Genomic DNA, 56,635 nt, shown 5'->3' with positions numbered 1-56,635 from the left:
CTGCCCTCCCGGCTCGAGGACTTCCTGTCGGCGGGCCCACGGCCCGTCCTCATCGGCTTCGGGAGCATGGCGTCCGGAGACGGGGAACGGCTGAGCGAGATCGCCGTGCGCGCCCTGCGCCGTGCCGGACTGCGGGGGATCCTCCAGGCCGGCAGCGCCGGGCTCGCCGCCGACGGGGACGACGTGCTCACCATCGGGGACGTACCGCACGCCCTGCTGTTTCCACGGCTGGCCGCGGTTGTCCACCACGGCGGGGCCGGCACCTCCGCCGCCGCGCTGCGCGCCGGGGTGCCGGCGGTCACCGTGCCGGTGACCGCGGACCAGCCGTTCTGGGCGGGGCGGCTCGCCGCCCTCGGCGCAGCCACCGCACCGATCCCCTTCCGGTCCCTCACCGCCGAACGGCTGGCCGGCGCACTCGGGCAAGCGGTGAGGAAGCAGGCGTACAGCAGAGCGGCGGCAAGGGTGGCATGCCATCTGGCGACCGAGAACGGGGCCCGCCGTACCCTCGAGGCCGTCCGGCGGCTGACCGGGGGATGACACCGATCCGGGCCGACGGGAGCGTCCGCCCCCGTCGACGACGGCGTCCGTGCTCCTCGGCGCCTCCTCGACGGTCGCGTCACCCGACAACAGCTTCCGCACGGCCGAGAGGTGGGCCTGCCGGTCCTCCGGGTTCGGCCGGCGCCGGTCCATGAACGGCACGGTGGCGCTCGCCCTCCGCATGACGATGAGGACGTCCAGCGGGTCAGGTTCGGGTGTCGAGGGCTGCCCAGACCGTGCGGCCCGGCTGTCCCGGTGTGCGGGTCACCGCCCAGTCGTCGCTGAGGGCGTCGACCAGGAGGAGGCCGCGGCCGCTCTGGTCGTCGGGGCCGGGGCGGCGGAGCATGGGCAGGTCCGGGCCGCGGGCCTCGTCCTCGACCTCGATGCGGACGCGGCCGGCCAGCAGCCGCACGCGGCAGACGACGCGGTCGCCCGCCGCGTGGGTGAGCGCGTTGGTGACGAGCTCCGACGTCACGATGACAGCGTTGTCACGCACCTCGTCGGCGACGTCCCACGCCCTGAGCAGCTCACGCACGCCGGCGCGGGCGGCGCCGACCGAGGCGGCGGTCGCCGGCAGGTCGAACGTACGGAGCCCGGAGGCGAGACGGCCGGGGGCCGCCGGCTCGCCTCCGGGCGGTCTGGGGGAGGAGTGCTCGTGTCCGGCGGGGTACGACGGCCTGGGTAAGGGGAGGCGAGCCATCTCCGTAGGCCTTTCGTCGGACTGTGCGCCGGGGGTCGGCCGGCCGGTCCCGCCCGGCCCTTCGGCGGGCCGCCGCAGGACGGTGCGCACACTCTGGCACTCGCCAACGGCCGCTCGCAACAGGCGAGTTGAAAATTGCAGCTCGCTCCGTGCATGCTGCTTCCGTCCACCGGGACAGTGAGCCTCGAACATCCGATGTGAGGAGGCGGGGCATGACCGCGGAGACCGACTGGGGCGGTGCCCCCTCCGTCCTGCGCATGATCCTCGGCCGGCGGCTCGAGGAGTTGCGGACCCGGGCCGGCCTCACCTACGAGGAGGCCGGAACGGCCATCGGGGTCAGCCACTCCACGATCCGCCGGATGGAGGCCGCCAAGGTCGCCCGGCTCCGTCTCGCCGACACCGAGAAGCTGCTCCACGTCTACGGCGTGACGGACCGTCAGGAGATCGACACCTTCCTGAAGTCGGCCCGCGAGGCCAACAAGCGCGGCTGGTGGCACACGTACCGCGACGTGATGCCGGACTGGTTCGCCGCCTATCTGAGCCTGGAACAGGCGGCCTGGCAGATCCGCGCCTACGAGGGCCAGTTCGTGCACGGACTGCTGCAGACCGAGGCCTACGCCCGCGCCCTGCTGGCCGCCGGCAACCCGCACGCCCGCCCCGAGGCCACCGAGCGACGGATCGCCCTGCGGATGCGCCGGCAGGAACTGCTCGGCCGGGACACACCGCCGACGGTGTGGGTGGTGATGGACGAGACCGTGCTCCGCTGGCCGGTCGGCGGCCCGGACGTGATGCGCGCCCAGATCGGCCACCTCATCGAACTCCAGCGCCTGCCGCAGGTGACACTGCAGATCACGCCGTTCGCGGGCGGCCCCCACCCGGCCCTGCGCGCCGGTTCGTTCCAGCTCTTCCGCTTCCGGGCGCGTGAACTGCCCGATGTCGTCTACCTCGACGCTCTGGTGGGCGCCGTCTATCTCGACAAGGCCGACGACGTCGTCGTGTACCGCGAGGCACTCGACCGGGCCGGTGCCCAGGCGCCGCCCGCCACCGCGACCGAGGCCGTTCTCGAACGGATCCGCAAGGACCTCTGACCGCGCCCCGTCCCCACCCACCGCCCACGACCTGTGAAGGAGACCCGAGGTGCCCGAGAACGGATGGCCGGCCGACCGGATCGACACCGAGAACGCGCACTCCGCGCGGATCTACGACTACATCCTCGGCGGCAAGGACTACTACCCGGCGGACCAGGAGGCCGGCGACGCCATGGCCCGGGAGTGGCCCGCCCTGCCCGTCCACATGCGCGCCAACCGGGACTGGATGAACCGGGCGGTGCGGTGGCTCGTCGAAGAGGCCGGGATGCGCCAGTTCCTCGACGTCGGCACCGGCATACCCACCTCCCCGAACCTGCACGAGATCGCCCAGTCGGCGGCGCCCGGGTCACGCGTGGTCTACGTCGACAACGACCCCATCGTCCTCACCCTCTCCCAGGGACTGCTGGCCAGCACACCGGAGGGCAGGACGGCGTACATCGAGGCGGACTTCCGCGACCCGGCGACCATCCTGGCCGCCCCCGAACTGCGGGAGACCCTCGATCTGGACCGGCCGGTGGCGCTGACGGTCATCGCCATCGTCCACTTCGTCCTCGACGAGGACGACGCCGTCGGCATCGTCCGGCGCCTGCTGGAGCCCCTGCCCTCCGGCAGCCACCTCGCCATGACCATCGGCACCGCGGAGTTCGCGCCCGAGGAGGTGGGGCGGGTGGCCCGCGAGTACGCGGCCCGCGACATGCCGATGCGGCTGCGCACCATCGACGAGGCGCACGAGTTCTTCGAGGGCCTCGAGCTCACCGGTCCTGGGATCGTCCAGGTCCACAAGTGGCATCCGGACGGCACCGGAGAACAGGGCATCCGCGACGAGGACATCGCGATGTACGGAGCGATCGCCCGCAAACCGTAGCGGCCCGCGTCGGCACCGGGCGTCGTAGGACGGCACGGCCGTACGACGCCCGGTTCGCCGAGGCCGGCGGGGATGTGGCGCGCATACGTCATCATGCTGCTCATGACCGACCCCGGACACCCCGCGCCCGCCGACGCCGAAGGCGGCAGGCTGGCGCACAGCAGAACACCCATGACCGGCCGTGACCCGGCGGAACCGGGCAGGACCGCCACCCCCCTCGAGCTGCTGTTCGATCTGACGTTCGTGGTGGCGGTGGGCACCGCGGCCTCCCACTTCGCCGAGATGTTCGCCGAGGACCACGCGCTCGAAGCCGTCGGCGCCTTCGTCCTGGCGATGTTCGCCATCAGCGTCGCCTGGATCAGCTTCAGCTGGTTCTCCTCCGCCTTCGCCACCGACGACTGGCACTACCGGGCCCTGACCATGGTGCAGATGGTCGGCGTGGTCGTCTTCTCCCTCGGCCTGCCCGCCATGTTCCACTCCATCGAGGAGGGCGAGTACCTGGAACTGCGCGCCATGGTCCTCGGGTACGTCGTGATCCGGATCGCCATGGTGCTGCAGTGGTGGCGCGCGGCCCGTGAGTCGCCGCCCTTCCACGACGTGGGGATGCGGAACATCCGCTGGGTCGTCCTGGTCCAGCTCGGCTGGATCGCGATCTCGTTCACCCATCTGACCCTCGCGGTGGCGTTCGTCGCCTTCGCCGTGCTGGGGGCCGTGGAGCTGCTGCTGCCGCTGCTCGCACAGGGCCGCTCCGGCGGCACGCCCTGGCACCCGCACCATGTCGCGGAACGGTACAGCCTGTTCGCGATCATCACGCTCGGCGAGGGAGTCGTCGGCACCGTGGCCTCGTCCGGTGACCTGCTCGGCGGCGAGACCGGCACGGACTGGAGCGCGAACGCGATCGCCGTCGTGGTCGCCGGTGTGGGGCTGACGTTCGGCATGTGGTGGGTGTACTTCACCACACCGTTCGGCCCGATCCTGGCCCGCCGGCGCGGCCGGGGCTATCTCTTCGGCTACGGCCACATCCCGCTGTTCATGGGCATCGCGGGCGCCGGCGCGGGACTGCATGTGGCCGGCCTGTACCTGGAGCACCACGCGAGGATCGGCGAGGTGGCCGTGGTGCTGTCACTGGCCGTCCCGGTCGGGGTCTACCTGCTGATGGTCTATCTGCTGCACACCCTGCTGCTGTCGGCGGGGGACCGGTTCCATCTGCTGCTGATCTCCCTCACCCTCGCGGTGCTCCTCGCTGCGGTGCTCCTCGCGGTGGCCGGGGTGGGGACGGCGGTGTGTCTGCTGGTGGTGATGCTCGCCCCGTTCGTCACCGTGGTCGGCTACGAGACGGTCGGCCACCGTCACCAGCGCAGGATGCTGCGCGCCCTCGGTGCCGGGTGAGGCGGCGGTTCACAGCCAGCCGCGCCGGGCCGCCTGCCAGGCGAGCTGCATCCGGGTCGTCGCCCCGGCCAGTTCCATCATCCGCTGGATGCGCCGCTGCACGGTGCGCCGGCTGAGCCCCATCTGACTGGCGACCGCCTTGTCCGTCACCCCCGCCACCAGCAGGGCCAGCAGACGCCGGTCGGTGGCGGTGAGGGAGTCGGCCGGGCCGGCGCCGTCGGTGCCCGCCACCGAGCCGGTGTCGTCCACGACCAGCGGTACGGCGTCCTCCCAGTACCGCTCGAAGAGCGCGATCAGGGCCGCCAGCAGATTGCTGTCGCGCACCAGCGCGGACGTGGGCTCGTCCGGGCTGCCGTGCGGACCGCCCGGCACCAGCGGGCAGACGGCGATCGCCCGGTCCGCCACCGCGAGCCGCAGCGGCAGATGCGGCACGGCCCGTGCCAGCTCCCCGGCCCGCACGCCCTCGACAACGTTATCGACGGCGCCCTCGTCGTCGAAGAAGGCCTTCTCGTACAGCACCCGGTAGCGCACGCCCCGTTCCAGCGCCTCGTACTCGGCCCGGTTGCTGCCGGACGGCATCGCCACGTACTGCGCCTTGCAGAACCACAGCATCTCGTCGCGCGCGCCGTCCTGGATCTGCCGCAGATGCTGGCGCAGCGCCTCGGCGCCCGTGATGACCTCGATGAGCTGCCCCGCGTCGCCCCGGCGCATCGTCTCGCGGTAGCTCTCCACCAGTCCGGCCGCTTCCGCCCTGGCCAGGTCGAGGGCGTCGGCGCGGCGCTTGAGCCGGGGCAGCAGCGCCACGTCGGGAGGGGTGGCGCGGTAGTGGCGCGGCAGCCCGTCGTTCTGGCTGATCATGCCCTTCGCTGCCAGGGCGTCCAGCAGCCGCTGCGCATGGCCGTCCGGCAGACCGGCCCGGTCGGCGACCTCCCGCACCGTCGCCCGGCCCATGGTCACCAGCAGCCGGTAGACGGTCTCCTCGGGCCCGGTGACCCCGGCGGCCTCCAGCGTCACGGCGCCCTCCCGGTATACGACGACATGCAGCGCTTCAACCGTCGAATACCGTATAACACCGTGTGAACGGCGGTGGGAACGGACGTCGCCGCCCGCTCCCACCGCCGTCCCGCCCGGCTCGTCAGCCGCGGTGCAGATACGCCCGCGTCACGGTCTGCCGGACCGAGTTGCCGGCCGAGTCCTCGGCGGTGACCCGGAGCGTCACGGGGGTGTCGCCCCGGACGCCCGCCGGCCTCCTGACCTCGGCCGAGAAGGCGTTCTCGCCCTTCGCCCGGACCGGAACCCGGGTGAAGTGCCGGCCGTCGTCGTACGACACCTCCACCACCGTGCGCACCCCGCGCGGCGCGCCGAGCCCGTCCTGGTTGCGGACCGTCAGCCCCAGCCTGTACGCGCGGCCGGGACCGACGGCGTTGTGCGCGTCGACCGGTACGTCGTAGTCGACCTGCAGCAGCGGCAGCCGGGCCTCCTCCCCGGACGGGCCGGAGCGGAACGTCCAGGAGGTGTCGGTGGCCGTGGCGTAGTCCCACTCGGCGGACTCGCGGGAGGTCGTCAGGCGCAGCCGGTAGTCCGCCGCACCGGACGGCACCTCGACGTCCCGCCACGCGTCCGCCAGGCCGGTGATCTTCTCGCCGTCGCGGAAGAGCTCGGCGTCGGCCGTGTCCGTCGACGGCGCCCGTACGCCGATGCCCGTGCCGCCGTCGAGCAGCCGGGACCAGTGGCCGGCCGCGGAGTCGGTGAACTCCGGGATGCGCAGCCGCAGTACGTTCCCGTCCCGCGTCGTGGCCGGCACCCCGGCGCGCGGAATGGAGGGCCGGACCACCGCGCCCTGCCAGGTCTCGCGTACCTCCTCGCCGGCCCGGTAGGTGCGGGGCGTGTCCGCCAGTCCGCTGTTGAGCGGGGTGTCCACATCACCGACGGTCCGGTGGAGTACCACGTGATCCCACTCGGTGGTACCCGAGCTGACGTACTCGGTGCGTGTGAACGCGGTCGGCACATGACGGGTGTACTGCAGCCAGGCGAAGTCCTGGTACGGCCGGCGGGCGAACCGCTGCTCCGCCGCCCACTCCACCCCGCCGTTGTCCGCGTACACGGACCGTACGACGGCGCTGTTGCGCTCGGACACGGTGTGCACCACACGGTCCGGGATGCGCTGCTCGGACACCTGCATGACGTCGTACAGATAAGGGCTGCGGGCGGTGCCGCCGAAGGCGACGGTGGTGGATCGCCGCTCGATCCGCTTCAGCAGGTCGGCGCCGGTGCGGGCACCGACCCGGACGACGGGCACCTTCCAGCGCTCGCCGTCGGGCGTCCAGCGGGTCCAGCCGTTGTCGTTGAAGTGGACCACCAGCACCGCGCGGGCGCCGGCCGCGGCGGCCCGCTCGGCCAGGTCCGGCCCGGCCACGCCCGCCTCGTCGGTCACCACGGCGAGCCTGCCGCGGGCGCGGCGGAAGTCCGGTGCGTCCGTGGTGCCCGCGGCCACGGCGCGCAGCCGTTCGCCCCGCTGGTCCAACAGCGGTGAGCGGGGCATGTAGTAGGCGCCGAGGTCCTCGGTGCCGCCGACCACGCCCGCTTCGAGCAGGGGCGCGACGAGCTGCCAGCGCGAGGCGAACTCGAAGATCCCGTCGGTGACCTCTGCGGTGGGACTGACGTACAGGGCCTCGGCGATGTCGAAGTACATCGTGCCGTCGATCCAGCCGTGGCCGTCGATCTGCCGGTACGTCTGATAGCTGAGGATGCCGCTCTGTTCGGCGGGCCGGGGCGTACGGATCTCCACCTTGACCGTCTTGCGCGGGTCGACGACGACGGTGGTGTCCTTGGTGACCTTGATCTCGGGCAGGACGACCTGGCGCAGCACCTCCTTGCCGTCGACGCGCTCGACGCCTCCGGAGGTCAGCTGGTAGGTGCCCTCCTCGACCTCGGCGACGGCGTTGTCGCGGTCCGTGTACTCCACGAAGCCGTTCGCGCCCCACACCGTCGGCAGGGCGTGGATCCGCCGGCCGTCGTTGTCGTACGAGACGACCTTGAGCTTGTGCACGGGGCCGTTGACGATCAGGCTCAGCGTGGTGTGGACGGTGACCGAGCCGTCGGCCGAGGCGGCCGTCAGATGGCCGTAGTAGTCACCGCGCTGCGCGCGGGCGGGATTCACGGTGAGCGGCACCTCGGCCGTGCCGCCGGCCGGGACGGTGACGTTCCCGCGGTCTGGGACCACCGCGCCGTCGGCGACCTGCCGGCCGCCGGAGGTGGCCAGCTCCGCGCCGAGCGTGAGGGTCACGTCCTCGGCGGAGGTGTTGGTGTAGCGCACGGTCCGCGTGACGGTGCCGGTGTCGTCGGCGCCGTACGTGCCGAGGGCGAGCGTGGCGGTGGCGACGACCGGCGTCCGGACGGCCGCCGCGACGTCCACCCGGCCGCCGCCCTGCTCGGTCACGAGCTGTCCGCCGACGGTGCGGGCGGTGCTGGTCAGCGCGTCCTTGAGGCGGTCCGCGGTCCAGTCCGGGTGCCGCTGGGCGAGCAGCGCCGCGGCGCCCGCCACATGCGGTGTCGCCATCGACGTACCGGAGGCGGCGACATAGTGGGCGTCGACCACCTCGCCCATGGTGGTGCCCGCGGCGCGTGCGGCCACGATGCCCACACCGGGCGCCGTCACGTCGGGCTTGACGGCCGCGTCACCGGGCCGGGGGCCACGGCTCGAGAAGTCGGCGAGGGAGTCGTCCCGGTCCACCGCGCCGACCGTGAGGGCGGCGTCCGCGGCGGCGGGGGAACCGATCGTGCCCCGGCCCGGGCCCGCGTTCCCGGAGGCGACGACGAACAGCGCGCCGGATCGCGCGGAGAGTTCGTTCAGGCTGACGCTCATCGGGTCGGTGCCGTCGCTCGGCGCGTCGGAGCCCAGCGACATGTTGACGACCCCGGCGCCCCGGGCGACGGCCCACTCCATGCCGTCGATCACCTGCGAGGCGGTGCCGAAGCCGTCGTCGCCGAGGACCTTGCCGATCAGCAGGTCCGCGCCGGGGGCCACGCCCTTGCGGCTGCCGCCGGAGGCCGCGCCCGAGCCGCCCACGATGGACGCGACGTGGGTGCCGTGTCCGAAGACGTCGCCGGTGCCGGAGCTGCCCGAGAAGTCCTCCGCCTCGCTGACGCGTCCGGCCAGATCGGGGTGGCCCGTGTCGGCGCCGGTGTCCAGGACGGCGACCTTCACGTCGTCGCCCTCGAAGCCGGCCTTCCAGACCTCGGGGGCACCGATCTGCGCGGTGCTGCGGTCCAGGGAGGCGCGCACCCGGCCGTCCAGCCACACCCGGGGGACGGCGGCCGCGCGGGAGGCGTCCCCGGCGGCCGGTGCGAGCCGCTTCCAGAACGCGCCGAGGTCCTTCGCCGGGACGCGTACGGCGTCGGCGTCGATCGTCTCCAGCCGGCGGGCCGCCGTGCCGTCGGCGGCGAGCGCGGTGAGCGCACGGAGCGTGGAGTCCGGGACGGTCGGACCGTCCCCGACGATCAGCGGCAGCGCGTCCGTGTGGGCCTCGTCGTACCGCTGCCCGAGCAGCCCGGTCACGTCGAACAGGCCCCGGTCCAGGCGCCCGGCGGTGACGAGTCCGGCGGCGTCGGACGGGAGGACCGTCAGCCGCCCGTCCTCCTCGATGGTGCGGAAGAGGATGTGCCTGCGGCCCTCTCCCGGCACCACCGAGGCGGTGCGTCGGCCGTCCGCGCCGGTGTGGACCGTGACCCGGTCGCCCGTGATCAGGCGCACGGTGGCGCCGGCCGGAGCGGGTGCCGGGCTCGTGGCGGGTCCGGGTGTCCCGCCCGGGTCCGCCGCGACAGGCGGCATGGCGCCGGCGGACAGGGCGAGCCCCGCCGCCACGGCCGCCGCGATGCGCATCCGTCTCATCAGTTCCTGTGCCTTCCGTCGTTCCCGGCGCGCCGGTCCGTGTTCACGTGCCGTCCACGCGGCCGCGAAGTGCCGTTGGTGCAGCACAGATTCCGCCGCCGGAGCGGGCGCTGTCACCGGGTTCGCCGTGGCAGAGATGGGACATGTCGCAACGGCGACACCGGCTCTCCGGTGCGGGGTGTGTGGGTCTCGTGAGGGTCCCCAAGTGACTCCCGGGGCGGCCGGGTTAAAGCCACCGGACTGATAAGATCATCGAACTTTCAGTAGGCTGGCGGCGCGTCATGAACGCGTACGGGGGACAGTCTCTAAGGCCCCATCGCTGAGGAGTTGAGGCTTGGTCGGCCGTAGGCCCGTGCCGTTCGACGGCACGGACCCGTCCCATGTGTGCGCGGCCCGGTCCGGCTCCCGGCGCGATGCGACTTGAAGAGAGTCTCATGACGTCATTGATCAGGGATCCATTGCTGTGGATCCTGCTTGTGGTGCTCGTCGCTGCGGTGTTCGCAGTGCAGCGGGCACGGAGAACCAACCTGGCGCTCCGAAGAGCGAAGAACGACCTGGAGACCGGAATGGGCCACGCCCAGAGCCGGATCGACCAGCTCCAGGGACACATCTCCTCCCTGGACACCCAGCACCGCGGTGACCTCGCGAACGTGAGGGCGGACGCGGAGTCCTCGACCAAAGCCGTACTGAAGTCGGCGATGGGTACGCTCCAGTCGCTCTCCGAGGAGCAGCAACTGCTCCTCGACGGGCTGCTGAAGAAGTACGGCGACGACACCGAGGTGCTCGCCGACCTGATGTCGGTGGACCACACCGGAAGCCAGTTCGGCCGCCGTGCCAAGGGCATCTCGGTGTTGTGCGGCGGCTGGCTGGGCCGGCGCGAGGGAGTGGCGACCGTCTACGACGTGGCCCGCAGTGCGCAGGGCCGCATCAAGGACTTCAACCGGGTCAGTATCCACGCCCAGGCCAGTGTCGCCGTCACCAGCAAGGCCGTGGAACCGGTCGCGGTGGTGCTGGCGGAACTGCTGGACAACGCGACCACGTACAGCGCCCCGGGCACACCGGTCGAGGTCAACATCCAGGCAGTGCCGACGGGTGTGTGCTTCATCGTCGACGACGCCGGTCTGGGCATGGACCAGGAGACCAAGGACCGGGCGGCGGCCCTGCTGTCCGCCGAGGGCGCGGTCGACATCACCGGTCTCGGTGACCCGCCCCGGTTCGGGTTCGCGGTCTGCGGCATGCTCGCCACTCGGTACGGCTTCGCCGTCTCCGTCGGTTCCGTGTCCCCCTACGGCGGAGTGCGCGCAGTGATCCGAGTACCGGAAAGCCTCCTGGCGGCGGAGGCCGTCCCTCCCGCCGAACCCGTCCAGGAGGAGCAGGGCCCGCAGAGCGCCCCGCAGCGGCTGGCGCCGGTCCCGGTCGGCCCGTCCCACGTGGTGGGCACGACGAACGGCGGGCTGCCCAAGCGCCGCAGGCGCCAGGGCCCCATCTCGGTGGTGCCGGCCCCGGAGCCCGCCATGGACGAGCAGACGTCCGAGTCGGCCGGCGAGGTGACCGCGTCGCGCCTCGGGGCGTTCGCGCGCGGCACCCAGCTCGGACGGAACACGAACACCACGGAAGGATCTGACCACCAGTGAACACCGACCTGTCGTGGGTGCTGAACGACGTGCTCGAGGTGCGTGGAGCCCGCCACGCGGTCCTCGTCTCGGGTGACGGCCTGCTGCTGCAGCGTTCGGACGACATCTCACGCGACGACGCCGAGACCAACGCCGCCGCGATGAGCTCGATGCAGTCCCTCAGCCGGGCGGTCGCCGGCTTCGTGGGGGCCGGGCACGGCATCTGGAAGCAGACCCTGCTGGAGTACGACGGCGGCTGGATCTTCCTCATCGCCGCGGGGCAGGGCGCCTACCTCGCGGTGTCGGCGGCGCTGGACGTCGACATGGAGGCCGTGTCGTTCCGTATGCAGAAGACGGTGACGGCGCTGAGCAAGGCGATGAGCGTGGCGCCGCGCGACCACGGCGGCGGCGCATGACGACCCCCGGCGAGGAAGAACCCGTCACCAGTGACTTCGTCCGCTCCTACGTCATCACCGGCGGGCGCAGCCTGCCGTCCTCGGAGGAACTGGCGCTGCACACCTTGGTCACCCTGGCTCCCGAGCGGACACCTCCGCTGGGGGCCGGCCCCGAGGTCCGGGCGATCTGGGAACTGTGCGCGGGCGGCTACCTTTCGGTCGCCGAGGTGGCGGGCCACCTCGGCCTGCCCGTCGGAGTGGCCCGGCTGCTGCTCACGGATTTAGCAGAGCAGGGGCACCTGCTGCGCAGGGCCGAACCCCCCCGGGCCCAGAACGTTGACAGAGCGACCCTCGAGAAGGTTCTGAATGGACTCCAATCCCTCATCGGCTGAGACGGCGCAGAAGTCCATCTACGTCTCCAGCGAGGTCACCAACGCCGCCAAGATCCTCGTCGTCGGGCATTTCGCCGTGGGCAAGACGACCTTCATCGGCTCGCTGTCGGAGATCACTCCGCTGCGCACCGAGGAGAAGATGACCCAGGCGTCCGTCCACGTCGACGATCTGCGGGGGGTGGCCGACAAGAAGACCACCACGGTCGCCCTGGACTTCGGCCGGCTCACCCTCAGCGACGACCTGGTGCTGTACCTGTTCGGCACCCCGGGCCAGCAGCGCTTCATGCAGCTGTGGGAGGACATGGCGCGCGGCGCCCTCGGGGCGCTGCTCCTGGTCGACCCGGCGCGGCTCGAGGAGACCTTCCCGGTCATCGACCTCATCGAGCGGTACGGCCTGGAGTACGCCATCGCCGTCAACTCGTTCGGCTCCTCCTCCACCTACGGCGAGGCGGAGGTGCGCGAGGCGCTCGACCTGCTCCCGGACACCCCTGTCGTCTACTGCGACGCCCGCGACCAGCAGTCGTCCGCCGAGGCGCTGATCGCGCTGGTGAGACACCTGCTGGAGCGCGCGGCCTGACCGCCCCGCGCCCGCCCGGACCGGGAACCGCGGTTCCCGGATCACTAAGGAAGACTTCATGGATCCCCAGACCCCGTCCGCCGCCACCGTCGGCAGATGCCCCATGCACGACGAAGCGTTCGCCGCCGACCCCCAGCAGGTCTACGACCGGCTGCGCGCCCACGCGCCGGCCGGTCCCGTCGAACTCGCCCCCGGCACCGACGCCACCCTGGTCGTCGGGCACGAGCTGGCGCTGCGCGTGCTGCAGAACACCGAACTGTTCGCCCGTGACGCCCGCCGCTGGAAGGCGCTCAACGAGGGGCAGATCGGCATGGACAACCCGGTGCTGCCGATGATGGCGTACCGGCCCAACTGCCTGTTCACCGACGGCGCGGTGCATCTGCGGCTGCGCAAGGCCGTGGTGGACAGCCTGTCCCGGCTCAGCACCGCGCGCATCCGGCGCGACGTCGAGCCGATCGCGGACTACCTCATCGACCAGTTCAGCGAGCGCGGCCGCGCGGACCTGCTGGGCGACTACGCCAAGCTGCTGCCGCTGCTGCTGTTCAACCGGCTGTTCGGCTGCCCCGCGGACATCGGCGACACCATCACCACCGCGCTGTCGGCGATCTTCGACGGCAAGGACGCGCTGCGCGCCAACGAGGAACTCACCGGCGCCCTCATGGAACTGATCGCCCGCAAGCGGCGACAGCCGGGCGACGACGTCACCTCCTGGCTGATCCAGCACCCGGCGGGGCTGACCGACGAGGAACTCAAGGACCAGCTCGCGCTGTTGATGGGCGCCGGCATCGAACCCGAACGCAGCCTCATCGGCAGCGCCCTGGTGCTGCTGCTGTCCGGGGCGGGCGGCCGGCAGAGCGGCATGCGGATCGAGGAGGCCCTCGACGACGTGCTGTGGAATCAGACGCCGATCGCCAACTACGCCGCCCACTACCCGGTCCAGGACGTCGACCTGGGCGGCCATGTGGCGGAGGCCAACACGCCGGTCGTGATCTCCTTCGCGGGTGCCAACAGCGACCCCGCGCTAGCCGAGGCCCGCCGCACCCACAGCAGGGGTGCCCACCTCGCCTGGGGGGCCGGGCCGCACGCCTGCCCCGCCAAGGATCCGGCCCAGGTCATCGCCACCACGGCGATCGAGCGGCTCCTCAACGCGCTGCCCGATCTCGCCCTGGCCGTGCCGGAGAAGGACCTCCAGTGGCGGCCCGGGCCCTTCCACCGGGCCCTGGTCTCCCTGCCGGCGACGTTCAGCCCCACACCGGCCACCCGGATGGCGGCCGCGCTCCAGGAGCGGGCCACGGCGCCGGGCGCGCAGCAGCAGCCGCTGCAGTCGTCCCCGTCCGCCCCGGCGCGGCAGGAATCGGCGCGGCGGAAGGGATTCTGGAGCAATTTCCTGGACATCTTCCGTGTCTGATGCACCGCATGTGACAGGAGCAACACACAGAGGCGCATGACGCGGGTAGGTGGAAGGGTAGGTTCCGTCGGTAGTGATCACAGTGCCCAGTAAAAGGAGCCCTGCGTGACCGCCGTTGGCGACATACGCGGTACCACCAACCACCGCCGAGCCGTCATCTCCCTTCTCCGTCGACTGCGTTCACCCGAGGGGCAGGTCAACCCCCTGCCCGTGTGGGAGAAGTTGCGCGCCCTGGGGGACGTGGTGCCTTCCCCCTGGGGCGGCTACTTCGTCACGAGTTTCGAGGCATGCAGCCAGGTCCTGCGCAGCAGGGACTGGCTCGTGCCGGACTTCGCGTGGCAGGAGCGGCAGCCCGACCCGAGCCGCTGGCGGGAGCTCGCCACCCAGGAGTTGACCGGGACCCTGTCGCGGATCAACCCCCCGTCGCACACCTGTCAGAGACGGGCCCTGGGCAATCCCTTCGACCGTGCCACCCTGGAGGGCCTGCGGCCCCGGATCTCCACGCTGGCCTCGAGCCTGCTGGACGACCTGGAGGACCGGCTGCGCGCCGACGGGGAGGCCGACTTCGTCCGTACCGTCGCCGAACTGCTCCCGGTCCGCACGGTCTGTGAGTGGCTCTCCATCCCCGAGGAACACTTCCCGCGCATCCTGCACTTCACCCACCGGCAGGCGTACGCCCAGGAGTTGTTCCCCAGCAAGGACGAGCTCGCGGAGGCGGGCCGGGCCACCCTGGAGATGCGGGAGTACTTCACCGAGCTGATCCGTGACCGTCGGGCCCGTCCTGGCAACGATGTCCTCACCGGCTGGATCCACCACTGGGACGCCCAGTACCCGGACGACCGGGCCGCCGCGGACCGGGTGATCTACCACCTCACGATGTTCATCACCATCGCCTCCCTGGAGACCAGCGCGGTCCTGCTGACCAACGCCGTACGGTTCGCCACGGAGGACCCCGCCCGGGCGCGATGGCTGCGCGCGAACCCGGAGCACATCGAGGACCTGATCGAGGAAGCCATACGGTACGACCCCCCGGTGTGGCTCAACTCCCATGTCGCCGCCGACGACCTCGTCCTCGCCGGCACCCCCATGCCCAAGGACACCACCGTCCACATCCTCTACGGTTCCGCGGCCCACGATCCCCGGCGCAACCCCGATCCGCACGTCTTCGACGTCCTGCGCGGCGGCGGCCACATCACGTTCGGCAGCGGCGCCCACTACTGCCTCGGCGCGGCCCTCGCACGGGCCGAGGCCCGGGAGCTCATCGCCCAGGTGCTGGAACGCTTCCCCACCCTGCGGCCCACCGGACCCCCCTCCTACGACGTCTCCCGGCTCGTCTTCCGCCGCATCACCTCTCTGAAAGTAGCGACATGAGTGCCCCGTCCCTCGTCGGTCTCCCCGCCGACCGGATACTGAAGACCCTGCGCACCTACCGGCAGGGTCCTCTCCTCACCGTCGAACTGAACGTCCCCGAAGAGGGGAACGCCGTCACCGACACCATGCTGGACGACCTCCTCACCGTCCTCGACGACCACGACCCCGCGGTGCGGGTCCTGGTGCTGGCCGCCGCCGGGGACGCGTTCTGCCTCGGCGGCGACCGCAGCGAGTTCCCCCGCCACCTCGCCGACGACCCGGCCGGCGGCGGCATCCGCGCCAACGGCACCAAGGCCCTGCGCGTGTGCGAGGCCCTCACCGCCCATCCCGCCGTCACCATCGCCCGGGTCCAGGGCCGGGCCGTCGGCGCCGGTGTCGGCCTCGCGCTCGCCTGCGATCTGCGCGTGGGCGCCGACACCGCCACCTTCCGGCTGCCGGAGCTCGCCCTCGGCGTGCCCCCCGCCTGGGGCGGGCTGCTTCCCCGGCTGATCAGCGAGGTGGGGGTCGCCCGGGTACGCGAACTGATCCTCACCGCTCGGGTCTTCGACGCCCAGGAGGCCCACGGGCTCTCGGTCCTCCAGCGGGTCGTGCCGAAGGAGGAGCTCGACGACGCCGTCATGGCCTGGGCCAAGCCCGTCCTGCGCCGGTCGGCCGCCGCCCTGCGGGTCACCAAGGCCATGCTCAACTCGCTCACCGCCGCCACCCGGCTCGCCGACACCTCGGTGTTCGACCCCGAACTCCTGGCGGCGATCCTCACCCAGCAGCGGGCCGGCTGACCGCGACGACCCGCTCGGCGGGCGGACGGCGAAGGCCGACGTCCGCCCGCCGGAGGAGCCGGTACCGGGCCCGGCGCTCACACCTCCCAGAAGGTGCGTCGTCCGACACCGCATGTTCCAGACAGTGTGACGCTCACCATCACATGTTCATGGAGAAGTTTTGATACGCTGATCACAACGTTCCCGGCACCGTGTTGCACGATCCCCCGTGCACGGTGCCGGGAACGGGGCCGGTTCCGGGCCCGCCCTGACCCCCGTTCAGGCGGGCCCGGAACCGCGGGAAGAGGATCTAGGAACGCTTGGCGCGGTACAGGCCACGCCCGCTGCGCCGGATACGCGACGTTCCGACGAGCCGGTCGAGGGTGCTGCGGACCGCGTTGATGGTTCCGCTGTCGGTGTCCCGGCCGAGGGCCGCGGCCACGTCACGGGCCCGTACGTCGGTGTCCCCCACGGTGGCGAAATAGTCGAGGATCTGCTCGGTGAGACGGCCGTACTTCTTCTGCCCCTCGGCGTCCGCGTCGGCGGCGGAGGTGCGGCGGACCTGGGCCGGGGTCCTCGCCGTGACCTCCGGGGGCGCGTCCGTCCGGGGCGCAGGCGTCTGTTGCGGCTCTGCCGCCGGGGCGGTGGCCGCCGGACCGGCCGACGGGTCGCGCATCAGGACCTGGAGGGCGCTGAGCGCCCGCTGGACGGAGCCCAAGTGGGCCACGACGGCGGCGAGTTCCCTCTCCAGGGCCTGCTTCTGCGCCTCCAGGCGGTCGAGGTCCTCCTGAAGGCTTTCAGCGGTGACCTCGATGTTGTGCACCGCGCGGGTTCCGGAAACCATGTGTTCCTCTCGTCCTCAACCGTCCCACCACATCATATCGCCCAGGGCATCGGCACCGTTCCGAGCGCCGGGGGCCGCGTCAGCTCCGGCCCTGGTGGGCGGCCATCCAGTCGGCGTAACGGGTGGGGGCGAGGCGGGCGTCCTCCCCGGCGACGAGGACGTCGCCGGGGACGACACCGAACATTCCCGCGTCGTCGTCCCTGACGACCGTGTGACCGTCGCCGCGGGCCGCCAACGTGATCCGGCCCAGTCGTCGAGCGGGAGGACCTCGGGTCCGGCGATGTCGCGGATGCCCCCCAGCGGGGCGCCCGCGGCGACCTCGGCGACCGCGTCCGCCACGTCCTCGGCGGCGATGACCTGCACCGGCGTGCCGGGCAGGCGAACGGTGTCACCTTCGGTGGTCCAGGACAGGATGGCGTCCACGAACTCCATGAACTGCGTGGCACGCACGATGGAGTACGGCACCGGTCCGGCGGCCAGCAGCTCCTCCTGGAGCGTCTTCGCCCGGTAGTAGTCCAGCGGCACCCGGTCCACTCCGACGATGGAGAGGATGACGAAGTGCCCCGCCCCGGCCTTCTCGGCGGCGGCCAGCAGCTTCTCCATGGACGTACGGAAGAAGGCGGGCGAGGCCTCGTCGAAGGTGGGGGAGTTCGTCAGGTTGACGATCACGTCGGCCCCGGCGGCGGCCTCCTCCAGCCCTTCACCGGTGAGCACGTTCACCCCGGTGGACTGCGAGTGCGGCACCGCTTCGTGCCCGGCGGCGTTGAGCTTCCCGACGACCTTCGACCCGATCAGGCCGGTACCGCCGAAGACTGCGATCTTCATGACGTGCCCTTCCGCGAAGGTGCGGCATAGTGTGCACCGCTCTCAGGGCAACATGTTAGTACCACTGTTCCGGACGGCAAGACGGGAAACGCGAACGCGACGGCAGGCGGGCCGCCTGCCGTCGCGTCGTGCGCCGTGCTACTTGCTGAGCCAGAGGTCGGGGCCGAACACCTCGTAGTGGATGTCCTTCGGGCCGACTCCCTGGGCGAGCAGATCACCGCGGACGCCCTGCATGAAGGGCAGCGGGCCGCACAGGAACGCGCTGACGCCCTCGTGCAGCGTCAGCCGGGTCACGTCGGCCCGGCCCTCGTACACCTGGGGCGTCAGGGGCTCCCCGGGGGTCTCGTACCACACGTGCAGCGCGGAGTTCGGCAGGCGGCCGACGAGCTCCTCCATCTCCAGGCGGTGGGCGTGGTGGGCGGGGGAGCGGTCGGCGTGCAGGACGGTGACGTGCCGCCCGGCCGCGGTCTCGACCAGATGGTCCAGCATCGACAGCATGGGGGTGACGCCGATGCCGGCGGAGGCGAGCAGCAGCGGGCTGTCGCCCTCGGGGAGCACCAGGTCGCCGAAGGGCAGGGAGACCTTGACGAGGTCGCCCGGGCGGGCGTTCGCGTGCAGCCAGGTCGACACCTCGCCCTCGGGCGCCCGGCCGTCGGCGGAGCGCTCCCGCTTCACGGTGACGCGCCAGGTCTTGCGGCCCGGAGCGGAGGAGAGGCTGTACTGGCGTATCTGCTTCGCCCCGTCGGGCAGCTCGACCTGGACACTGACGTACTGGCCCGGCGTGAACGGCTCGGTGGGGTCGCCGTCGGGCCGGCGCAGTTCGAAGGAGGCCGCGTCGACCGACTCCTCGATCCGGTCGGCTATCTCCATGTCCCGCCAGACGGCCCCGTCCTCGACCCCCGCCCCGGCGTACAGCCGGGCCTCCATGGCGATCAGCGCGTTGGCCATGAGCCAGTACACCTCGTCCCAGGCGGCGGCCACTCGGGGCGTCACCGCGTCCCCGAGCACCTCGCCGACGGCGCCCAACAGATGCCGGCCGACGAGCGTGTACTGGTCGGCGGTGATGCCCAGCGAGGCGTGCTTGTGGGCGATGCGCCCGAGGACGGCGTCGGGCCGCTCCCCGGGCCGCTCCACCAGCGTGGTGGCGAAGGCCGCGACGGCCCCGGCGAGGGCCTCGCGCTGGGCGCCGCTGGCCTGGTTCGCGCGGTTGAAGAGGGTACGCAGCAAATCCGGGCGCTCCTCGAACATCCGGCGGTAGAACAGCTCGGTGATGCTGCCGAGGGAGGCCCCTACGGCGGGCAGCGTGGCTTCGACGACCGGGACCGACTGGGCGGAGAGCATCTTCTGGCTCCTTCATGGGCACTGGTGTGCTTCGTGGAACTGCGCGCACCAGCATGCTAGTTAATTGGCATTCCAGATTCCTATTTAAGAGAGTGTGATCTACGCGACTCCTCCGCGGGGACCGCCACGAGACGCCGGGCGGCCGCGTCACAGATCCGTGCCGTGACCGGTCATCACTGAGAGACAGTCAGGGGGCGCGACAGTGTGACCGCCCCCTGGAACGGCAGACCTACGGAAGGTGCGACACAGTGTCGGACAACCACGCAGGACATGTGCACGGGGCCGACGGGCACGGCGAGCAGGCGAGCTGGATGAAGGCGGCCCGGATGATCCAGGACGCCTCGCCGATCACCGTCCCCGAGGGCGCGTCGGCGATGACCATCGAGGTGGAGTGGGAGCCCGGCGACCCCGGCACCCCTGCGCACCGCCACTCGGGCCCGGCGTTCGGCTACGTCGTCGAGGGCGCCGTCCGCTTCGAACTCGAGGGTGAGCCCGAGCGCGTCGTCGAAGCCGGCGGGACCTTCTGGGAGCCCGGCGGCGACGTCATCCACTACCAGGACGGCAACGCGCTCACCGACGCGCGCACCCGGTTCGTGGTGACGATGATGTGCGCGCCGGGCAAGCCCATGCTCGAACTCGTCGACGAGGACGAACTGGCACAGCGGGCCCATCTGCGCGCCCCGCGCCCCACCGCCTGAGCCCCGGCCCGCCCAGAAACCGTCCGGCCCCGTCCCCTCCTCCCGTGGGAGGAGGGGACGGGGCCGGACCGCCGGAGGCAGGACCTGGCCTTTGCCGTGGACCGGCCCGGCGGCGACGGGGACCGGACGGGCCCTCGCCTGTGCCACCCCTCGCCCGCGCTCAGTCCACGAAGTACGAGTCGTGCTTGTCGAAGAACCTGGCGCGTTCCTCCTCGGAGGCGTCCGCCAGCTGTGACACCTGCTCGAAGTACTCCTCGCGCGGCGCGCCCGGAGTGAACAGCAACAGCATGTCGGCCGGTGCGTCCGAGTCGTTGCGGAAGGCGTGCAGCCCGCCCTGCGGAACGTGCAGGAAGTCGCCCTTCTCCGCGTCGACCCAGCGCTCGCCGTCGAACAGCCGGACCGTGCCCTCGAGGATGTAGAAGGACTCCGAGATCGTCTTGTGGAAGTGGGTCCTGGGACCGCCCGCCTTCGGGCGCATCTCGACCCGGTACAGGCCGAACTCGCCCCGTGTGGTGGCCGTGGTCGCCAGATAGTGCAGGGCGTCCTTGCCGGTACCGCTCTCACCGATGTCGGGTGGCGTGCCGACCGGGCGGTAGACCGCGCTGACCTCGCCGCTGTCTCCCCAGTACACCTGCTCCGGGTAGTACGACATGTGCGTCCTTCCTCTCGTGTGCCAGGGGTGTGTGCTCTTCGACGGTCGCGCGAGGGCACGGCCACGGCGCACGGATGCCGGCGTTCCGCCCCCACGGCGGAACGCCGGCATCCGTGTGTCACGCCTGGGGCGGCGCCCACGTACCCGCCGCCCCGGCCGTGGCCCGCGGGGTGCCTCAGCCGAACTGGCCGGGCTGGTAGTCCCCGGCGGGCTGCTGGTTGATGACGTTGACGCGGTTGTAGGCGTTGATGATCGCGATCAGCGAGATCAGTGCGGCGAGCTGGTCCTCGTCGTAGTGCTTCGCGGCGTTCGCCCAGGCCTCGTCCGTGACACCACCGGCGGCGTCCGCGATGCGCGTGCCCTGCTCGGCCAGCTCCAGGGCGGCGCGCTCGGCCTCGGTGAAGACCTTGGCCTCGCGCCAGACGGCCACCAGGTTGAGGCGCTGCTGGGTCTCGCCCTCGGCGGTGGCGTCCTTGGTGTGCATGTCGGTGCAGAAGCCGCAGCCGTTGATCTGGCTGGCACGGATCTTCACCAGTTCCTGGGTCGCGACCGGCAGCGTCGAGTCGTGCACCGCCTTGTTCGCGGAGTTGATGTGCTTGAGCACCTTGCCGGCGAGCGCGTTGCCGAAGAAGTTGATGCGAGCGTCCATGGTGGAATCCGTCCGTCCTCCGTAGTGCGGTTACACCCTGATGACCGGGAGGGGGCTCTCATCCGTGACAGGCACGCAATGTGACCTGCGCCACATCGTGCGTGGAGTGCGGACAGGTCGACACGGTGGCGAACGGTGAGCGGCCGCGGGGCAGGCCGCGCCGCGACGGCCGTGAGCCGCCGGTCCTTTCGGGCCCTTGACGCCCGGGAGGCGCTGAAAATATCTTTCAGCATCGAACAGCACATCGGAAAGAAAATTTCGACGACGGGAGGGGCATGACCCCCGTGCCTCGAAAGCCGCAGCTGCCTGACGCACCAGCCGCACTCTCACAGCAAGGCATGACCGCACCATGAGCGAAGAGAACAAGCACCACGCCACCGCAGCCGCCATCCTGCCCCTGGTCGGGGGCGCGCGGAACGTGACGTCGGTGGCCCACTGCATGACCCGGCTGCGGCTGGGACTGCGCGACCGGTCCCTCGTACAGGACGAGCCGCTCAAGGCACTTCCCGCGGTCATGGGGGTGGTCGAGGACGACACCTACCAGATCGTGCTGGGCCCGGGCACGGTCGCCCGGGTGACCCCCGAGTTCGAGGCCCTGGTCGAGGCGGGGCGGGCCGGGGCCGCCCCCGACCGCGGGGACGACCCCGTGACGGCCGAGGCGCTCGCCGCGCAGGGAGCGGCGCTCAGGGCCGAACGCAAGGCGAGGAACGCCACCCCGTTCAAGCTGTTCCTGCGCCGGATCGCGAACATCTTCGTGCCGCTGATCCCCGCGCTCATCGGCTGCGGCATCATCGCCGGCCTGAACGGCCTGCTGATCAACCTGCACTGGCTGCCGGGCATCACCCCCGCCCTGGCCGCCGTGGCCTCCGGGTTCATGGCACTGATCGCCGTCTTCGTCGGCTACAACACCGCCAAGGAGTTCGGCGGTACGCCCATCCTGGGCGGCGCCGTCGCGTCGATCGTCGTCTACGCCGGAGTGGCCAAGGTGGAGGCGTTCGGGCAGCAGCTCTCACCCGGCCAGGGCGGTGTGCTCGGCGCCCTGGGTGCCGCCTGGCTCGCCGTGTACGTGGAGAAGTGGTGCCGGCGCCGGGTGCCCGAGGCCCTCGACGTCCTGGTGACCCCCACGGTCACCGTGCTCGTGGCCGGACTGGCGACCCTGTTCGGGCTGATGTTCCTCGCCGGTGAGGTGTCCGCCTGGATCGGTGACGCCGCCGACTGGCTGCTGTCGCACGGCGGCGCGGGCGCGGGCTTCCTCCTCGGGGGCCTCTTCCTGCCGCTGGTCATGCTGGGCCTGCACCAGGCCCTGATCCCCATCCACACCACCCTCATCGAAGGCGCCGGCTTCACCGTCCTGCTGCCCATCCTCGCGATGGCGGGCGCGGGCCAGGTCGGCGCGGCGATCGCGATCTACCTCCGGCTGCCGCGCAACACCTCGATCCGGACCACCATCAAGTCCGCGCTCTGGCCCGGATTCCTCGGCGTCGGCGAGCCCCTCATCTACGGTGTGTCGCTGCCCCTGGGGCGTCCCTTCATCACCGCCTGCGCGGGCGGTGCCTTCGGCGGCGCGTTCGTCGGACTCTTCAACCAGCTGGGCACGGACGTCGGTTCGACCGCGATCGGCCCCTCCGGCTGGGCGCTCTTCCCGCTCCTCGACGGCAACCACGGTCCGGGGCGGACGATCGCCGTCTACGCCGCCGGACTGCTCGTCGGCTACGTGGCGGGCTTCCTCGCCACCTACTGGTTCGGCTTCACCAAGGCCATGCTCACGGAGCTCGACGCGGCGCCCGAAACACCGGCCGAGGACCGGCCCGCTCCCGGGGAGCGGGTCGCCGAGAAGGTCTGATCCGGCCACGTACGACGGCTCTGCCCGCCCCTCGCACGGCGAGCGGCGGGCAGACTCACGCGGCCGCGAGGCGGGGGCGCGAACGGAGGAACGACGTGATCTTGCCCGGGTCGAACTGCCACAGCACCCGGTGAACGCCCTCGCGCGAGGCCGCGATCGTCATGAACGTCGACGGCCGCCCGTCCCGGTACAGCAGCACCCCGCCGCGCCCGTTCGCCTCGACGAACCGGACCTCCGTCCCGGGCCAGAACCGCCGGGCCGCGGTCGACAGGTTCGCCACCCGCGCCCGGCCCAGCACGGGGACACGGGCGGCGCCCCGGATGCCGTTGCCGTCCGACAGGCTCACCACGTCCGGGGCGAGCAAGGACTCCAACGAGGTGATGTTGCCGGTCCGCGCGGCCGAGACGAAGGCTTCCAGCAGCCGCCGGTGCTCCACCGCGTCGACCGTCCCGTGCTGCTCCGCCGTCAGGTGCCTGCGGGCCCGGCTCACGATCTTGCGGACGTTGACGACCGTGAGTCCCAGCATCTCCGCGATGCCGGCGTACGTGTAGTCGAAGGCCTCCCGGAGCACATACGCGGCCCGCTCCGTCGGATTGAGCCTCTGCAGCACCAGCAGCAGGGCCAGTTCCAGGGCCTCGGCGCGCTGGGCGCCGAGCGCCGGGTCGGCGCTCGTGTCGACGGGCTCGGGCAGCCACGGGCCGATGTACGTCTCCCGGCGCACCCGGGCGGACTGGGCGACGTTGATGGCCAGCCGGGTGGTGGTGCTCGACAGGAAGGCGACGGGGCTGATCACCACGGAGCGGTCGGTCCGCTGCCACCGCAGCCAGACCTCCTGCACCACGTCCTCGGCCTCGACCGCGCTGCCCAGCACGCGGTACGCGATGCCGAAGAGGCGTGGACGGAGCTCCACGAAGACGGAAACGGCCTCGTCCAGGGTGCTGTCCGTGGGGGGCGTCTCGGGATGCATGATCCAGCTCTCTCCGTTCTCCGGTCGGCTGTTCGCCTCCTTGACCGTGACGGACCCCGTTCTGTGACAGGGTTTGCACCGCGAATACGCACAGTGTGTCAGTGACGTCCGGGGTTCCAGGACCGCAGCTTGTCGGGATTGAGGACGACCCAGACCCGCACGACGTGGTGATCGGCGATGTCGAGGCTGATTACCGCGGCCACCTGCCGGTCGTAGCGGACCACGAGGCCGGTCCGTCCGTTGACCGAGTGGGTGTCCAGCGTGGTGTGCGGGTGTCCGGCCAGCAGCCGCACCATGCTGCGGGCCACCCGCACATGCCCGTGCACCGGTTCGACCAGGGCCCGCACCTTGCCGCCCCCGTCGAAGAAGGCCGTGACATCGGGTGCCAGCAGCGACGCGAGGTGCTCCGTGTCCTCCGCCGTACAGGCGTGGCGCACCGCGCGGGCCACCGCGTCGTGCTGCTGCACGGTCGCCGGCCGCGCACGGCCGGCGCGCAGACCGTCGCGGGCCCGGTCGGCCGGGCCGGCGCGCTCGGGCCCGGTCTGCCCCACGATGTCGGCGACCGCTCCCGGTGCCGTCCCGAAGACGTCGTCGAGCACGAACGCGGCGCGCTCGGCGGGGGACAGGGAATCCAGCGCGTCCAGCAGCACGCCGCTGATCTCCTCCTCCAGCATGCCGTGCGGTCCCGGGCGGGTCGGGCCGGGCTCCGGCGGCGCCAGCCGGGCCAGGCAGATGCCGCCGACGACCCGTGCCAGCCAGGACCGCGGCTCGCCGATCCCGTCCCGCTCGTCCCCGGACAGCGCGTACCAGCGCCGGTACGCCTCGTCCACGACGCCGTCGGCGTCGCGTGCGCCGCCCAGCATCCAGGACGCGACGTCCAGCAGATGCCTCCGCTCGTCGAGCAGCTCCGCGATCGGCACGCCGTCCTCGGCACGGTCCATACGGACAACCTCCCTCTCCCCACGACATCACACCACCCGGACACCGGAAGTCCACACCTGTCCGGGGACCGAGCCGGCGGGCGTCGCTTGAGGAGTGAGACCGGACGGACGTAGATCTTGTGACAGGACCGCCACCGGGAACGGTGGGCGGTGTCACAGTGTCACACCTTTCCGGGCGTCCCGGTCATATGGGAGAAGAGGGTTGCTCTGCCAGGAATGAGTGTGAGACATGGGAAACACGAGCCCGCCGGCCGGGACACCGGGGGACGGCCGAGGAGAAAGGGTCGCCGGCTGGTTCCGCGGCCGGCTCGGGAGCGGACGCGGCAGCCCGGGCCGCGGCCTGATGCGCAGGGCCTTCCCCGACCACTGGTCCTTCCTGCTGGGGGAGATCTGCCTCTACAGCTTCGTCGTCATCGTCGTCACGGGCGTCTATCTGAGCTTCTGGTTCCATCCCTCGTCGGCACCGGTCGAGTACACCGGCGGCTACGGCCCCCTGAAGGGCCAGCTGGTGTCGGAGGCGTTCGACTCGACCATGCGCATCTCCTTCGACGTGCGCGGCGGCCTGCTGATCAGACAGGCCCACCACTGGGCGGCCCTGATCTTCGTCGCCTCCCTGCTCGTCCACATGATGCGGGTCTTCTTCACCGGCGCGTTCCGCAAGCCGCGCGAACTCAACTGGGTGGTCGGCTTCCTGCTGCTGGTCCTCGCGATGTTCGGCGGACTGACCGGATACGACCTGCCGGACGACCTGCTGTCCGGCACCGGACTGATGGTCGTGAACGGGACCCTGCTCGCCGTGCCGGTCGTCGGCACCTATCTGTCGATGTTCCTCTTCGGGGGCGAGTTCCCCGGGGACGATCTCATAGCGCGCTTCAACACCCTCCACGTGCTGGTGATCCCGGCCGTGATGATCGTCCTGATCGCCGTCCACGTGGCCCTGAACATACGGCACCGGCACGCGCAGTATCCCGGCCCCGGACGGACCGAGAAGAACGTCGTCGGTGTGCCGCTGCGGGTGTACGCCGTGAAGTCGGCGGGCCTCTTCGTGCTGGTGGCCGGGTTCATCTTCGTCCTCGGGGCGCTCGCGCAGATCAACCCGATCTGGCAGTACGGCCCCTACCGCGCCGACCAGGTCTCGGCGGGGTCCCAGCCCGACTGGTACATGGGTGTGGCCGACGGTCTGCTGCGGGTCATGCCCGGCTGGGAGATCACCGCCTGGGGTCACACGCTCGCCCTCGGCAGTTTTGTACCGCTGCTCGTGGGCGCCGGGCTCTTCCTGGCCCTCGCCGCCTACCCCTTCCTCGAGGCGTGGGTGACCGGGGACGACCGGGACCACCACCTCCTCGACCGGCCGCGCAACCGGCCGGTGCGCACGGGACTCGGTGCCGCGTGGCTGAGCTTCTACCTTGTGGCGCTGATCGGAGCGGCCAACGACCTGATCGCCATCCGGCTGCATGTGTCGGTGAACGCGGTGACCTGGGCGGTCCGTATCGGTCTGTTCGTCGTCCCGGTGGCCGTCTTCCTCGTGACCAAGCGTGTGGCCCTCGGTCTGCAGCGGCGCGACCGCGACAAGGTGCTGCACGGACGGGAGACGGGAGTGATCAAACGCCTGCCCCACGGCGAGTACGTCGAGGTGCACGCACCGCTCACCCCGGAGCAGCGGTACCGGCTCACCGCGCACGAGCAGTACGAACCCCTCACCGTGGACGGCGACGGGGCCGACCGGGTCCGGCGGCTGAGGGCCAGGCTCAGCCGCGGCTTCTACGGGGAGGGCAGCCGGCTTCCGGAACCCATGGGGGAGGACCGTGAGGAGGTCACCGGCGGGCAGCGGCACTGAACCACCGGAGAAGGGGCGGGGCGGCGTGAGTGCCGCCCCGCCCCTTCCCCGTGGACTCCTCCCTGCCGGTGCGACGAGGACCGCCCCGCCGGCAGCGGGGCCGGCGGGGCGGTCGGGCAAGCGGGGCCGTGCGGGGTTCGCGGCGTCAGGCGGCAGCAACCGCGGACAGCCGTACGGCCGAGATGTCGAGGAGCAGCCTCACCTTGTCGCCGACGAGGACGCCACCCGTTTCCAGCGCCGTGTTCCAGGTGAGTCCCCAGTCGGAGCGCCGCAGGGTCGCCGAGCCCTCGAAACCGACCCGGTGCTGCCCGTAGGCGTCCACGCTCGCCCCACCGAACTCGAGGTCGACGGTGAGCGGAAGTTCGATGTCCTTGATCCGCAGATTCCCGGCCAGCCGGAAAACGTCGTCGCCGGCGCCGGTGATTCTGGTGGAGTGGAACGTCATCAGGGGGAATGTCGAGGAGTCGAAGAAATCGGGTCCCCGCAGATGGAGGTCCCGCTCCCGGATTCCCGTGTCCACGCTCTGCGTCTGGACGCTCATATAGGCCTCGGACCGGGTGGGACGGGAACCGTCGAGTTTGAGCAGACCCTCGAAGGAATCGAATTTCCCCCGCACGTTCGAGATCATGGCGTGGCGGACGGAGAAACCGATGGTGCTGTGGACGGGGTCGATGGTGTAGACGCCGGTCAGTCCCTGACAGGGGCCGGCGTTCGCGACAAGGGTCGTACGGTTAGCGAGCATGACAGAACGCTTTCCTTTCGTGCACGGGAGGGGAAACGGCGGGCCGACATGCCGGAAGGCGGCCCCTGACCGTCAGAGGCCGCCTTCCGGACCACTCACTTCTGCTGTGCGAGCCAGTCGGAGAAGGTGGTTTCGGCGAGTTGCGCGCCGGGGCCGGGAAGGAGCGTGGTCTCCTCCACCGGGGCGCCCGAGTACGGGGCCTCGGGGTCCGTGACGACGGTGCGCGGGTCGTTCCTGGCGGCGAGGGCGTCGCGGATGAACTCGTCCAGCTGGAACGCCTCGGGGCCGGCCACCTCCACCACACCGTTGACGGGTGCGCCCACGGCCGTACGGCCCACGGCGGCGGCCACGTCGTCGGAGTACATGGGCTGGAATTTCACCGGGGCGAGACGGACGGTGTCACCCTCGGTCGACAGGTCCGCGATGCCCTTCACGAACTCGAAGAACTGCGTGGCGTGCACGATCGAGTACGGAATGCCGGACTCCTTGATCAGCTCCTCCTGCACCTGCTTGGCACGGAAGTAGCCGCTCTTCTGCAGCCGCTCGGTGCCGACCACGGAGAGGGCGACGTGGTGTGTCACACCGGCCTCCGACTCCGCCTTGAGGAGATTGCTCGTCGAGGTGCGGAAGAACTCCATGACGGCGTCGTCCGCGAACGACGGCGAGTTCGACACGTCGACCACGACGACGGCGCCCTGCAGCACCTCCGCGAGGCCCTCGCCGGTCAGCGTGTTGACGCCTGTATTGGGTGCCGCCGGTACCGCCTCGTGACCATGGGCCTTGAGCTTTTCAACCAGCTTCGAGCCGATGAGCCCGGTACCGCCGATGACTACGACCTTCATGATGGAGATCCTCTCGGAATCGATCAATGATGCCTTCACCCGGAAAGACCGGGCGGGTGCTCTTCTTGTGACGGAAATCCCGGGGGAATCAAGAAATTCCCCCTCCCCGTGTCACTCGGCGAGTTTGCCGTCGGTCGACACCTCCTCCATCAGGGCGGCGATCTCCTGCGGGACGGGGGCGATGCCTTCGCGGGTGATCCCCGTCGTCGGCGACCACACGAGATTGACCTGGAGCGCCGGGTCCATGTCCGGATGGTCGCTGCGGTTGTGGCAGCCCCGGGTCTCCCGGCGTTCGAGCGCCGCCTCGAGGGTGGCCCGCGCGGAGAGCGCGGCGGACTTGAGGTCGAACGCGTGCGCCAGGTCCTGGAAGCCGGCGATGTCGGGGTGCACGCCGACGCTCTCCATTCGCTTCTCGATCGCCGTCAGCTCCGCGAGACCGGCCCGCAGGCCCTCCTCGTCACGCACCACGCCCGCGTGCTCGGTCATGGTGTTGCGGATGGCGCGCTGCAACGCCCGGACGTTCTCCGGACCGTCCGCGGCGAGCAGACCGTCGACTTCCCCACGGGCCTCGGCCACCGCCGCCGCGGAGCGCGGCTGCGCCGTCAGCGAATCGGAGTAGGCGGCGGCCGCCTGCCCGGTGATACGGCCGTACACCAGCAGCTCGATGAGACTGTTGCCGCCGAGCCGGTTGGCGCCGTGCAGTCCGCTCGACGCCTCGCCGATGGCGTACAGCCCCCGTACGTCGGTGCTGTGGTCCTCCGGCCGGACCCACACCCCGCCCATCGAGTAGTGCGCCGTCGGCGCGACCTCGATCGGGTCACGGGTGATGTCCAGCATCTGCAGGTCCAGCAGCGTCTGGTAGACCCGCGGCAGCCGGCTCATGATCGTCTGCCGGGGCAGATGGGAGACGTCGAGCCACACGCCGCCCTTCTCCGTGCCGCGGCCCTCCTTGATCTCCGTGTAGGAGGCCAGGGCGACCCGGTCGCGGGTGGACAGTTCCATGCGCGCGGGGTCGTAGCGGTTCATGTACCGCTCGCCGAGCGCGTTGCGCAGGATGCCGCCCTCACCGCGCGCGGCCTCGCTGACGAGCGTGCCGGCCGCGTTCTCCGGCTCGATGATCCCGGAGGGGTGGAACTGGACCAGCTCCGGGTCGCGCAGCCGGGCGCCCGCCTCCACGGCGAGCCGGAACGAGTCGCCGGTGTTCTCGTCGCGCCGCGACGACGTACGCCGCCAGATCCGGGTGTGCCCGCCCGCGGCGAGGATCACGGCGTCGGCGTGGATGAGGTAGCGGGTACCGTCCGTGAGGTCGAAGCCGTACGCCCCGAACACGGCGCCCTCGTGGGTCAGGATCCGGGTGATGTACACGCCGTCGAGCACCGGGATGTCCAGCTGCTCCGCCCGCCTGATGAGCGTGCGCTGGATCTCGAGGCCGGTGTAGTCGCCGGCGAAGGCGGTGCGCCGGAACTTGTGCGCGCCGAAGAAGCGCTGGGAGATGCGGCCGTCCTCCTCCCGGGCGAAGGCCATGCCGTAGCGCTCCAGGTCGTCGATGCCCAGGGCGGCGCCCTGCGTGACGATCTCGGCGGTGCGGGGATCGCCCAGCAGATAGCTCTCCTTGAGCGTGTCCGCCGCGTGCTGCTGCCAGCTGTCCTCGGGGTCCATCGTGGCCAGGGCCGCGTTGATCCCGCCGGCGGCGAGCGAGGTGTGGGCGTCCTCCTTCGGGCGCTTGCCGACCGCGAGGACGTCGACGCCGGCCTCCGCCAGCTCGATCGACGCCCGCAGGCCGGCTCCGCCGGTACCGATCACCAGCACCATGGTGGAGAGACGTTGTTCGGTGGCAGCCACGATTGCTCCGATCGTTGGGGTGTTCACCGACTACGACCGGATGACCGAGGTGGTTGTGACACCCGGCGCCACGGACCTCCGCCTCCCAGGATGCGCCCGGCGGAACCCGCCTGCGACCCGGGGTCAGGGCAGCAGGCTCCCGAGCGGTACGCCGGGATCGGCGAGGGCGGCGTCGTCGAACTCCGCCCCGGACTCCACGAGCGCGCGGACGCTGTCGACGACGTCCCACACATTGACGTTCATGCCCGCCAGGACGCGGCCGCCGGACATCCAGAACGCGAGGAACCGCCGTCCCTCGACATCGCCGCGGAAGACGACACGGTCGTACGCTCCCGGCTCCACGTACCCCGTGTACTCCATTCCCAGGTCGTACTGGTCGGTGTAGAAGTACGGCAGCCGGTCGTAGAGGGCGTCCTCGCCGAGCATGCCCAGCGCCGCCGTGCGCGGCTGGTGCAGTGCGTTCGCCCAGTGCTCCACGCGCAGATGCCGGCCGAACCGCGGATGGAGCGCGTTCGCGACATCGCCCGCGGCGAAGACGCCGGGCGCCGAGGTACGCAGCCCCCCGTCGGTGACGATGCCGTTGCGCACCTCCAGACCCGCCTCCCGCGCGAGCCGGACGTTGGGCGTGGCGCCGACGCCCACCACCACGGCGTCCGCGGCCAGCCGGGTGCCGTCCGCGAGCAGCACCCCGTCCGCCCGTCCGCCGCTGCCGGTGATGCGCTCGACCTCGGTACGGGGGCGCAGCTTCACACCGTGCTCCTCGTGCAGCCGGGCGAAGACCTGAGCCGCCTCCCGCCCGAGGACCTTCTGCAACGGCAGCTCCGCGTGCACCAGCACCGTCACGTCCGCCCCGGCCGTCCGGGCGGCCGCCGCGGTCTCCAGACCGATCCAACCGCCGCCGATCACGACGACCCTGGCGCCCTCGGTGAACGCGGCCCTGAGCCGCTCGCTGTCCGCCACCCGCCGCAGATACAGGACGTTGTCGAGGTCCGCGCCGGGCACGGCGAGCGGGCGCGGGGACGAGCCGGTGGCCAGGAGCAGCCTGGCGTAGGGAACGCGCCATCCGCTGTCGAGCTCGATCTCCCCGGTACGCGGGTCGACCGACCGCACATGCCTGCCCAGGAGCAGCTCGACGTCGTGCTCGGCGTACCACTGCGCGGGGTGCACGAAGACCGACTCGCGGTTCTCCTTGCCCAGCAGGTAGCCCTTGGACAGCGGCGGCCGGACGTACGGCCGCTCCCGCTCGTCGCCGATGACGAGGAGCGGGCCGTCGTGACCGTTCTCCCGCAGTGCCTCGGCGGCCCTGGCCGCGGCCAGACCACCTCCGACGATGACGAAGTTGTTCCCAGGAGACACGATGTTCCTCATCTCGCTTGTCGCATGCTGTGCGAGCCATGGTGTGATTTATCCATCAGACCGTGTGTCCGTGCGTCCTGTGACAGGGCGTCTGTCACAAGGGCGCCGGTCGCCCGGTCTTTACGACTGGCCGACGGCGAAGGAGAAGAGGATGACGTACGTCATTGCGCAGCCCTGCGTCGACGTCAAGGACAGGGCCTGCGTCGACGAATGCCCGGTGGACTGCATCCACGAGGGGGAGCGGACGCTGTACATCGACCCCGGCGGATGTGTCGACTGCCACGCGTGCGAGCCCGTGTGCCCGGTGGAGGCGGTCTTCCACGAGGACGACCTCCCGCGGCAGTGGGCGCACTACCGGTCCGTGAACGCCGAGTTCTTCGAGCTCGCGTCGCCCGGGGACGGGCGCGGCGACCATCACGTCGTCGCCGGACTGCCCCCGCAGAGTTCACCGAAGCGGGACATCGCCGTGTTTCCCGTCGGCCGGGAGGACACCGACGACGTCGACGTGTGGTTCCCGACCTCGACGTCCTGACGCGGTCAGCTCGGCAGCGGGGTCCCGGTCCGCGGTGTGACGACCGTGGGCACGGTGACCACCGAGACGTCCCCGGTGATCAGACGCTGCACGGGGCAGCGGCCGGCCACCGCCAGCAGCCGCTGGATCTGGTCGGGTTCCAGATCGCCGGTGATCCGGATGTTCTTGACGATCTCGCCCCGCGGACCGAACCGCAGGTCCACGACGACGTGGTCCAGCCGCCAGCCGTGCCGGCCCGCGTACGCGCGGACGGCCATCGAGGTGCACGAGCCGAGCGCGGCCAGCAGCAGCTCTCCCGGTGTGGGGCCCGTGTCCGAGCTCAGCGGCTCGGGCTCGTCCGCGGTCAGGAGGTGCGGCCCGACCGTGAGGGAACGGGCAAGACGCCGGCCCTCACGGACCGACACGGTGCGTCCAGTCATGATGCTGCCTTTCGGAGTGCCTCACTGGTTCACCTACTAGACAGTGGGGCCCACGTCCGTGTGACAGCGGGCTACGACGCCAGGGTGATGGTGGTGGGGGTGCCCCGGGCGGTCATCTTGGCGTACGGGCAGAGCGAGTCCGCCTGCTCCAGCAGGGGTTCGGCGATCTCCGGGTCGATGCCCGGCCAGCCGACCACCAGACCGACCCGGAGCAGATAGCCGCCGTCCGCCGGATCCCGCCCGAACGCCACGGTCGCCGCCACGGAGATGCCGGACGGATCGAGTTCCTCCTCCCGCGCCACCAGGCTCAGCGCCCCGTGGAAGCAGGCCGCGAACCCGGCGGCGAACAACTGCTCGGGATTGGTTCCGTGACCGTCCCCGCCGAGTTCCGCGGGCATACGGAGACTCACGTCCAGCACTCCGTCGTCCGACCGCGCCCGGCCCGAGGCCCTCCCGTGCGCGGACGCCCCGCCGCCGACGGTCACGGTCGTCGTGTAGAGGGCGGAGAAGGACGCCCCGGCGTAGCCCTTGTCGGCGGACAGTGGGGGCGACGGGAACTGCTCGGTCACAGCATGACTCCGGCCTGGGAAACAGTGGGACGTGCCTGTCCGGGCCTCTTCCCCGGGCCGGTGGGGCGAAACGCGGTCGTCATGTGTCCGCCCTTCGGGATCGCGGGTGTCCGGGGGTGTCCGGACACCCCATGGGGCGGCACCGGGTCTCAGCCGCTCAGCGACGCCACGTACGGGGACAGCTTGGCCGGGTTCATCACCCACATGATCCGGTCGATGCCGTCCGCCGACACATCGATGGACAGCAGGGCCATGGGGTCCCCGTCGACCGAGACGAGGACAGCCGGCCTGCCGTTGGCCTCGACCCACCGGGTCCGTGACCGCGGCCAGAACCGGGGGGCGAAGGCGGCGAGGTACTTGGAGACGTGGTCGATTCCCACGACGGGGATCCGCGAGGCCCCCCGGATGCCTCCGCCGTCCGCGTAGCTGACGACGTCGGCGGCGAGCACGTTCTCCAGCACCGCCATGTCGCCCCGCTGCGCGGCGGCGAGGAACACCTCCAGCAGGCGCTTGTGCTCCGCGGGGCTGACCGGCTCCTTGCGCTCGGCGGCGAGGTGCTTGCGCGCCCGGCTCACCAGCTGACGGGTGTTGGCCTCACTCGTCTCCAGGATCTCCGCGACCTGCTTGTAGGGGTAGTCGAAGGCTTCCCGCAGCACATAGGCGCCCCGCTCCAGCGGGTTCAGCTTCTCGAGCAGCAGGAGGACCGCCATCTCCAGCGCCTCGGCCCGTTCGGCGCCCATCTGCGGGTCCTGGCTGGTGTCGACGGGTTCGGGGAGCCACGGCCCGACGTAGGCCTCCCGCCGCACCCGCGCGGACTGGGCGACGTTGATGGCCAGCCGCGTGGTGATCGTGGTCAGGAACGCCGTGGGCTCGTGGACGCCGCCGCGGTCGGTGTTCTGCCAGCGCAGCCACGCCTCCTGGAGGACGTCCTCGGCCTCCGCGGAACTGCCGAGCACCCGGTACGCGATACCGAACAGCTGTGGACGGGCCGCGATGAAGTCCCGCGTCGCCCGGTCGAGGGAATCGGTGTCATCCCCAGTGTGCATGGTGGTCCCTTCCGACTCCTGCCCAACCATGCTACAAGCCGGTCCGACGGTATGCGCCCGGGGGACGCGGGAGCCCGCACACCGTCGGCGACCGGTCATGACACACCGTGTCACTGCCAGGGGTTCAGCCCTGCCACCCGTAGCGCTCCCGGGCCCGTGCCACCGTCTTGGGGGGGACGGCGCCGGTCCGGGCCAGCCGGTCCAGTGCCGCCACGGCGATCGACTCGGCGTCCACGCGGAAGTAGCGGCGTACCGCGTCCCGGGTGTCGGACAGACCGAAACCGTCCGTGCCCAGCGACGCGTAGTCCTGCTCCACCCACTGGCTGATCTGGTCCGGCACCTGCCGCATCCAGTCGCTCACGGCCAGCACGGGCCCCGGTGCGCCCGCCAGCGCCCGCGTCACGTACGGCACACGCTCCTCACCGCGCAGCCGCGCCCGGTCGGCGCACAGCCCGTCACGGCGCAGTTCCGTCCAGGACGTCACCGACCACACGTCGGCCGGCACACCCCAGTCCGCGGCGAGCAGCTCCTGCGCCTCCAGGGCCCAGTGGATCGCCGTACCGGACGACAGCAGCTGGATGGCCGGCCCGGCGCCGGGGGAGGGCGCCTGCCGGTACCGGTAGATGCCCCGCAGGATCCCCTCCTCCACCGACGGGCCGGCCGGCATGGGCGGCTGCCGCTTCGGCTCGTTGTAGACCGTCAGGTAGTAGAAGACGTCCTCGGGCCGTTCGCCGTACATACGGCGCAGCCCCTCCCGGACGATCACCGCGATCTCGTAGGCGAAGGCCGGGTCGTAGCTCACCGCCGCCGGATTGGTGGAGGCCAGCAGATGCGAGTGCCCGTCGGCGTGCTGCAGCCCTTCCCCGGTCATCGTCGTACGGCCCGCCGTCGCGCCGATGACGAAGCCGCGCCCCAGCTGGTCGGCGAGCGCCCAGAACTGGTCGCCGGTGCGCTGGAAGCCGAACATGGCGTAGAAGATGTAGAACGGGATCATCGGCTCGCCGTGCGTGGCGTACGAGGTCGCCGCGGCGGTGAACTCGGCGAGGGAACCGGCCTCGGTGATGCCCTCGTCGATGAGCTGCCCGTCGCGTGCCTCCCGGTAGTACAGCAACTGGTCGGCGTCGACGGGTTCGTAGGTCTGCCCCTCGGGCGAGTAGATGCCGGCCGTCGGGAACAGGGCCTCCATGCCGAACGTACGGGCCTCGTCCGGGATGATCGGTACCCAGCGCGGGCCCGTCTCCTTCCCGCGCATCAGGTCCTTGACCAGGCGGACGAGCGCCGTGGTGGTGGCCACCTCCTGCTTGCCGAACCCCTTCCGCAGGGACTCGAACGGCCGGGCGGGCGGCTGCTCCAGCGGTTTGGCGGCGACCCGGCGCACCGGTGCCGGGCCGCCGAGGGCGGCGCGCCGCTCGCGCAGATAGCGCACCTCGGGCGCGTTCTCGCCGGGGTGCCAGTAGGGCACCAGGTCCCCGCTCAACGCGCTGTCCGGGATGGGGAGTTCCAGGAGATCGCGCATCTCGCGGAACTGCGCCATGGTCAGCTTCTTCATCTGGTGGTTGGCGTTGCGCGACTCGAAGTCCGGGCCCAGCGTGTGTCCCTTCACCGTCTGGGCCAGGATGACGGTCGGTTCGCCCCGGTGCTCGACGGCGGCCCGGTAGGCGGCGTACACCTTGAGCGGTTCGTGCCCGCCGCGCGAGTCGCCGAACAGGTCGGTGAGCTGTGCGTCGCTCAGTCCCGCCGCGATGCCCGAGAGCGCGTCGCCGGTGAAGAAGTGCTCGCGGATGTAGGCGGCGTCGCGGGCGGCGTACGTCTGCATCTGCGCGTCGGGCGCCTCGGCGAGACGGCGGACCAGGCTGCCGTCGGTGTCCTGCCGGAACACGGGGTCCCAGGCCTCGCCCCACAGCGACTTCACCACGTTCCAGCCCGCCCCGCGGAACCTGGCCTCCAGCTCCTGCACGATCTTCGAGTTCGACCGTACGGGCCCGTCGAGCTTCTGCAGATTGCAGTTGACGACGAAGGTCAGGTTGTCCAGCCCTTCCCGGGCGGCGAGAGTCAGCGCGGCGGTCGCCTCGGGCTCGTCCATCTCCCCGTCGCCGAGGAACGCCCACACCCGGGAGCCCGAGGTGTCCTTGATGCCCCGGTCGTGCAGATAACGGTTGAACCTGGCCTGGTAGATGGCGGCGAGCGGCCCGAGCCCCATGGAGACCGTGGGGAACTCCCACAGCCACGGCAGCCGCCTGGGGTGCGGGTACGACGGCAGCCCCTGCCCGTCGGCCTCGCGCCGGAAGCCGTCCAACTGCCGTTCGCTCAACCGCCCTTCGAGGAACACGCGGGCATAGACGCCCGGCGACGCGTGCCCCTGCACATACAGCTGATCCCCGCTGCCGTCCCCGTCCTTGCCGTGGAAGAAGTGGTTGAACCCGATCTCGTACAGCCAGGCCGCCGAGGCGTAGGTGGAGATGTGACCGCCGAGTCCCAGGCGGGAGCCGCGGGTCACCATCGCCGCCGCGTTCCACCGGTTCAGCGCGGTGATCCGGGACTCCATGCCGATGTCACCGGGGAAGGCCGGCTGCGCCGCCGCCGGGACGGTGTTGACGTAGTCGGTGGAGAGGAGCCGGGGGAGGGCCACACCGGACCCGGCCGCGTACTCGTGCACCCGCCGCAGCAGATACGCGGCCCGTTCCGGCCCCGCGTGCTTCATGACGGCGTCGAGGGACGCCTGCCATTCGGCGGTCTCCTCGGCGTCACGGTCGGGCAGCTGGTCGAGCTCACTCATGGCGGCACATCTCTCTGTTCGGGCGTGGTGTGGGGAAGGGGCGGGGCCGGTTCACCGCCGGGCCAGCCACCGTGTGAACGTCTCGTGGCCCACACGGGCGGGGGACTGCGGCAGCAGCGTGCGCTCCTCGATCCGCGCGCCGAAGAGCCGGGCGCCGGGGTCGGTGACCACGTCGCGTACATCGCCCCGCGCGGCCAGCAGCTTCGCGGTGAGCTCGTCGAGCCGGAACTCCTCGGGGCCGGCGACCTCGAGCGTCCCGAACAGCGGCAGACCGACCGCGACATGGGCGACCGCGGCGGCGACGTCGTCCGTGGACACGGGCCGCACCAGCACGGGAGCGGCGTGCACCCCGTCCCCGTACGTGCTCATCAGCGCCAGGGACTCGACGGACTCGAAGAACGGCGCGGCCCGCACGATCGAGTGCGGCAGGGGCGAGCGCCGTACACGCTCCTCCTGCAGATGCTTCGCACGGAAGTAGCCGGACTCCAGGTGCTCGGCACCCACGACCGACAGGACCACGTAGTGCTCTGCGCCCGCGGTCGCCGCGGCCCGCAGCAGATTGGTGGTCGCCGTGTCGAAGAACCGCACACTGGCCTCCTCCGCACGCGAGGGGGCGTCGGTGACGTCCACGAGCACGTCCGCGCCCCGCAGCGCCCGGGCGAGTCCCTCCCCGGTGACGACGTCGGCGCCCGTCCCCCGGGAGACGGACACCACCTCGACCCCGTGATCCCGGAGCCCGGCGACCGTCCTGGAACCGATCAGTCCGGTGGCACCTGCGACGACGACTCTCATCTGGGGACCTTCCCGTCCGGGGCCGGCGGCCCCTGTGGTGTCTGCGTGACGGCGGAGCCGGCCACTCATCACCTACGACAGGACTGCCGCCGCCGGTGTGACACCGTGCCGCGTCCTCCCTGTCACATCCGCGCCGGGCGGCCGGTCCCTGTCCCGTAAACGGTCCCGGAATCCGGAGTGGTGGTCGTGCGTCCCGCTGATGTCCTGTCCGGCCTGCTGACAGCCCTGTTCGCGGCCGCGGCCGTCCGGGGGCTGTGGCACGGCGTGCTGTCCCCGGACCGAGGAGGGCACGACCGGGTCGGCCACCTCCTGCACACGGCGATGGCACTGGCCATGGCCGTGATGCCGTGGAGCCCAGGCGCCGGGGTTCCGGGCCCGCCCCAGGCCGCCTTCTTCGCCGCGGCGGCACTGTGGTTCCCGGCGAGCGCCCTCGTACGGAGGCACGGCCGTCGGCCGGCCGCCGTCCTGCGGAGTCTGCCGTACGCGGCCGACATGGCGGCGATGGCCCTGATGGCACACCGTATGACCGGCCACTCGCACGGGGCCCCACCGGCGGCCGCCGCAGCGCTGGCGGTCTGCCTCCTGCTGTGCGCGCTCCGGTCACTGACCCGCTGTATGCCGAGCCTGCGCGCGACGGCCGGGCGCAGGACGGCCGGGGATCCGTACACCTGCTTCTGGGACGGCTCGATGGCCCTCGGCACGGCCGTCATGCTGCTGATGCACCCATGAGGCGCTCCACACGATGTGACATAGTGTGTCCATCGAGCTCGCCGAGGACCACCACCGCGGCAACGGCCGGCATGCCTGTGACGTACGACGGAACCGCACCGCCGTACGTCACAGGCATGCCGTGTCACAGACGGCGGGCCCGTCCGGTCCATAGGGCGACAACGCGAACGACGCGGCATCATGGCGAGAGAGGGTGAACCATGAGTGGCTCGGGCCTGCAGAACCTTCCCCGGCCGGTGGCGGCGGTGGTCGGCGGCGGAGGAGTACTGGGCGCCACGCACGTCGGCGTCGGATACGCCCTGGAACAGCGGGGGTTTCGTCCCGACATGATCATCGGCACCTCGGTCGGCGCGCTCAACGGAGCCATCGCCGCCGCCCACCCGGGTGAGGCCGCGCCCTGGCTCGACCATGTGTGGACCCAGCTGCGCCGCCGCGAGGTGTTCCCCTTCGGATTCCTGCCCTCCATGGCCAGCGTCTTCGGCGACCGCGGCCTGCGCCGGCTGATCGCCCGGGCCGGACTCCCGCCCCGCATCGAGCGGCTGCCGATCCCGTTCACCGCGGTGGCCACCGACCTGGCCACCGGCGAGCCCGTACTGCTCGACCACGGTGACCTCGAGTCCGCGCTGCTGGCCAGCGCGGCCGTCCCGGGAGCCCTGCCCCCGGTGGACCGCGAGGGCCGGACCCTCATCGACGGCGGGGTGATCGCCTACGTCCCCGTCCGTGCCGCCCTGCGGGCCGGCGCGGCGAGTGTGGTGGTGCTGTCGACCGGCCCGGAGGGCGGACCGCTGAGCCCCGTCGTCCCCCGGCGGGCCGGCGCGGTCGCCTCCCGGGCCGGGCTCGTCCTCCTGCGCCACCAGATCGAGAGCGGCCTGCGGGAGGCGGCCGGACAGATCCCGACCGTCGTGGTGCCGACCGGCATCGAGACCTGGCCGGCGCCGTGGGACTTCGGCCACTCCCGGCGGCTCATCGGCACCGCCGCCCGCACCGCGGGACGTTTCCTCGACCGGCTGGACGTCGCCGGGCCCGGCCTCTACCGGGACGAGGACCTTGTGCCCGTCACCGCCGCACGCACCCTCTCGCTCGGGGGGACCCACCGATGAGCACCATCGCGTTCCTCAACATCCCCCTGCACGGACACATCAACCCGACACTGCCGGTCGTGGCCGAACTCGTCCGCCGAGGTCACACCGTCACGTACCACACCACTCCCGCGTTCGCCGACGAGATCGCCGCCACCGGCGCGACCGTGCGCCTCTACCCCGGGGACGGCCTGCTGCTCTCCGGACCGCCCACGCCCCTCGGCATGCTGCACGGGCTCGCCCGCACCGCCCTCGCCCTGCTGCCCGCCGTGCTGTCCGATCTGCGCCGCGCCCGGCCCGACCTGATCGTCCACGGCTCGGCCTGCCCCTGGGGGCCGGTCGCGGCCACCGAACTCGGGGTGCCCGCGGCCGCCGCGTTCACCACCATGGCGTTCGACCGCCGGGTGCCCAGCCCCACCCGCGCCTCATGGGAACTGCTGGCCGCCGGGGCGGCCCGGCCCCGCACCGCCTTCGGCTGTCTGCGCTCCCGATGGCGGCTGTCGCGGCGCTACGACACCCGGAACCTGCCCCTGATCGACCTCGCGAACGCGGGCCAGCCGCTCAACCTGGTGTTCACCTCCCGCGCCTTCCAGCCCGGCGCCGCTTCCTTCGGCCCGGCGTACCGGTTCGTCGGCCCCAGCGTCGGCGCCCGCCCGCGCGACCCGTCGTTCCCCGCCGACAAGCTGGAGGCACCGGTGCTGTACGCCTCGCTCGGCACGGTGTTCGACGCCGGCCCGCGGGTGCTGCGCACCTTCGCCACCGCGCTCGCCCCGCTGGGCGGCACCGTGGTCCTCGCCACCGGGCGCACGGACCCCGCCGTGCTCGGTCCGCTGCCGGACAACGTGTTCGCCCGCGCTTTCGTCCCGCAGCCGGAGGTGCTGGACCGTGCCGCGCTGTTCGTCACGCACGGCGGCATGAACAGTGTCAACGAGGCCATGTACGCCGGGGTTCCCATGCTGGTCGTCCCCCAGGGCGCGGACCAGCCCATGGTGGCCCGACGGGTCGTCGGGCTCGGCGCCGGACTGTCCCTGCGCACCGAGGACGTCACCGAGGACGCGGTGCGCTCCCTCGCCCGGCGCCTGCTCACCGAGCCCCGCTTCCGGGACGCGGCGGCGGCCCTGCGGATCGCCCAGCGCGAGGCGGGCGGCCATCTGCGCGCCGCCGACGAACTCGAGGACCGTCTGCGCCGGGCAGCCGGGCCGGCCCCGGCACACCTGCCCCAGGAGAGCTGAACCATGTCACCCGCACTTGTCGTCCTGGTGGTGCTCGCCGGGCTGTCCGAGGCCGTCGGACGGCTGCTGCCCCTGGTCGCCCGCCGCTCCCGTGTGTCCCCGCCCATCATGGCCGGGCTGCTGCTGACCGGCACCGTGGTCGAGAGCGCCGTCATCCTGCTCTGGCCGGTGACCGCCTGGACCCTCGCCGAGCTGTTCCTCTCCGCCCCCGTCTCCGGCGGCGAGGCGCTGACCTGGACAGCCGGCGATGTCGCCCCGCTGCTGCTGTGCGCCGTCATCGCGTTCCCGCTGCTCGGCCCCCTGCTGCACACGCTGCTCCTGACCGGCGTCGGCACCGGGCTCGTCGCCCCGCTCGCCGAGCTGACCGGACTGGAATGGTGGGGCGCGGCCGGCTGTGTGGCCCTGGCCGGCGTCGGACTCGCCGCCGCCGTCGAGGCCGTACGCCGTCTGGTCGCGCGGATCAGCGTCGCGGGGGTCAGGGAGCTGCCGGCATGACATGGTTCGCTCTCCTCGCCCTGCTGCTCGGCCCGGTGCTGCTCGCCGAGGCCCTGCTCGCCCGCTACGAGGTGCTGGTCTACACCGCCGGCTGGCGCGCGCCCGCCACCGGCCTCCCGCCGGGCATGCCGTACGCCCGGGGTGCCGACCCCGACCGTCCCCCGGCCGCCTACCTCGTCTACCTGGACGGCATCGGCAAACGCCGCTTCACCGACACCCGCGACGGCGGCCAGCTCGTCAAGGCCCTGATCGCGGCGGCACCGGAACTGCGGGTCCTCGGACAGGTGCAGCCGTACTCACCGCTGGCCGCCCCGCTCGCCAACCGGCCCGTGTGGGTGTGGATCCGCCGGCACGTCGGACTGCTGCTGTTCCTGCACAACGTCATGCAGATCTTCGTCGCCGCCGACCACCGCTACCGTCCCCTCTACAACCGCGCGGTCGGCGGCCAGATCGCCAACCAGCTGAGGCTGGCCGGCTACCGACCGCACAGCGGAGTCCCCGTGGTGCTGCTCAGCTACAGCGGGGGCGCCCAGGTCGCCACCGGCGCCGTGGACGAACTGCGGGCCCGGCTCGGTGCGTCACCGCTGCTGATCACTCTCGGGGGTTTCCACAACGGCGCCAACGACCTCACCGGGGCCACGCGGCTGCACCAGCTCACCAGCTCCCACGACCGGATCGAACGGATCGGCACCTGGCTGTTCCCCCAGCGCTGGGCGGTGTTCCGCGGCAGCGGCTGGAACCGTGCGCGGCGTGCCGGAAAGGTCACCGTGCATCGGCTGGACCCGGCCACCCATCTCGGCCGCAACAGCTACATCAGCCCGGACGCGCACCGCGCCGACGGACGCAGCCATCTCGACCACACCACCGACACCGTGCTCGCGCTCATCCGTGAGCGGAGTGTGGCCGGTCCCCGCTGAGGCGGTGGGGCGGGGGCCTTGATCTCACCCCCCTCCGCCCTTCCCTTCCCGTCCCTCAGGGCTCTGCCCCCGGACCCCCGTCCACGTCCACGCGGCGGAGCCGCATGTCGACACGGCCCCGCGCCCCTTCAGCGAGGTGTGACACCTGTGCTTCCATTCGGTTCCGGTTCTTCCCGACCCGATCCCGACCTGGAGAAGGCATGAAGCCCAGACCCCGCCGCGCCGCCGCCGTACTCGTCGCCGGTCTGCTGGTCACGGCGTTACCCGCGACGGCCGCCCGTGCCACCGACGCGCATGCGGTGCCGCTGCGGGTGGCGACGTACAACATCCACGCCGGGTCCGGCCAGGACCAGGTGTTCGACCTCGACCGCACCGCCGCCGCCCTGCGCGATCTGCGCGCCGATGTGATCGGCCTCCAGGAGGTCGACGTCCACTGGGGCGCCCGCAGCGAATTCGCCGACGAGGCCCGCGCGCTCGCCGGGAAGCTGCGCATGCGGGTGTTCTTCGCCCCCATCTACGACCTGGACCCGGCCGCCGGAACCACCGAGCGCCGGCGGTACGGCGTCGCCGTACTGAGCCGCCACCGGATACTCACCGCCGAGAACCACGAGATCACCCGGCTCTCCACCCAGACACCCGACCCGGTTCCGGCCCCCGCGCCCGGCTTCGCCGAAGTGGTGCTCGATGTGCGGGGCGCGCGCGTGCACGTCTACACCACACATCTCGACTACCGGGCCGACCCGTCCATCCGCCAGGCCCAGGTGGCGGACATGCTCGGCGTCCTGGCCGCCGACCGCGGGCCCAAGGTCCTGGTGGGCGACTTCAACGCCGAGGCGACGGCCCCCGAGCTGGCGCCGCTGTGGCAGCGGCTGCGGGACGCCGCCCCCGGCGCGGGCGCCACCTACCCGGCGATCGAACCCGTGAAGCGCATCGACCTGGTCACCGTCTCACCCGACGTCCGGCTCACCGGCGCCCGCACCGTGGCCACGGATGCCTCCGACCACCGGCCCGTGGTCGCGGATCTGTTGGTCCGCGGGCGCTGACCCGTTCACCCGCCCTGGAGTCGCTGAAGGTCGGAGGGGCGGACCTGGATCGCGAGCACGGCGATCAGCGCGGCGATCACGGCGAAGATCGCCGCCGTGACGAAGGCCGCCGACACCCCGGAGGTGAGGACCTGGTCGCCCCAGGGCGACGGCAGTTCCCCGGTCCGCTGGAAGCGCAGCCGTTCGGCGGGGGTCGCCTGCTGGAGGAAGCGCGGTATCTGTTTCTCCGCCTCGTTGCGGCTCGCCGTACCGAACATCGTGACCAGGATGGACAGTCCGAGCGAGCCGCCCACCTGCTGGGTGGCGTTCAGGAGCCCGGAGGCCGCCCCGGTCTCCGGGACGGGTACGTCGGACAGCGCCATCAGCGTCAGCGACACGAACTCCATGCCCATACCGAGGCTGAAGACCAGCATCGGACCGAGGACACTGCCCGCGTAGGTGGAGTGGATGTCGGTGAGTGTCAGCCAGGCCAGGCCGGCCGCCGCCAGCACACCGCCCCCCACCATGAAGGGTTTGGGCCCGTACACCGGCAGGAACCGTGAGGCCAGCCCGGCACCGACCGCGATGACCGCGCTGACCGGCAGGAAGGCGAGCCCGGCCCGGAGCGGACTGAAGCCCAGCACGTTCTGCACGAACAGCGTCAGGAAGAAGAACATGCCGAACATCGCCGCGGCCAGGCACAGCATGATGCCGTACGTGCCCGCCCGGTTCCGGTCGGCGAACATGTGCAGCGGGGTGATCGGCTGCCGGGACCTCCGCTCCACCAGGACGAACACCGCGAGGATCACGACGGCCGCGGCGAACGAGACGAGCGTGAGCGTGTCCCGCCAGCCGTCCTGCGCGGCCCTGATGAACCCGTAGACGAGCAGCACCATGCCGGCCGTGGAGGTGAGCGCGCCGGTGATGTCGAAGCGGCCCGGGTGGCGTTCGGACTCCTTGATGAAGCGCGGCGTGGCGAGGGCGATGAGCAGCCCGATCGGCACGTTGACGAAGAGCACCCAGCGCCAGTTCAGCCACTCGACGAGGATGCCCCCGGCGAGCAGCCCGATCGCGCCGCCGCCCGCCGACACCGCGGCGAACACCCCGAACGCCCGGTTGCGTTCCGGCCCTTCACGGAACGTCGTACTGATCAGGGCCAGGGACGTCGGTGAGGCGATGGCTCCGCCCATGCCCTGGAGGGCGCGGGCGGCGAGGAGTTGGCCGGAGTTCTGGGCGAGCCCGCCGAGCAGCGAGGCCAGCACGAACAGCAGCACCCCGACGATGAAGACGCGCCGTCTGCCGAGGATGTCGCCGGCCCGGCCGCCGAGCAGCAGCAGACCGCCGAAGGTGAGCGTGTAGGCGTTGACCACCCAGGACAGGCTCGTGGTGGAGAAGTCCAGGGAGCGCTGGATGTGCGGCAGCGCGATGTTCACGATGGTGATGTCCAGCACCACCATCAGCTGGCACGAGGCGATGACCAGCAGGGCCATCGCCTTTCCGGCGCCGCCGGTGTCCCGGTCGGTGCGCTGTGCGGAAGCCGGACGCGGAGTGCTTCTGCTCATGCGGGGTCGCCCTTTCGGGAGTCCACCGTTCGACCGTACGCGCACGCTTAGGGGCCCACCACTCGGGGACGGGCGGGCGGGAGCCGGGCGGCTCCCGCACACCCGAGGGCCCCCTAAGGGCGATTTCCCTTCTCCTTGGGGCGGCGCTCCACGTACAGGCGGCCGTCCTTCGGGCCGGTCCACTCCAGCCGTACGACACCGGGGACGGCGGCGTCGTCGACGCGGGCCGGGTCCTTCCAGTAACCCTGGGCGGGGTTACGGAAGAACGTCGCCCACAGGCCGCCCTTGTGGTCCTCGAAGAAGTTGTTGTGCCCGGCGCCGACGCCCGCGGTGTACCGCTGTGAGTACGGGCCCTCGAAGTGGTCGGAGACGGCGACGATCGCGTCGTACTGGTACTGCACGCGCCCCGTCCCGGGCGGGTCGTAGGCGTTGCGGGTGCTGCCGTAGGCGTCGACCGACGTACGGTCCCAGGCGGCGTGGACCAGGTGGTACGTGCCGCGGTACTTGAAGACGTACGCGCCCTCGAGATACGGCTCGGGGGAGTAGGGCGTCTGCCGGAACTTCGGGAGGTCCGTCGTCGTGACGATGTCCTCCATGTCGTCGCGGAACCTGGCGTACAGATCGTTGTGCAGCACCAGCCAGGCGTCGTCGCCCTCGGTGTACAGGCCGCCGTCGATGTGGAAGTAGGCGCCGGGCTCGATGAACGCCGGCCCGCCGGTGAACGACTCGCCGAACGGCTTCTCCAGGTTCCCCTCGACCAGCCGGTACGGGCCCTCGACACCGCCCTCGCTCACCAGCATGAACGAGCCGACCTTGCGGGAGTGGTCGCCCATGCACGCGACGATGTACCAGCGGCCCTTGAAGTGGTGCACCTCCGGCGCCCACGCGTTGCCGCGCTTGCCGAACCGCTCGTCGTGCCAGTACTCCTGCCAGGGCGCGACGACCGTGCGTCCGGGCCGGTTCTCCCCGACGAACTCGGGCGACCACACCTTGCCCTTCTCGGCGTCCGGCCGTATCCGGGTCGTGTCCGCGAGTTTCCACGGGCCCTGGAGCGAGGGCGCCGTCCACACGAAGATCCCGTCGTTCCAGGGGCCGGCCGCCTCCAGGCCCGGCACCCGGCTGGTGCCCGTGGCGACATAGAGCGGGCGGCCGTCGACGGTGAAGCAGTTGACGTAGGTGTCCCGCATCCACACCCGGCCGTGCTCCTTGTCGCGGGGACGCGGCTCCAGCGGCAGCACGAAGGAGTTGTCCTCCCGGGGCCACAGGTCCAGCCGGGTGTCCGCGACACCGTAGGGCTCGGGGTCGGGCCAGTTCGAGGGATGACGCCCCGCGGCGCCGGCCGGGGACGGGTGGGGCGGGGCCGCCTGCGCGGCGGTCGCGGGCAGGGCCGCCGCGGCCCCCACGCCGGCGGCGCCGGCCAGCAAGGAGCGACGGCGCAAACGGTTCTCGGCACCGGTCATCAGTCGCGTTCTCCTTCGTCGTCCCCGCCCCGGACGCATGCGGCAGCCCGAGGAGGGCTGCGAGGCGGGGGTGTGCCGCACAGCATGCGAACACCGACACATTTACGTCAACACCGCGGACGAATAATCCTGGAGAACCCGGTGGTTCAGGCACTTGTCCATCAGGCCTTATGAACGATTCGTTGCATCTTTCTGTCGGAGTGTTGACGGAATAATCCGGCCTCTCTACGTTGACCGACATGCAGATGCCCAGCGGAGTGCACGCACTGGTCAGGCGCACCCATGAGGAGCGCGTCCTGCGTGCACTGCAAGAGAACGGCGCCATGAGCCGCGGCGAGATCGCCCGCCTCGTGGGCCTGTCCCGCACCACCCTCTCCGAGATCACCGGCAGCCTCCTGCAACGGGGCGCCATCGTCGTCGTGGACACCGACGCGTCCCGGCGCGAGGGCAGTGGCCGGCCGGCCGAGCGGCTGGCGCTGGACCCGTCGTCGGCGCAGTTCATGGGCGTCGACTTCGGCCACCGCCGGGTCCATGTCGCGGTGGCCGACGCCTCGCACGAGATCATGGCCTCGGGCGCGGTCCGCTACGACGACACGACGCCCTGGCAGCGGCGGACCGAGCTCGCCCTCGCCCTGGTCGAACGGCTGATGGCCGAGGCCGGTGTCCACTTCGGGGCGCTCCAGGGCATCGGCATCGGTGTGCCGGGTCCCTACCCGGCGCCGGAGGCGGCGGCCTGGCCCCGCGCCACCCCGCCGGGGACGGTGCTCCGGCCGGCCCCCGAGGGGGTCGACCTCGCCTTCGCCGAGCGTTTCGACGCTCCGGTGATCGTCGACAACAACACCAGGCTGGCCGCCCTCGCCGAGGCGATCAGCGGCGCCCACAGCGTCGCCGACCTGGTGTACGTACGGCTGTCGGACGGCGTCGGCGGCGGGCTCGTCGTCGGCGGGCACCTGGTGACCGGCTCGTCCGGGCTGGCCGGCGAACTCGGGCATGTGACCGTGGACCCGGCGGGGCGGCCGTGCCGGTGCGGCAAACGCGGCTGTCTGGAGACGGTCGCGTCGGTGCCCGCGATCCTCGCGGCCTGCTGGGAGTTCGGTCTCCCGCTGGAGAACCTGGACGATCTGGCGGACGCCGTCGCCCGTGCGCACCCCGTCGTCGACCGGGTGCTGCGCGAGGCGGCCGGGGCACTGGGACGCGTCGTCGGAGCGGCGACGACGACCCTCAACCCGGCGAAGGTCGTCATCGGCGGCGAGATCACCCAGCTGGCCCCGGTGATCGTCGAGCAGGTCGCCGCCACGCTCGCCGCCGACCTCTTCCCGACCGCTTCGGCCGGACCGGCCGTCGAGGCCGCCCGCCTCTCGGACGACGACGGCGCCATCGGCGCCCTCGCCGCGGTCTTCCACAACTCCCCACTACTGGCGCGGTATCCGGAAACCGCCGATGTGAAGGCAGGTACCGATGCCCGTGACTCGACCATCGAAGGAGTCGCCCATGTCCGTCCTTGACAAGCGGGGCGCCGGACCACGACCCCCCACCACCGACGGGACGGCCCCGGACGACCCCGGCACCCCCGACGCGAAGAAGACCGCGGCGGAGCGCTCACCGTCGGACAGGCGCGGGCTCCCCCTGCTCCTGAACGCCGTGTCCATCGCACTGGGGATCGCCCTGTGGTGGATCCTGGCGTCCGCCGGCTTCAAACTGCCGACCCCGCCCGAGGTCGTCTCCCGGGCCTGGACCCTGCTCGGGGACGGAACCCTCGCCGACGACGTCCTCGCCAGCCTCACCCGCGTCCTCATCGGCTTCGCGCTCGGTACGGCCGCGGCCGTACCGGTCGGCTTCCTCATGGGCTGGTACGGGACCGCGCGGGGCCTGATGGAACCCTGGATCCAGTTCTTCCGCACCGTACCGCCGCTCGCGATCATCCCGCTGGCCGTGGTCGTCATGGGCATCGACGAGACCCCGAAGATCTTCGTCATCTTCCTCGCCGCGTTCCTGGCCTGCGTGATCTCCACGTTCCAGGGCGTCGTCAACGTCGACCGCACCCTCATCGACGCGGCCCGGGTCCTGGGCGCCAAGGACGCGACCATCTTCGCCCGCGTCGTGGTGCCCGCCTCCACGCCGTTCATCCTCGTCGGCATGCGGGTCGGCCTCGGCTCGGCGTGGGCCACCCTCGTCGCCGCGGAGCTCATCGCAGCCCAGGAGGGCCTCGGCTACCGCATGCAGAACGCCCAGCTCTACTACGACCTGCCGACCATCTTCGTCGGCCTGATCTCGATCGGGATCCTCGGTCTGCTCATGGACCGCATCCTGCTCCTCGCAGAACGCAAGCTCACCGGATGGCAGGAACGCCGATGACCAGCAAGCCGGCCAAGATATCCGTCCAGGGCGTCACCAAGACGTTCGCCCTCGGCAGGGAGACCTTCACCGCACTCGACGACGTCTGTCTCGACATCGCGGAACACGAGTTCGTCACCGTCGTCGGCCCCTCCGGCTGCGGCAAGAGCACCCTGATGAACATCCTCGCCGGACTGGAGACCCCCAGCCGGGGCCGGGCCCTGGTGGACGGCGCCACCGTCTTTGGACCGGGACCCGAACGCGGCGTGATCTTCCAGCAGTACGCCCTCTTCCCCTGGCTCACCGTGCGCCAGAACGTCGAGTTCGGGCTGCGCACCACCGGCGTCCCCAAGGCCGAACGACGCGGCCGCGCCGAGCACTTCATCGAACTGGTCGGACTGGAGCGCTTCGCCGACGCCCTCCCAAAGACCCTGTCCGGAGGCATGCGCCAGCGCTGCGCCATCGCCCGCGCCTACGCCGTCGACCCCTCGATCCTCCTCATGGACGAACCCTTCGGAGCACTCGACGCACTCACCCGGGTCAAACTCCAGGAACAACTGCTGCGCACCTGGAGCCAGGACAAGCGCACGGTGCTGTTCATCACCCACGACGTCGACGAGGCCGTGTTCCTCGCCAACCGGGTGATCGTCATGGCGGCCCGCCCCGGCCGCATCTACGACGTCATCGAGGTCGACCCCGCCATCGTGCGCGACGAGGCGTTCCGCCTCAGCCCCGAGTTCGCCGCACTGCGCAACCGCGTGTGGCACTCCGTCTACCACCAGGAAGGCCGCACCGCCTCCGCGGCCGCCGGCGCCACAGCGAACTGATCCGGAAGGTACCCACAGCCATGCCACGTTCCCTCACCCGCAGACACCTCACCGCCACCCTCGCCGGCGCGGCCGCGCTGGCCCTGCTGACCGCCTGCGGCGGCAGCGACTCCTCCGGAGGATCCGGGGACACGGTGCGCTTCGGCTACATCGGTGACTTCAACGGTGCCAGCCTCATCGCCATCGCCGACGCCAAGGGCCTGTGGAAGAAGCACGGACTCGAGGCGGACGCCAAGGTCTTCACCAACGGCCCCCTGCAGATCCAGGCCCTCGGCACCGACAACCTCGACTTCGGCTACATAGGCCCCGGCGCGATGTGGCTCCCCGCCTCCGGCCAGGCCAAGGTCGTCGCGATCAACACCCTCGGCAACTCCGACCGGGTCCTCGCCCAGCCCGGCATCACCTCGATGCGACAGCTCAAGGGCAAGACCGTGGCCGTACCCGAGGGCACCTCCGGCGACATGATCCTCTCGCTCGCCCTGAAGAAGGCCGGCATGACCAAGGACGACCTGAAGCTCGTCCCCATGGACCCGTCGACCATCGTCTCCGCCGTCTCCTCCCAGCAGGTCGACGGCGCCGGCTTCTGGTATCCGGCCGCGGCCACCATCAAGAAGCAGGTCCCCGGCCTGGTCGAACTCGCCAAGAACACCGACTTCGAGGACGAGGTCTCCTTCCCCACCGCCTTCGTGGCCGGGAACAAGCTCGTCGCCGACAACCCGGAGAAGGTCGGCAAGGTCCTCGCCGTCCTGCGCGAGGCCATGGAGTTCCGGTCGGAGCACATGGACGAGGCGGTCTCCCTCACCGCCGAGAAGCTGAAGATCCCCGCCGACCAGGTGAAGGCCGACGCCGCCAACAACAAGGTGCTCGGTGTCGACGAGCTCGACAGGCTCACCGAGGACGGCACCGTCGACAAGTGGCTCAAGGGCATGAACGACTACTTCGTCGAGGCGGGCAAGCTGAAGCAGCCCGTCGACCCCGCGCAGTACTACACCGGCGATCTCTTCATCGGAGCAGGTAAGTGACCCAGTCCGGCACGCCCGGGAAGAACATCCTCTTCCTGATGACCGACCAGCACCGCGCCGACACCCTCGGCGCGTACGGAAACCCGCTGGCGCACACCCCCGTCCTCGACGAACTCGCCGCCACGGGCACCCGGTTCGACCGCTGGTACACCCCCACCGCGATCTGCACGCCGGCCCGGGCCAGTCTGCTGACCGGCCAGGCACCCTTCCGGCACAAGCTGCTCGCCAACCACGAGCGCAACGTCGGCTATCTGGAGGACCTGGCGGAGGACCAGTTCACCTTCTCCCACGCCCTGCGGGAGAAGGGCTACAACTGCGGCCTCATCGGCAAGTGGCACGTCGGCACCCGGCGCACGGCCGCCGACTACGGCTTCGACGGCCCCGAACTCCCCGGCTGGCACAACCCGGTGGACCACCCCGACTACCTCGCCTATCTCGACGAGCACGGTCTGCCGCCGTACCGGATCAGCGACCGCATCCGCGGCACCCTGCCCAACGGCGGCCCCGGCAATCTGCTCGCCGCCCGGCTGCACCAGCCCGTCGAGGCCACCTTCGAGCACTACCTCGCCACCCGCGCCATCGAGAAACTGGAGCGGTACGCGGCGGACTCCCGTGAACGCGAGCAGCCGTTCTTCCTCGCCCTGCACTTCTTCGGCCCGCATCTGCCGTACATCCTCCCGGACGAGTACTTCGACCTGGTCGATCCGGCCGATGTGGAGCTGCCGCGGTCCATCGCCGAGACCTTCCACGGCAAGCCCCCGGTCCAGCGCAACTACAGCGCCCACTGGACCTTCGACACGATGCCGATCGAGACCACCCGCAAACTCATCGCCGTCTACTGGGGCTATGTGGCGCTGATCGACCGGCAGATCGGCCGGGTCATGGAGGCCATGGAGCGCCTCGGACTCACCGACGACACCGCGGTGTTCTTCACCTGCGACCACGGGGAGTTCACCGGCTCGCACCGGCTCCACGACAAGGGCCCGGCGATGTACGAGGACATCTACCGCACCCCCGGCCTGCTCCGCGTGCCCGGCGCACCCGGCGGTGTCGTACGGAACGAGTTCGTCAGTCTGCTCGACTGCACCGCCACCATCCTCGAACTGGCCGGCGTCGACCCCGAGCCCGCGGTGGACTCACGCAGCCTGCTGCCACTGGTACGGGGCGAGGAGACGGACTGGGCCGAGGACATCGTCTGCGAGTTCCACGGCCACCACTTCCCCTATCCGCAGCGCATGCTGCGCGAGGACCGCTACAAACTCGTCGTCAACCCCGACTCGGTCAACGAGCTCTACGACCTGCTCCGTGACCCGGACGAACTGCAGAACGTCCACGACCACCCCGAGATGGCCGGGATCCGCTCCCGGATGACCCGCCGCCTGTACGACCTGCTGCGGGAGCGCGGCGACAACTTCTACCACTGGATGACCTCGATGTACGACGTCGGCGAGGTGGGCCACGACCCCACCCTGAGCGGACTCGACGAATCCACCTACCGGCCCTGACCGTGCCCTGGACTGCCCATGACGAGTGAACACGCCTCCTGCTGCACCCCGGCCGCCACCCCGGTCACCCTCACCCTGCCGTCCAGCACGACGGCCCCGCCCGCCGCGAGGAAGCGCTCGACCCGCGGGCAGGTCCGCCTGCCCGGGGGCGGGTTCGCCATGGGCGACGCCTTCGACGAGGGTTACCGCGCCGACGGCGAGACCCCCGTCCACGCGGTACGCCTGAAGCCGTTCCACATCGACGAGACCGCCGTCACCAACGCGCAGTTCGCCACGTTCGTGAAGGCGACCGGCCATGTCACCGACGCCGAACGGTACGGCTCCTCGGCGGTCTTCCACCTCGTGGTGGACGCCGACCCGTCCGACATCCTCGGCGAGGCGGCCGGAACGCCCTGGTGGATCAACGTCCGCGGCGCCCACTGGCGGCGTCCCGAGGGCGGCCGGTCCGGCATCACCGGCCGGCAGAACCACCCGGTCGTCCACGTCTCGTGGCACGACGCGAACGCCTACGCCCGGTGGGCGGGCAAACGCCTGCCCACCGAGGCCGAGTGGGAGTACGCGGCACGCGGCGGCCTGGAGGGACGCCGCTACGCCTGGGGCGACGAACTCACCCCGGACGGCCGCTGGCGCTGCAACATCTGGCAGGGCCGCTTCCCCCACACCAACACCGCCGAGGACGGCCACCTCACCACGGCCCCGGTGAAGTCCTACCGCCCCAACGGCCTCGGCCTGTGGAACATGGCCGGCAACGTGTGGGAATGGTGCGCCGACTGGTTCTCGCCCACCTACTACACCCACTCCGCGGCAGAGGACCCGCGAGGCCCGGAAACCGGCACCTCACGGGTCCTGCGCGGCGGCTCCTACCTCTGCCACGACTCCTACTGCAACCGCTACCGGGTGGCGGCCCGTTCCTCCAACACCCCGGACTCCTCCACGGCCAACCTCGGCTTCCGCTGCGCCAACGACGCCTGAGGAGCCGGCTCAGACGCCGTCGACGAAGACGACCGTCTCGTCCAGCGGCGCCCGGCCGATCCGGGCGTCGCCGGCCGAGACGTCCTCGTACCCGATCGACATCCCGCAGAAGAGCAGGAGCTCACCGGGCGGCGAGACGACCTCGGCGACGGTCCGGTGGAACTTCGCCCACGCCATCTGGGTACAGCTGTGCAGCCCCTCGGCGCGGAGCAGCAGCATGACCGTCTGCAGGAACATGCCGGCGTCGGACCACTGGGCCGGTCCCATGTCCCGGTCGATGTAGCAGAACAGGGCGGCGGGCGCGCCGAAGCACGCCCAGTTCGCCGCCGACGCCCTGTGCCGTGCCTCCAGATCGTCGCGCGGGATGCCGAGCGCCCCGTACCGCTGCTCGCCGAACTCGGCCCGGCGCTCGCGGTACGGGGCCTTCAGCTCGGGCGGGTACATCGTGTACTCCGGCTCGTCCCAGGAGTCCCCCGTGGCTAACCGCTCACCGGCCCGCTTCTTGAGCTCGGCCAGCGGGCCGCCGGTCACCACGAAGGCGTGCCACGGCTGGAGATTCGACGCGGACGGCGCCCAGGCCGCCGCGGCGAGCACCCGCTCCAGCACCTCCTTCGGTACCGGTCTGTCGGTGAACCCGCGCACTGCCCGTCGGCTCGTGACCGCCTCGTAGACGTCCAAGTCGCCTTCCCTTCCGGCTGATCGGCATGTCCCCCGGCTGACCGGGGGACACCGGAGTCCGTGACAGCGCGCGGGTGTCCGTCACGGGAAGTTCACAAGATCGGCGACATTCGTCGACGAGTCGGAGGGGCCGCCGCGGTCGTTGATGACGTGGCGGATGGTGCCGGTGCCGCCGAGGGAGACCGTCACCATGTTCCGGAAACGGACGTTCGGCCTGTTGGGGGCCTCGAAGGCGTGCTCGGCGGTGACGGACGGGTCGACGTTGAAGAAGCAGTAGCTGCCGAGTCCGTACGCCTGGTGGCTGGTCACGCCGTCCGCGACCTTGTAGGCGGCGTAGCCCTGGGTCGGACCGTTCATCCAGGCGGCCTGGTCGGGCGGGTCGTACGGCATCTCGTTCTGGTAGAAGTACGTGCGCCCGCCGTTGCCGTTCCAGATGGTCTGGTGCTTCTGGTAGTGCTCGACGAACAGGCCGTACATGGTGACGTCGTCGCCGTTCACGACGAGGCCGGTGTCGGCGGTGTTGGTGTTCCAGCCGATGCCGTTGCCGTGGTCGCCGCGCCAGATCCACATGTGGTCGCCGATGACGTCGTCGCTGTTGACGACGAGGCTCGTGGTGGCCTTGCCGGCGTGCGCGCCGCCCACCCGGAAGTACACGTCGTGCAGGGAGGTGGGGTTCGCAAAGTGGTCGGCGGCCGCGCCTGACGGGCCGACCTCCACGAGCGTACGGGAGTTGGTGGTGCCGGCGTCGAAGAGGACACCCGCGAGCTTCACCCCGTCGACGTCGGCGACCGTCATGGCCGTCACGCCGTTGTCCGGGACGAAGGTGGCGAGACCGAGCCCGAGGACCACGGTGTCGGGACGGGTCACCCGCAGGGTCTCGCTCAGATGGTAGACACCCGGCGTCACCAGCAGGTTCTTGCCCTCGGCCAGCGCCGCGTTGAGCTGCGCGGCGGTCGCCCCCGGCCTGACGATGTGGAACCGGTCCATGCCGAGCGAGGTGCCCGCCGCGTTCCCGTTCGCCCAGGTGGTCGCCGTCGAGTTCGTCCGCAGCGAGGGGACGAACACCTTGTAGGCACCCGCCCCGTCGACGTACAGGAACGGCTTCTCGCGGACCGTCGGGGTCCGGTCGACCGTGGTGTACGGCGGGTCGGGGAAGGTGTTGCCGGGCACACCCCGGCTGCCCACGAAGACCATGTTCCAGTTGGAGCCGTTCCAGCTGCCCAGCTGGGAGTTGCGGGTCAGCCACTGTTGCTGGGTACCGGAGCGGACCTGACCGTCGATCTTGCTGTCGGCCATGAAGCCGCCGCTGGACCAGCCGCCGTCACTGAGCTCCAGATCGCCCCGCACATGCATACGCCGGTACCCGGATGCCTGGGACACCGCCCAGCGGTCGGTGCCGCCGGCCGGGTTCACCGAGAGGTTCTCGGCGCCGCGCCAGAAGTTCTGGGTGGCGTTCTGCGGCGGGAACCAGTCGGCCTCGACGTGCACGGCACCGTTGACGGTGACCGAGTCCGGCGACAGTCCGAGGCCCAGGACCTGGGTGTAGAAGCCGACGTTCACATCGTTGCTGTACGTGCCCGGCTTGAACAGGATCGCCTGGCGCCGGCTGCCGAACTGGTTCGTCTCCTGCTCCCGGAAGATCGAGTCGAGCCGGCTCTGGACGGTGGACGACGGCATCGACGGGTCGAACACGGCCACGTCGGGGCCGAGATCGACGTCCCCGGGCGCCGTGCTCACGGGCGTGACCTGGAAGCGCTGGGCCGCCGTGCCGTTGCAGGCGTACTGCACCAACTGCACGCCGTCGGCCGTCGAGGCGGCCGGCACGTCGAGGCACTTGCCGCTGTTCCGGTTGACGAAGTGGTAGGCGCCGCCGCCCTCGTCGACCGGCAGCCACTGCTGGTTGGCGCCCCCGCCGTACGTCCACAGATGCACGGCCGCGTTGTCGGCGGTGGACACGTCGCTGACATCGACCACCTGCCGGGAGTCGTTGCGGTTGTCGATACGGACGTAGCCGTCACCGGTCGGCGTGAAACTCCACTGCTGTGCCGTGGTGCTGTTGCAGGTGTACTGCTGTACGGCCGTGCCGTTGACGGTGCCCGCGGCGCGGGCGTCCAGGCACTTGCCGCTGCCGCCGTTCACCACGGCCGACCAGCCCGACGGCACCGCGGCGGCGGCCGCCTGGGTCGGCTGGACGGCGATGAGGACGGAGGCGGCGGTGGCGGCCGCCGCGAACGCGGCGGTCAGGGGACGGCGGCCGCCGACGGGCGGTCTCGAAGGTCGGGACATCGTGTGTTCTCCTGTCGGTCAGCCGTTGTACTGCGCGAACACCCGGGTGAAGTCCCAGGGCTGCTGGGAGACGCCCGAGCAGGTGTCGGCGCCGCCTCCGGCGCAGGGGCGGTCGCGGTTGACGGACCAGAAGGTCAGCCGGGCCAGGTGCCGCTGCTGCGCGTAGGCGAGGATGGTGCGGAAGTCGGCGACGGTCACCGTCTCGCCGTTGTCGGTGATGCCGTTCATCGACGAGATGCCGGTGTGCCGGTACGCCTGGTCGTCCGAGTACCCGTAGGCGTTCTTGACGGCGGTCTTCAGGCCTTCGGCCGCCCGCACGGTGAGCTGCCCCATGTTCTGGCCCGCCCCGCCGAAGTTGAACGGCATGATCGTCCAGCTGTCCACGGTGAGACCCGAGGCGGCGGCCTTGCCGATCAGGCTGCTGTCGGGGCCGTTCTGCCCGGTGCCGAAGGTGACGTACACCTTGATCCCCGGGTTGTTCGCCTTGACCGTCTTGAGTGCGTCGACGGTGCGCTGCTGCACGGCCGGGCTGTCGTACGCCGCCGCCTCGATGTCGATGTCGATCGCCTTGAGCCCGTAGGCGTTGATGACCTTCTGGTACGCCGCGGCCAGTTCGCCCGCGCTGCCGCAGGAGCTCTCCAGCTTGTTGCCGCTCCAGCCGCCGAACGACGGGACGACGTCACCGCCGGCCGCCCGAACGGTGTTGACGGTCTGCTGGTCGACGCCGCCGGTCAGCGGACGGCTGCCGTCCCAATGCGGATCGCAGTAACCGTTGCTGAGGACGAAGGCCAGCGTGAACCACTTGACGCCGGTCGCGTTCATCACGGTGGTGGGGTTCGGCGGGCTGCCCCAGCCGTTGTAGAGGTACGGTGCGACGGCCATGGCGCCGGGGCCGGTCGGCGTGGTGTCGCCGCTCGGCGCGGTCCACTTCTGGTTGGCGGCGCCGGTGCAGGTCCAGATCTGCAGGCGGGTGGCGTTGGCGGAGCTGTTGCCGGTCACGTCCAGGCACTTGTCGGCCTGC

At 71.3% G+C, this 56,635-nt stretch carries 49 protein-coding genes and 2 pseudogenes (1 of these 51 cut by a window edge); 27 read left to right on the top strand and 24 right to left on the bottom strand.

Annotation, left to right across the window (positions count from 1 at the left end):
• On the top strand, positions 1-537 hold the 3' portion of the coding sequence (locus IF28_RS0130870; RefSeq protein ID WP_030227208.1) for a glycosyltransferase. Its footprint begins 678 nt before the window's first position; 537 of the gene's 1,215 nt are visible here — the last part of the coding sequence; its start codon lies beyond the left edge, outside the window; the stop codon is at positions 535-537.
• Between the two features lie 205 nt (positions 538-742).
• Here IF28_RS0130870 and IF28_RS38260 read toward each other — a convergent pair whose 3' ends face one another.
• Positions 743-1,237 (bottom strand): ATP-binding protein, encoded by a 495-nt coding sequence (locus IF28_RS38260; protein WP_051713944.1) that lies wholly within the window; start codon positions 1,235-1,237, stop codon positions 743-745.
• Between the two features lie 212 nt (positions 1,238-1,449).
• On the opposite strand from IF28_RS38260, the gene IF28_RS0130860 reads away from it, so the two are divergent.
• The 3 genes from IF28_RS0130860 (at position 1,450) to IF28_RS0130850 (ending at position 4,579) form a co-directional block, all read left to right on the top strand.
• Positions 1,450-2,325, top strand: coding sequence for a helix-turn-helix domain-containing protein (locus tag IF28_RS0130860; RefSeq protein ID WP_030227203.1), 876 nt, complete (start codon positions 1,450-1,452; stop codon positions 2,323-2,325).
• Positions 2,326-2,374: 49 nt separating this feature from the next.
• A complete protein-coding gene (locus IF28_RS0130855) occupies positions 2,375-3,190 on the top strand; it encodes an SAM-dependent methyltransferase (RefSeq protein WP_030227200.1) in 816 nt (271 codons plus the stop codon).
• Between the two features lie 102 nt (positions 3,191-3,292).
• The gene (locus tag IF28_RS0130850) at positions 3,293-4,579 is read left to right on the top strand and encodes a low temperature requirement protein A (RefSeq protein ID WP_030227196.1); all 1,287 of its coding nucleotides are present in this window, start codon (positions 3,293-3,295) and stop codon (positions 4,577-4,579) included.
• 9 nt (positions 4,580-4,588) lie between these two features.
• Here the strand turns inward: IF28_RS0130850 and IF28_RS0130845 are convergent, their stop codons facing one another.
• Together IF28_RS0130845 and IF28_RS0130840 are read right to left on the bottom strand one after the other, a co-directional pair.
• The gene (locus tag IF28_RS0130845) at positions 4,589-5,593 is read right to left on the bottom strand and encodes a helix-turn-helix transcriptional regulator (protein WP_030227194.1); all 1,005 of its coding nucleotides are present in this window, start codon (positions 5,591-5,593) and stop codon (positions 4,589-4,591) included.
• 121 nt (positions 5,594-5,714) lie between these two features.
• A complete protein-coding gene (locus tag IF28_RS0130840) occupies positions 5,715-9,470 on the bottom strand; it encodes a S8 family serine peptidase (RefSeq protein WP_030227191.1) in 3,756 nt (1,251 codons plus the stop codon).
• Between the two features lie 434 nt (positions 9,471-9,904).
• Here IF28_RS0130840 and IF28_RS0130835 point away from each other — a divergent pair, with 434 nt between their 5' ends.
• The 7 genes from IF28_RS0130835 (at position 9,905) to IF28_RS0130805 (ending at position 16,002) form a co-directional block, all read left to right on the top strand.
• Positions 9,905-11,104, top strand: coding sequence for an ATP-binding protein (locus tag IF28_RS0130835; protein WP_030227187.1), 1,200 nt, complete (start codon positions 9,905-9,907; stop codon positions 11,102-11,104).
• A complete protein-coding gene (locus IF28_RS0130830; protein WP_030227184.1) occupies positions 11,101-11,499 on the top strand; it encodes a roadblock/LC7 domain-containing protein in 399 nt (132 codons plus the stop codon). Before IF28_RS0130835 ends, IF28_RS0130830 begins: the two co-directional genes overlap by 4 nt.
• On the top strand, positions 11,496-11,870 hold the full coding sequence (locus tag IF28_RS0130825; protein ID WP_030227181.1) for a DUF742 domain-containing protein: 375 nt from the start codon (positions 11,496-11,498) through the stop codon (positions 11,868-11,870). Before IF28_RS0130830 ends, IF28_RS0130825 begins: the two co-directional genes overlap by 4 nt.
• A complete protein-coding gene (locus IF28_RS0130820; RefSeq protein ID WP_030227179.1) occupies positions 11,845-12,447 on the top strand; it encodes a GTP-binding protein in 603 nt (200 codons plus the stop codon). The genes IF28_RS0130825 and IF28_RS0130820 overlap by 26 nt, the downstream gene beginning before the upstream one ends.
• Positions 12,448-12,550: 103 nt before the next feature.
• Entirely contained in the window at positions 12,551-13,855 is a 1,305-nt protein-coding gene (locus tag IF28_RS0130815; RefSeq protein ID WP_037894391.1) for a cytochrome P450, read from the top strand.
• Between the two features lie 105 nt (positions 13,856-13,960).
• Positions 13,961-15,226 carry a cytochrome P450 gene (locus IF28_RS0130810; protein WP_030227175.1) on the top strand — a complete coding sequence of 422 codons (1,266 nt, stop codon included), beginning with the start codon at positions 13,961-13,963 and terminating at the stop codon, positions 15,224-15,226.
• A complete protein-coding gene (locus tag IF28_RS0130805) occupies positions 15,223-16,002 on the top strand; it encodes an enoyl-CoA hydratase/isomerase family protein (RefSeq protein WP_030227173.1) in 780 nt (259 codons plus the stop codon). Before IF28_RS0130810 ends, IF28_RS0130805 begins: the two co-directional genes overlap by 4 nt.
• A 289-nt stretch (positions 16,003-16,291) precedes the next feature.
• Here the strand turns inward: IF28_RS0130805 and IF28_RS0130800 are convergent, their stop codons facing one another.
• The 3 genes and pseudogenes from IF28_RS0130800 to IF28_RS0130790 form a co-directional block, all read right to left on the bottom strand.
• Positions 16,292-16,825, bottom strand: a complete 534-nt coding sequence (locus IF28_RS0130800; protein ID WP_030227169.1) for a hypothetical protein — start codon at positions 16,823-16,825, stop codon at positions 16,292-16,294.
• 79 nt (positions 16,826-16,904) lie between these two features.
• Positions 16,905-17,650: pseudogene (locus tag IF28_RS36625) on the bottom strand (SDR family oxidoreductase).
• Positions 17,651-17,788: 138 nt separating this feature from the next.
• Positions 17,789-18,991, bottom strand: coding sequence for a globin domain-containing protein (locus tag IF28_RS0130790; protein ID WP_030227167.1), 1,203 nt, complete (start codon positions 18,989-18,991; stop codon positions 17,789-17,791).
• A 311-nt stretch (positions 18,992-19,302) separates the two neighbouring features.
• Here IF28_RS0130790 and IF28_RS0130785 point away from each other — a divergent pair, with 311 nt between their 5' ends.
• A complete protein-coding gene (locus IF28_RS0130785; protein WP_199809061.1) occupies positions 19,303-19,689 on the top strand; it encodes a cupin domain-containing protein in 387 nt (128 codons plus the stop codon).
• Positions 19,690-19,849: 160 nt separating this feature from the next.
• On the opposite strand, the gene IF28_RS0130780 is transcribed toward IF28_RS0130785, so the two are convergent.
• Together IF28_RS0130780 and IF28_RS0130775 are read right to left on the bottom strand one after the other, a co-directional pair.
• Positions 19,850-20,341 carry a cupin domain-containing protein gene (locus IF28_RS0130780; RefSeq protein ID WP_030227162.1) on the bottom strand — a complete coding sequence of 164 codons (492 nt, stop codon included), beginning with the start codon at positions 20,339-20,341 and terminating at the stop codon, positions 19,850-19,852.
• A 175-nt stretch (positions 20,342-20,516) separates the two neighbouring features.
• Positions 20,517-20,990 carry a carboxymuconolactone decarboxylase family protein gene (locus IF28_RS0130775; protein ID WP_030227159.1) on the bottom strand — a complete coding sequence of 158 codons (474 nt, stop codon included), beginning with the start codon at positions 20,988-20,990 and terminating at the stop codon, positions 20,517-20,519.
• 349 nt (positions 20,991-21,339) lie between these two features.
• On the opposite strand from IF28_RS0130775, the gene IF28_RS0130770 reads away from it, so the two are divergent.
• Complete coding sequence (locus tag IF28_RS0130770) at positions 21,340-22,833, top strand: PTS transporter subunit EIIC (protein ID WP_030227157.1); 1,494 nt, start codon at positions 21,340-21,342, stop codon at positions 22,831-22,833.
• A gap of 55 nt (positions 22,834-22,888) precedes the next feature.
• Here IF28_RS0130770 and IF28_RS0130765 read toward each other — a convergent pair whose 3' ends face one another.
• Positions 22,889-23,800: a sigma-70 family RNA polymerase sigma factor gene (locus IF28_RS0130765; protein ID WP_030227155.1), complete on the bottom strand. Its 912-nt coding sequence runs from the start codon at positions 23,798-23,800 to the stop codon at positions 22,889-22,891.
• A 98-nt stretch (positions 23,801-23,898) separates the two neighbouring features.
• A complete protein-coding gene (locus IF28_RS0130760) occupies positions 23,899-24,741 on the bottom strand; it encodes an RNA polymerase sigma factor (protein ID WP_030227153.1) in 843 nt (280 codons plus the stop codon).
• Positions 24,742-24,970: 229 nt separating this feature from the next.
• Here IF28_RS0130760 and IF28_RS0130755 point away from each other — a divergent pair, with 229 nt between their 5' ends.
• Positions 24,971-26,578, top strand: coding sequence for a cytochrome b (locus IF28_RS0130755; protein ID WP_030227150.1), 1,608 nt, complete (start codon positions 24,971-24,973; stop codon positions 26,576-26,578).
• Positions 26,579-26,723: 145 nt separating this feature from the next.
• Here IF28_RS0130755 and IF28_RS0130750 read toward each other — a convergent pair whose 3' ends face one another.
• The 4 genes from IF28_RS0130750 to IF28_RS0130735 form a co-directional block, all read right to left on the bottom strand.
• On the bottom strand, positions 26,724-27,320 hold the full coding sequence (locus tag IF28_RS0130750) for a YceI family protein (RefSeq protein WP_030227148.1): 597 nt from the start codon (positions 27,318-27,320) through the stop codon (positions 26,724-26,726).
• 95 nt (positions 27,321-27,415) lie between these two features.
• The gene (locus tag IF28_RS0130745) at positions 27,416-28,162 is read right to left on the bottom strand and encodes an SDR family oxidoreductase (protein WP_030227144.1); all 747 of its coding nucleotides are present in this window, start codon (positions 28,160-28,162) and stop codon (positions 27,416-27,418) included.
• Positions 28,163-28,273: 111 nt separating this feature from the next.
• On the bottom strand, positions 28,274-29,974 hold the full coding sequence (locus tag IF28_RS0130740; protein ID WP_030227141.1) for an L-aspartate oxidase: 1,701 nt from the start codon (positions 29,972-29,974) through the stop codon (positions 28,274-28,276).
• Positions 29,975-30,127: 153 nt separating this feature from the next.
• Positions 30,128-31,372 carry an NAD(P)/FAD-dependent oxidoreductase gene (locus tag IF28_RS0130735; protein WP_030227138.1) on the bottom strand — a complete coding sequence of 415 codons (1,245 nt, stop codon included), beginning with the start codon at positions 31,370-31,372 and terminating at the stop codon, positions 30,128-30,130.
• 139 nt (positions 31,373-31,511) lie between these two features.
• On the opposite strand from IF28_RS0130735, the pseudogene fdxA reads away from it, so the two are divergent.
• Positions 31,512-31,808 (top strand): annotated as a pseudogene (fdxA, locus tag IF28_RS0130730) (ferredoxin); the annotation flags it as partial.
• 89 nt (positions 31,809-31,897) lie between these two features.
• On the opposite strand, the gene IF28_RS0130725 reads toward fdxA, so the two are convergent.
• From IF28_RS0130725 to IF28_RS0130705, 5 genes are all read right to left on the bottom strand, one after another.
• Positions 31,898-32,311 (bottom strand): OsmC family protein, encoded by a 414-nt coding sequence (locus IF28_RS0130725; protein WP_030227132.1) that lies wholly within the window; start codon positions 32,309-32,311, stop codon positions 31,898-31,900.
• A gap of 71 nt (positions 32,312-32,382) precedes the next feature.
• Entirely contained in the window at positions 32,383-32,880 is a 498-nt protein-coding gene (locus IF28_RS0130720) for an Ohr family peroxiredoxin (RefSeq protein WP_030227130.1), read from the bottom strand.
• Positions 32,881-33,029: 149 nt separating this feature from the next.
• A complete protein-coding gene (locus IF28_RS0130715) occupies positions 33,030-33,926 on the bottom strand; it encodes an RNA polymerase sigma-70 factor (protein ID WP_030227127.1) in 897 nt (298 codons plus the stop codon).
• A 124-nt stretch (positions 33,927-34,050) separates the two neighbouring features.
• Positions 34,051-36,702: a pyruvate dehydrogenase (acetyl-transferring), homodimeric type gene (gene aceE, locus IF28_RS0130710; protein ID WP_030227124.1), complete on the bottom strand. Its 2,652-nt coding sequence runs from the start codon at positions 36,700-36,702 to the stop codon at positions 34,051-34,053.
• Between the two features lie 51 nt (positions 36,703-36,753).
• Positions 36,754-37,494, bottom strand: a complete 741-nt coding sequence (locus IF28_RS0130705; protein ID WP_030227121.1) for an SDR family oxidoreductase — start codon at positions 37,492-37,494, stop codon at positions 36,754-36,756.
• Positions 37,495-37,680: 186 nt separating this feature from the next.
• On the opposite strand from IF28_RS0130705, the gene IF28_RS0130700 reads away from it, so the two are divergent.
• The 6 genes from IF28_RS0130700 to IF28_RS0130675 all read left to right on the top strand — a co-directional run bounded on the left by IF28_RS0130700 (position 37,681) and on the right by IF28_RS0130675 (position 42,989).
• On the top strand, positions 37,681-38,223 hold the full coding sequence (locus IF28_RS0130700) for a DUF5134 domain-containing protein (RefSeq protein WP_030227118.1): 543 nt from the start codon (positions 37,681-37,683) through the stop codon (positions 38,221-38,223).
• A gap of 200 nt (positions 38,224-38,423) precedes the next feature.
• A complete protein-coding gene (locus IF28_RS0130695; protein WP_037894370.1) occupies positions 38,424-39,323 on the top strand; it encodes a patatin-like phospholipase family protein in 900 nt (299 codons plus the stop codon).
• Positions 39,320-40,534 carry a macrolide family glycosyltransferase gene (locus tag IF28_RS0130690; RefSeq protein WP_030227114.1) on the top strand — a complete coding sequence of 405 codons (1,215 nt, stop codon included), beginning with the start codon at positions 39,320-39,322 and terminating at the stop codon, positions 40,532-40,534. The genes IF28_RS0130695 and IF28_RS0130690 overlap by 4 nt, the downstream gene beginning before the upstream one ends.
• Before the next feature lie 3 nt (positions 40,535-40,537).
• Positions 40,538-41,029, top strand: coding sequence for a hypothetical protein (locus tag IF28_RS0130685; protein WP_030227113.1), 492 nt, complete (start codon positions 40,538-40,540; stop codon positions 41,027-41,029).
• Positions 41,026-41,946 (top strand): hypothetical protein, encoded by a 921-nt coding sequence (locus IF28_RS0130680; protein WP_030227112.1) that lies wholly within the window; start codon positions 41,026-41,028, stop codon positions 41,944-41,946. The genes IF28_RS0130685 and IF28_RS0130680 overlap by 4 nt, the downstream gene beginning before the upstream one ends.
• Before the next feature lie 200 nt (positions 41,947-42,146).
• Positions 42,147-42,989 (top strand): endonuclease/exonuclease/phosphatase family protein, encoded by an 843-nt coding sequence (locus IF28_RS0130675; protein ID WP_030227108.1) that lies wholly within the window; start codon positions 42,147-42,149, stop codon positions 42,987-42,989.
• Between the two features lie 5 nt (positions 42,990-42,994).
• Here IF28_RS0130675 and IF28_RS0130670 read toward each other — a convergent pair whose 3' ends face one another.
• Positions 42,995-44,530, bottom strand: coding sequence for an MFS transporter (locus IF28_RS0130670; RefSeq protein ID WP_078621548.1), 1,536 nt, complete (start codon positions 44,528-44,530; stop codon positions 42,995-42,997).
• 113 nt (positions 44,531-44,643) lie between these two features.
• Entirely contained in the window at positions 44,644-45,990 is a 1,347-nt protein-coding gene (locus IF28_RS0130665; protein ID WP_030227103.1) for a family 43 glycosylhydrolase, read from the bottom strand.
• A gap of 239 nt (positions 45,991-46,229) precedes the next feature.
• On the opposite strand from IF28_RS0130665, the gene IF28_RS0130660 reads away from it, so the two are divergent.
• The 6 genes from IF28_RS0130660 to IF28_RS0130635 are packed head-to-tail and all read left to right on the top strand — an operon-like array spanning position 46,230 to position 52,650.
• Positions 46,230-47,495 carry an ROK family transcriptional regulator gene (locus tag IF28_RS0130660; RefSeq protein ID WP_030227099.1) on the top strand — a complete coding sequence of 422 codons (1,266 nt, stop codon included), beginning with the start codon at positions 46,230-46,232 and terminating at the stop codon, positions 47,493-47,495.
• The gene (locus tag IF28_RS0130655) at positions 47,482-48,345 is read left to right on the top strand and encodes an ABC transporter permease (protein WP_030227096.1); all 864 of its coding nucleotides are present in this window, start codon (positions 47,482-47,484) and stop codon (positions 48,343-48,345) included. Before IF28_RS0130660 ends, IF28_RS0130655 begins: the two co-directional genes overlap by 14 nt.
• Positions 48,342-49,151, top strand: coding sequence for an ABC transporter ATP-binding protein (locus tag IF28_RS0130650; RefSeq protein ID WP_030227094.1), 810 nt, complete (start codon positions 48,342-48,344; stop codon positions 49,149-49,151). Before IF28_RS0130655 ends, IF28_RS0130650 begins: the two co-directional genes overlap by 4 nt.
• A 20-nt stretch (positions 49,152-49,171) precedes the next feature.
• Positions 49,172-50,173 (top strand): aliphatic sulfonate ABC transporter substrate-binding protein, encoded by a 1,002-nt coding sequence (locus IF28_RS0130645; RefSeq protein ID WP_030227091.1) that lies wholly within the window; start codon positions 49,172-49,174, stop codon positions 50,171-50,173.
• Entirely contained in the window at positions 50,170-51,678 is a 1,509-nt protein-coding gene (locus tag IF28_RS0130640; RefSeq protein ID WP_030227089.1) for a sulfatase-like hydrolase/transferase, read from the top strand. The genes IF28_RS0130645 and IF28_RS0130640 overlap by 4 nt, the downstream gene beginning before the upstream one ends.
• A gap of 18 nt (positions 51,679-51,696) precedes the next feature.
• Positions 51,697-52,650, top strand: a complete 954-nt coding sequence (locus tag IF28_RS0130635; protein WP_030227086.1) for a formylglycine-generating enzyme family protein — start codon at positions 51,697-51,699, stop codon at positions 52,648-52,650.
• Between the two features lie 9 nt (positions 52,651-52,659).
• On the opposite strand, the gene IF28_RS0130630 is transcribed toward IF28_RS0130635, so the two are convergent.
• From IF28_RS0130630 to IF28_RS0130620, 3 genes are all read right to left on the bottom strand, one after another.
• On the bottom strand, positions 52,660-53,328 hold the full coding sequence (locus tag IF28_RS0130630; RefSeq protein WP_030227082.1) for a nitroreductase: 669 nt from the start codon (positions 53,326-53,328) through the stop codon (positions 52,660-52,662).
• 81 nt (positions 53,329-53,409) lie between these two features.
• On the bottom strand, positions 53,410-55,614 hold the full coding sequence (locus IF28_RS0130625) for an RICIN domain-containing protein (RefSeq protein WP_030227079.1): 2,205 nt from the start codon (positions 55,612-55,614) through the stop codon (positions 53,410-53,412).
• 18 nt (positions 55,615-55,632) lie between these two features.
• A partial coding sequence (locus IF28_RS0130620) for an RICIN domain-containing protein (RefSeq protein ID WP_030227077.1) occupies positions 55,633-56,635 on the bottom strand: 1,003 nt, incomplete at its 5' end.

The sequence above is a fragment of the Streptomyces sp. NRRL WC-3626 genome, assembly GCF_000718785.1.
Lineage (GTDB): Bacteria > Actinomycetota > Actinomycetes > Streptomycetales > Streptomycetaceae > Streptomyces > Streptomyces edwardsiae.
Note: the sequence above shows the minus strand (reverse complement) of the source record. Positions and strands in the feature narration are given on the sequence as shown.

What these genes read in the sequence shown, in the direction of transcription:
- IF28_RS38260 (WP_051713944.1), bottom strand. Translation starts at nt 1,237, where the DNA reads ATGGCTCGCCTCCCCTTACCCAGGCCGTCGTACCCCGCCGGACACGAG.
- IF28_RS0130860 (WP_030227203.1), top strand. Translation starts at nt 1,450, where the DNA reads ATGACCGCGGAGACCGACTGGGGCGGTGCCCCCTCCGTCCTGCGCATG.
- IF28_RS0130850 (WP_030227196.1), top strand. Translation starts at nt 3,293, where the DNA reads ATGACCGACCCCGGACACCCCGCGCCCGCCGACGCCGAAGGCGGCAGG.
- IF28_RS0130840 (WP_030227191.1), bottom strand. Translation starts at nt 9,470, where the DNA reads ATGAGACGGATGCGCATCGCGGCGGCCGTGGCGGCGGGGCTCGCCCTG.
- IF28_RS0130835 (WP_030227187.1), top strand. Translation starts at nt 9,905, where the DNA reads ATGACGTCATTGATCAGGGATCCATTGCTGTGGATCCTGCTTGTGGTG.
- IF28_RS0130825 (WP_030227181.1), top strand. Translation starts at nt 11,496, where the DNA reads ATGACGACCCCCGGCGAGGAAGAACCCGTCACCAGTGACTTCGTCCGC.
- IF28_RS0130820 (WP_030227179.1), top strand. Translation starts at nt 11,845, where the DNA reads ATGGACTCCAATCCCTCATCGGCTGAGACGGCGCAGAAGTCCATCTAC.
- IF28_RS0130815 (WP_037894391.1), top strand. Translation starts at nt 12,551, where the DNA reads ATGCACGACGAAGCGTTCGCCGCCGACCCCCAGCAGGTCTACGACCGG.
- IF28_RS0130805 (WP_030227173.1), top strand. Translation starts at nt 15,223, where the DNA reads ATGAGTGCCCCGTCCCTCGTCGGTCTCCCCGCCGACCGGATACTGAAG.
- IF28_RS0130800 (WP_030227169.1), bottom strand. Translation starts at nt 16,825, where the DNA reads ATGGTTTCCGGAACCCGCGCGGTGCACAACATCGAGGTCACCGCTGAA.
- IF28_RS0130790 (WP_030227167.1), bottom strand. Translation starts at nt 18,991, where the DNA reads ATGCTCTCCGCCCAGTCGGTCCCGGTCGTCGAAGCCACGCTGCCCGCC.
- IF28_RS0130785 (WP_199809061.1), top strand. Translation starts at nt 19,303, where the DNA reads ATGAAGGCGGCCCGGATGATCCAGGACGCCTCGCCGATCACCGTCCCC.
- IF28_RS0130780 (WP_030227162.1), bottom strand. Translation starts at nt 20,341, where the DNA reads ATGTCGTACTACCCGGAGCAGGTGTACTGGGGAGACAGCGGCGAGGTC.
- IF28_RS0130775 (WP_030227159.1), bottom strand. Translation starts at nt 20,990, where the DNA reads ATGGACGCTCGCATCAACTTCTTCGGCAACGCGCTCGCCGGCAAGGTG.
- IF28_RS0130770 (WP_030227157.1), top strand. Translation starts at nt 21,340, where the DNA reads ATGAGCGAAGAGAACAAGCACCACGCCACCGCAGCCGCCATCCTGCCC.
- IF28_RS0130765 (WP_030227155.1), bottom strand. Translation starts at nt 23,800, where the DNA reads ATGCATCCCGAGACGCCCCCCACGGACAGCACCCTGGACGAGGCCGTT.
- IF28_RS0130760 (WP_030227153.1), bottom strand. Translation starts at nt 24,741, where the DNA reads ATGGACCGTGCCGAGGACGGCGTGCCGATCGCGGAGCTGCTCGACGAG.
- IF28_RS0130755 (WP_030227150.1), top strand. Translation starts at nt 24,971, where the DNA reads ATGGGAAACACGAGCCCGCCGGCCGGGACACCGGGGGACGGCCGAGGA.
- IF28_RS0130750 (WP_030227148.1), bottom strand. Translation starts at nt 27,320, where the DNA reads ATGCTCGCTAACCGTACGACCCTTGTCGCGAACGCCGGCCCCTGTCAG.
- IF28_RS0130745 (WP_030227144.1), bottom strand. Translation starts at nt 28,162, where the DNA reads ATGAAGGTCGTAGTCATCGGCGGTACCGGGCTCATCGGCTCGAAGCTG.
- IF28_RS0130740 (WP_030227141.1), bottom strand. Translation starts at nt 29,974, where the DNA reads ATGGTGCTGGTGATCGGTACCGGCGGAGCCGGCCTGCGGGCGTCGATC.
- IF28_RS0130735 (WP_030227138.1), bottom strand. Translation starts at nt 31,372, where the DNA reads ATGAGGAACATCGTGTCTCCTGGGAACAACTTCGTCATCGTCGGAGGT.
- IF28_RS0130725 (WP_030227132.1), bottom strand. Translation starts at nt 32,311, where the DNA reads ATGACTGGACGCACCGTGTCGGTCCGTGAGGGCCGGCGTCTTGCCCGT.
- IF28_RS0130715 (WP_030227127.1), bottom strand. Translation starts at nt 33,926, where the DNA reads ATGCACACTGGGGATGACACCGATTCCCTCGACCGGGCGACGCGGGAC.
- aceE (WP_030227124.1), bottom strand. Translation starts at nt 36,702, where the DNA reads ATGAGTGAGCTCGACCAGCTGCCCGACCGTGACGCCGAGGAGACCGCC.
- IF28_RS0130705 (WP_030227121.1), bottom strand. Translation starts at nt 37,494, where the DNA reads ATGAGAGTCGTCGTCGCAGGTGCCACCGGACTGATCGGTTCCAGGACG.
- IF28_RS0130695 (WP_037894370.1), top strand. Translation starts at nt 38,424, where the DNA reads ATGAGTGGCTCGGGCCTGCAGAACCTTCCCCGGCCGGTGGCGGCGGTG.
- IF28_RS0130690 (WP_030227114.1), top strand. Translation starts at nt 39,320, where the DNA reads ATGAGCACCATCGCGTTCCTCAACATCCCCCTGCACGGACACATCAAC.
- IF28_RS0130685 (WP_030227113.1), top strand. Translation starts at nt 40,538, where the DNA reads ATGTCACCCGCACTTGTCGTCCTGGTGGTGCTCGCCGGGCTGTCCGAG.
- IF28_RS0130680 (WP_030227112.1), top strand. Translation starts at nt 41,026, where the DNA reads ATGACATGGTTCGCTCTCCTCGCCCTGCTGCTCGGCCCGGTGCTGCTC.
- IF28_RS0130675 (WP_030227108.1), top strand. Translation starts at nt 42,147, where the DNA reads ATGAAGCCCAGACCCCGCCGCGCCGCCGCCGTACTCGTCGCCGGTCTG.
- IF28_RS0130670 (WP_078621548.1), bottom strand. Translation starts at nt 44,530, where the DNA reads ATGAGCAGAAGCACTCCGCGTCCGGCTTCCGCACAGCGCACCGACCGG.
- IF28_RS0130665 (WP_030227103.1), bottom strand. Translation starts at nt 45,990, where the DNA reads ATGACCGGTGCCGAGAACCGTTTGCGCCGTCGCTCCTTGCTGGCCGGC.
- IF28_RS0130660 (WP_030227099.1), top strand. Translation starts at nt 46,230, where the DNA reads ATGCAGATGCCCAGCGGAGTGCACGCACTGGTCAGGCGCACCCATGAG.
- IF28_RS0130655 (WP_030227096.1), top strand. Translation starts at nt 47,482, where the DNA reads ATGTCCGTCCTTGACAAGCGGGGCGCCGGACCACGACCCCCCACCACC.
- IF28_RS0130650 (WP_030227094.1), top strand. Translation starts at nt 48,342, where the DNA reads ATGACCAGCAAGCCGGCCAAGATATCCGTCCAGGGCGTCACCAAGACG.
- IF28_RS0130645 (WP_030227091.1), top strand. Translation starts at nt 49,172, where the DNA reads ATGCCACGTTCCCTCACCCGCAGACACCTCACCGCCACCCTCGCCGGC.
- IF28_RS0130635 (WP_030227086.1), top strand. Translation starts at nt 51,697, where the DNA reads ATGACGAGTGAACACGCCTCCTGCTGCACCCCGGCCGCCACCCCGGTC.
- IF28_RS0130625 (WP_030227079.1), bottom strand. Translation starts at nt 55,614, where the DNA reads ATGTCCCGACCTTCGAGACCGCCCGTCGGCGGCCGCCGTCCCCTGACC.